This is a genomic window from Hymenobacter humi, from assembly GCF_042665855.1.
Classification (GTDB): Bacteria; Bacteroidota; Bacteroidia; order Cytophagales; family Hymenobacteraceae; genus Hymenobacter; species Hymenobacter humi.
In genome coordinates this window covers 3,887,707-3,944,606 of record NZ_JBHTEK010000001.1, presented here as the reverse complement: position 1 = coordinate 3,944,606, position 56,900 = coordinate 3,887,707, and the positions used below count along the sequence as shown (strand labels likewise).

At 59.9% G+C, this 56,900-nt stretch carries 55 protein-coding genes, 1 tRNA gene and 1 pseudogene (2 of these 57 only partly in view); 25 read left to right on the top strand and 32 right to left on the bottom strand.

Going from position 1 to position 56,900, the window contains the following annotated elements; all coding sequences use genetic code 11:
• From ACFQT0_RS22180 to ACFQT0_RS22100, 17 genes and pseudogenes are all read right to left on the bottom strand, one after another.
• Nucleotides 1-69, bottom strand: partial view of an acyltransferase gene (locus ACFQT0_RS22180; protein ID WP_380205253.1) — the 5' portion only. It extends 546 nt beyond the left edge of the window; the window shows 69 of its 615 coding nt (coding positions 1-69); its start codon is at nt 67-69; its stop codon lies beyond the left edge, outside the window.
• Nucleotides 70-143: 74 nt separating this feature from the next.
• A complete protein-coding gene (locus tag ACFQT0_RS22175; protein ID WP_380205252.1) occupies nt 144-1,172 on the bottom strand; it encodes a glycosyltransferase family 4 protein in 1,029 nt (342 codons plus the stop codon).
• The gene (locus tag ACFQT0_RS22170; protein WP_380205251.1) at nt 1,156-2,604 is read right to left on the bottom strand and encodes a glycosyltransferase; all 1,449 of its coding nucleotides are present in this window, start codon (nt 2,602-2,604) and stop codon (nt 1,156-1,158) included. Before ACFQT0_RS22170 ends, ACFQT0_RS22175 begins: the two co-directional genes overlap by 17 nt.
• Nucleotides 2,605-2,728: 124 nt before the next feature.
• Entirely contained in the window at nt 2,729-3,937 is a 1,209-nt protein-coding gene (locus ACFQT0_RS22165) for a glycosyltransferase (protein WP_380205250.1), read from the bottom strand.
• A gap of 72 nt (nt 3,938-4,009) precedes the next feature.
• Nucleotides 4,010-5,047 (bottom strand): acyltransferase family protein, encoded by a 1,038-nt coding sequence (locus ACFQT0_RS22160; protein WP_380205249.1) that lies wholly within the window; start codon nt 5,045-5,047, stop codon nt 4,010-4,012.
• A 72-nt stretch (nt 5,048-5,119) separates the two neighbouring features.
• Entirely contained in the window at nt 5,120-6,028 is a 909-nt protein-coding gene (locus tag ACFQT0_RS22155) for a glycosyltransferase family 2 protein (protein ID WP_380205248.1), read from the bottom strand.
• On the bottom strand, nt 6,004-7,473 hold the full coding sequence (locus ACFQT0_RS22150; RefSeq protein WP_380205247.1) for an O-antigen ligase family protein: 1,470 nt from the start codon (nt 7,471-7,473) through the stop codon (nt 6,004-6,006). The genes ACFQT0_RS22155 and ACFQT0_RS22150 overlap by 25 nt, the downstream gene beginning before the upstream one ends.
• 38 nt (nt 7,474-7,511) lie before the next feature.
• The gene (locus ACFQT0_RS22145; RefSeq protein ID WP_380205246.1) at nt 7,512-8,732 is read right to left on the bottom strand and encodes a hypothetical protein; all 1,221 of its coding nucleotides are present in this window, start codon (nt 8,730-8,732) and stop codon (nt 7,512-7,514) included.
• Nucleotides 8,708-9,637, bottom strand: coding sequence for a Wzz/FepE/Etk N-terminal domain-containing protein (locus ACFQT0_RS22140; RefSeq protein ID WP_380205245.1), 930 nt, complete (start codon nt 9,635-9,637; stop codon nt 8,708-8,710). Before ACFQT0_RS22140 ends, ACFQT0_RS22145 begins: the two co-directional genes overlap by 25 nt.
• The gene (locus ACFQT0_RS22135) at nt 9,634-10,347 is read right to left on the bottom strand and encodes a TolC family protein (protein ID WP_380205244.1); all 714 of its coding nucleotides are present in this window, start codon (nt 10,345-10,347) and stop codon (nt 9,634-9,636) included. The genes ACFQT0_RS22140 and ACFQT0_RS22135 overlap by 4 nt, the downstream gene beginning before the upstream one ends.
• 26 nt (nt 10,348-10,373) lie before the next feature.
• A complete protein-coding gene (locus ACFQT0_RS22130; RefSeq protein ID WP_380205243.1) occupies nt 10,374-11,066 on the bottom strand; it encodes a sugar transferase in 693 nt (230 codons plus the stop codon).
• Nucleotides 11,003-11,497, bottom strand: coding sequence for a hypothetical protein (locus tag ACFQT0_RS22125; protein ID WP_380205242.1), 495 nt, complete (start codon nt 11,495-11,497; stop codon nt 11,003-11,005). Before ACFQT0_RS22125 ends, ACFQT0_RS22130 begins: the two co-directional genes overlap by 64 nt.
• Before the next feature lie 68 nt (nt 11,498-11,565).
• On the bottom strand, nt 11,566-11,952 hold the full coding sequence (locus ACFQT0_RS22120) for a response regulator transcription factor (RefSeq protein WP_380205241.1): 387 nt from the start codon (nt 11,950-11,952) through the stop codon (nt 11,566-11,568).
• Nucleotides 11,953-12,535: 583 nt separating this feature from the next.
• Complete coding sequence (locus tag ACFQT0_RS22115; RefSeq protein ID WP_380205240.1) at nt 12,536-14,545, bottom strand: ATP-binding protein; 2,010 nt, start codon at nt 14,543-14,545, stop codon at nt 12,536-12,538.
• A 459-nt stretch (nt 14,546-15,004) separates the two neighbouring features.
• Nucleotides 15,005-15,583, bottom strand: a complete 579-nt coding sequence (locus ACFQT0_RS22110; RefSeq protein WP_380205239.1) for a T9SS type A sorting domain-containing protein — start codon at nt 15,581-15,583, stop codon at nt 15,005-15,007.
• Nucleotides 15,580-15,972 (bottom strand): hypothetical protein, encoded by a 393-nt coding sequence (locus ACFQT0_RS22105; RefSeq protein ID WP_380206186.1) that lies wholly within the window; start codon nt 15,970-15,972, stop codon nt 15,580-15,582. The genes ACFQT0_RS22110 and ACFQT0_RS22105 overlap by 4 nt, the downstream gene beginning before the upstream one ends.
• Nucleotides 15,973-15,990: 18 nt before the next feature.
• A pseudogene (locus tag ACFQT0_RS22100) lies at nt 15,991-16,182 on the bottom strand (hypothetical protein); the annotation flags it as partial.
• A gap of 2,659 nt (nt 16,183-18,841) precedes the next feature.
• Here ACFQT0_RS22100 and ACFQT0_RS22095 point away from each other — a divergent pair.
• Together ACFQT0_RS22095 and ACFQT0_RS22090 are read left to right on the top strand one after the other, a co-directional pair.
• Complete coding sequence (locus ACFQT0_RS22095; RefSeq protein ID WP_380205238.1) at nt 18,842-19,699, top strand: hypothetical protein; 858 nt, start codon at nt 18,842-18,844, stop codon at nt 19,697-19,699.
• A gap of 171 nt (nt 19,700-19,870) precedes the next feature.
• On the top strand, nt 19,871-20,236 hold the full coding sequence (locus ACFQT0_RS22090; protein ID WP_380205237.1) for a hypothetical protein: 366 nt from the start codon (nt 19,871-19,873) through the stop codon (nt 20,234-20,236).
• A 325-nt stretch (nt 20,237-20,561) separates the two neighbouring features.
• Here ACFQT0_RS22090 and ACFQT0_RS22085 read toward each other — a convergent pair whose 3' ends face one another.
• The 3 genes from ACFQT0_RS22085 to ACFQT0_RS22075 all read right to left on the bottom strand — a co-directional run bounded on the left by ACFQT0_RS22085 (nt 20,562) and on the right by ACFQT0_RS22075 (nt 23,810).
• The gene (locus ACFQT0_RS22085; protein ID WP_380205236.1) at nt 20,562-20,819 is read right to left on the bottom strand and encodes a hypothetical protein; all 258 of its coding nucleotides are present in this window, start codon (nt 20,817-20,819) and stop codon (nt 20,562-20,564) included.
• Nucleotides 20,820-20,954: 135 nt separating this feature from the next.
• On the bottom strand, nt 20,955-22,076 hold the full coding sequence (locus ACFQT0_RS22080; RefSeq protein WP_380205235.1) for a mechanosensitive ion channel family protein: 1,122 nt from the start codon (nt 22,074-22,076) through the stop codon (nt 20,955-20,957).
• Between the two features lie 204 nt (nt 22,077-22,280).
• Complete coding sequence (locus ACFQT0_RS22075; RefSeq protein ID WP_380205234.1) at nt 22,281-23,810, bottom strand: amidohydrolase; 1,530 nt, start codon at nt 23,808-23,810, stop codon at nt 22,281-22,283.
• A gap of 500 nt (nt 23,811-24,310) precedes the next feature.
• Between ACFQT0_RS22075 and ACFQT0_RS22070 the strand changes: the two genes are divergently transcribed.
• Entirely contained in the window at nt 24,311-25,267 is a 957-nt protein-coding gene (locus ACFQT0_RS22070) for an alpha/beta hydrolase (protein ID WP_380205233.1), read from the top strand.
• A 106-nt stretch (nt 25,268-25,373) separates the two neighbouring features.
• On the opposite strand, the gene ACFQT0_RS22065 is transcribed toward ACFQT0_RS22070, so the two are convergent.
• On the bottom strand, nt 25,374-25,616 hold the full coding sequence (locus tag ACFQT0_RS22065; protein WP_380206185.1) for a hypothetical protein: 243 nt from the start codon (nt 25,614-25,616) through the stop codon (nt 25,374-25,376).
• Here ACFQT0_RS22065 and ACFQT0_RS22060 point away from each other — a divergent pair.
• Nucleotides 25,518-25,952: a response regulator gene (locus ACFQT0_RS22060; protein ID WP_380206104.1), complete on the top strand. Its 435-nt coding sequence runs from the start codon at nt 25,518-25,520 to the stop codon at nt 25,950-25,952. The genes ACFQT0_RS22065 and ACFQT0_RS22060 overlap by 99 nt on opposite strands.
• A gap of 149 nt (nt 25,953-26,101) precedes the next feature.
• Here ACFQT0_RS22060 and ACFQT0_RS22055 read toward each other — a convergent pair whose 3' ends face one another.
• Entirely contained in the window at nt 26,102-26,356 is a 255-nt protein-coding gene (locus tag ACFQT0_RS22055) for a sensor histidine kinase (RefSeq protein WP_380205232.1), read from the bottom strand.
• Nucleotides 26,353-27,300: a PAS domain S-box protein gene (locus ACFQT0_RS22050; RefSeq protein WP_380205231.1), complete on the bottom strand. Its 948-nt coding sequence runs from the start codon at nt 27,298-27,300 to the stop codon at nt 26,353-26,355. The genes ACFQT0_RS22055 and ACFQT0_RS22050 overlap by 4 nt, the downstream gene beginning before the upstream one ends.
• Before the next feature lie 410 nt (nt 27,301-27,710).
• Here ACFQT0_RS22050 and ACFQT0_RS22045 point away from each other — a divergent pair, with 410 nt between their 5' ends.
• The 9 genes from ACFQT0_RS22045 to ACFQT0_RS22005 all read left to right on the top strand — a co-directional run bounded on the left by ACFQT0_RS22045 (nt 27,711) and on the right by ACFQT0_RS22005 (nt 33,178).
• On the top strand, nt 27,711-27,905 hold the full coding sequence (locus tag ACFQT0_RS22045) for a hypothetical protein (RefSeq protein WP_380205230.1): 195 nt from the start codon (nt 27,711-27,713) through the stop codon (nt 27,903-27,905).
• Nucleotides 27,906-28,020: 115 nt separating this feature from the next.
• A complete protein-coding gene (locus ACFQT0_RS22040) occupies nt 28,021-28,254 on the top strand; it encodes a hypothetical protein (protein WP_380205229.1) in 234 nt (77 codons plus the stop codon).
• On the top strand, nt 28,199-28,867 hold the full coding sequence (locus ACFQT0_RS22035; RefSeq protein WP_380205228.1) for a cyanophycinase: 669 nt from the start codon (nt 28,199-28,201) through the stop codon (nt 28,865-28,867). Before ACFQT0_RS22040 ends, ACFQT0_RS22035 begins: the two co-directional genes overlap by 56 nt.
• A 27-nt stretch (nt 28,868-28,894) precedes the next feature.
• A complete protein-coding gene (locus ACFQT0_RS22030; RefSeq protein ID WP_380205227.1) occupies nt 28,895-29,437 on the top strand; it encodes a DUF1003 domain-containing protein in 543 nt (180 codons plus the stop codon).
• A 33-nt stretch (nt 29,438-29,470) separates the two neighbouring features.
• Entirely contained in the window at nt 29,471-29,671 is a 201-nt protein-coding gene (locus ACFQT0_RS22025; protein ID WP_380205226.1) for a hypothetical protein, read from the top strand.
• Nucleotides 29,672-29,715: 44 nt separating this feature from the next.
• Nucleotides 29,716-29,910, top strand: a complete 195-nt coding sequence (locus ACFQT0_RS22020) for a hypothetical protein (RefSeq protein WP_380205225.1) — start codon at nt 29,716-29,718, stop codon at nt 29,908-29,910.
• Between the two features lie 747 nt (nt 29,911-30,657).
• Complete coding sequence (locus ACFQT0_RS22015) at nt 30,658-31,488, top strand: hypothetical protein (protein ID WP_380205224.1); 831 nt, start codon at nt 30,658-30,660, stop codon at nt 31,486-31,488.
• Between the two features lie 315 nt (nt 31,489-31,803).
• The gene (locus tag ACFQT0_RS22010; protein ID WP_380205223.1) at nt 31,804-31,989 is read left to right on the top strand and encodes a hypothetical protein; all 186 of its coding nucleotides are present in this window, start codon (nt 31,804-31,806) and stop codon (nt 31,987-31,989) included.
• A 46-nt stretch (nt 31,990-32,035) separates the two neighbouring features.
• On the top strand, nt 32,036-33,178 hold the full coding sequence (locus tag ACFQT0_RS22005; protein WP_380205222.1) for a hypothetical protein: 1,143 nt from the start codon (nt 32,036-32,038) through the stop codon (nt 33,176-33,178).
• Between the two features lie 349 nt (nt 33,179-33,527).
• On the opposite strand, the gene ACFQT0_RS22000 is transcribed toward ACFQT0_RS22005, so the two are convergent.
• Together ACFQT0_RS22000 and ACFQT0_RS21995 are read right to left on the bottom strand one after the other, a co-directional pair.
• Nucleotides 33,528-33,821: a helix-turn-helix domain-containing protein gene (locus ACFQT0_RS22000; RefSeq protein ID WP_380205221.1), complete on the bottom strand. Its 294-nt coding sequence runs from the start codon at nt 33,819-33,821 to the stop codon at nt 33,528-33,530.
• A gap of 201 nt (nt 33,822-34,022) precedes the next feature.
• Nucleotides 34,023-34,469 carry a hypothetical protein gene (locus ACFQT0_RS21995; RefSeq protein WP_380205220.1) on the bottom strand — a complete coding sequence of 149 codons (447 nt, stop codon included), beginning with the start codon at nt 34,467-34,469 and terminating at the stop codon, nt 34,023-34,025.
• Between the two features lie 432 nt (nt 34,470-34,901).
• On the opposite strand from ACFQT0_RS21995, the gene ACFQT0_RS21990 reads away from it, so the two are divergent.
• The 3 genes from ACFQT0_RS21990 to ACFQT0_RS21980 are packed head-to-tail and all read left to right on the top strand — an operon-like array spanning nt 34,902 to nt 40,985.
• Entirely contained in the window at nt 34,902-36,620 is a 1,719-nt protein-coding gene (locus ACFQT0_RS21990) for a type I restriction-modification system subunit M (RefSeq protein ID WP_380205219.1), read from the top strand.
• Entirely contained in the window at nt 36,620-37,978 is a 1,359-nt protein-coding gene (locus ACFQT0_RS21985; RefSeq protein ID WP_380205218.1) for a restriction endonuclease subunit S, read from the top strand. Before ACFQT0_RS21990 ends, ACFQT0_RS21985 begins: the two co-directional genes overlap by 1 nt.
• Before the next feature lie 10 nt (nt 37,979-37,988).
• Nucleotides 37,989-40,985 (top strand): type I restriction endonuclease subunit R, encoded by a 2,997-nt coding sequence (locus ACFQT0_RS21980; protein ID WP_380205217.1) that lies wholly within the window; start codon nt 37,989-37,991, stop codon nt 40,983-40,985.
• 607 nt (nt 40,986-41,592) lie between these two features.
• Here the strand turns inward: ACFQT0_RS21980 and ACFQT0_RS21975 are convergent.
• A tRNA-Glu gene (locus ACFQT0_RS21975) sits at nt 41,593-41,664 on the bottom strand.
• A gap of 309 nt (nt 41,665-41,973) precedes the next feature.
• Between ACFQT0_RS21975 and gap the strand changes: the two genes are divergently transcribed.
• The 3 genes from gap (at nt 41,974) to ACFQT0_RS21960 (ending at nt 44,370) form a co-directional block, all read left to right on the top strand.
• Complete coding sequence (gap, locus tag ACFQT0_RS21970; RefSeq protein ID WP_380205216.1) at nt 41,974-42,981, top strand: type I glyceraldehyde-3-phosphate dehydrogenase; 1,008 nt, start codon at nt 41,974-41,976, stop codon at nt 42,979-42,981.
• Nucleotides 42,982-43,118: 137 nt separating this feature from the next.
• The gene (locus ACFQT0_RS21965; RefSeq protein WP_380205215.1) at nt 43,119-43,991 is read left to right on the top strand and encodes a diacylglycerol/lipid kinase family protein; all 873 of its coding nucleotides are present in this window, start codon (nt 43,119-43,121) and stop codon (nt 43,989-43,991) included.
• Between the two features lie 34 nt (nt 43,992-44,025).
• Nucleotides 44,026-44,370: a translation initiation factor gene (locus ACFQT0_RS21960; RefSeq protein WP_380205214.1), complete on the top strand. Its 345-nt coding sequence runs from the start codon at nt 44,026-44,028 to the stop codon at nt 44,368-44,370.
• A 46-nt stretch (nt 44,371-44,416) separates the two neighbouring features.
• Here ACFQT0_RS21960 and kdsB read toward each other — a convergent pair whose 3' ends face one another.
• Nucleotides 44,417-45,625 (bottom strand): 3-deoxy-manno-octulosonate cytidylyltransferase, encoded by a 1,209-nt coding sequence (gene kdsB / locus ACFQT0_RS31725; RefSeq protein ID WP_449272080.1) that lies wholly within the window; start codon nt 45,623-45,625, stop codon nt 44,417-44,419.
• Between the two features lie 301 nt (nt 45,626-45,926).
• On the opposite strand from kdsB, the gene ACFQT0_RS21945 reads away from it, so the two are divergent.
• The 4 genes from ACFQT0_RS21945 (at nt 45,927) to ACFQT0_RS21930 (ending at nt 50,376) form a co-directional block, all read left to right on the top strand.
• Complete coding sequence (locus ACFQT0_RS21945; protein ID WP_380205213.1) at nt 45,927-46,904, top strand: LysM peptidoglycan-binding domain-containing protein; 978 nt, start codon at nt 45,927-45,929, stop codon at nt 46,902-46,904.
• Between the two features lie 175 nt (nt 46,905-47,079).
• Entirely contained in the window at nt 47,080-47,835 is a 756-nt protein-coding gene (locus ACFQT0_RS21940; RefSeq protein ID WP_380205212.1) for a TIGR02757 family protein, read from the top strand.
• Between the two features lie 95 nt (nt 47,836-47,930).
• The gene (locus ACFQT0_RS21935) at nt 47,931-50,057 is read left to right on the top strand and encodes an endonuclease MutS2 (protein WP_380205211.1); all 2,127 of its coding nucleotides are present in this window, start codon (nt 47,931-47,933) and stop codon (nt 50,055-50,057) included.
• Nucleotides 50,017-50,376, top strand: a complete 360-nt coding sequence (locus ACFQT0_RS21930) for a Smr/MutS family protein (RefSeq protein WP_380205210.1) — start codon at nt 50,017-50,019, stop codon at nt 50,374-50,376. Before ACFQT0_RS21935 ends, ACFQT0_RS21930 begins: the two co-directional genes overlap by 41 nt.
• A 396-nt stretch (nt 50,377-50,772) precedes the next feature.
• Here the strand turns inward: ACFQT0_RS21930 and ACFQT0_RS21925 are convergent, their stop codons facing one another.
• The 4 genes from ACFQT0_RS21925 to murB form a co-directional block, all read right to left on the bottom strand.
• Nucleotides 50,773-51,423, bottom strand: coding sequence for a phospholipase D-like domain-containing protein (locus ACFQT0_RS21925; protein ID WP_380205209.1), 651 nt, complete (start codon nt 51,421-51,423; stop codon nt 50,773-50,775).
• Entirely contained in the window at nt 51,399-53,063 is a 1,665-nt protein-coding gene (locus tag ACFQT0_RS21920; protein ID WP_380205208.1) for a phospholipase D-like domain-containing protein, read from the bottom strand. The genes ACFQT0_RS21925 and ACFQT0_RS21920 overlap by 25 nt, the downstream gene beginning before the upstream one ends.
• Nucleotides 53,064-53,503: 440 nt before the next feature.
• On the bottom strand, nt 53,504-54,220 hold the full coding sequence (locus ACFQT0_RS21915) for a hypothetical protein (protein ID WP_380205207.1): 717 nt from the start codon (nt 54,218-54,220) through the stop codon (nt 53,504-53,506).
• A gap of 120 nt (nt 54,221-54,340) precedes the next feature.
• On the bottom strand, nt 54,341-55,378 hold the full coding sequence (gene murB / locus ACFQT0_RS21910; RefSeq protein WP_380206102.1) for a UDP-N-acetylmuramate dehydrogenase: 1,038 nt from the start codon (nt 55,376-55,378) through the stop codon (nt 54,341-54,343).
• Between the two features lie 73 nt (nt 55,379-55,451).
• Here murB and ACFQT0_RS21905 point away from each other — a divergent pair, with 73 nt between their 5' ends.
• The gene (locus tag ACFQT0_RS21905) at nt 55,452-55,733 is read left to right on the top strand and encodes an RNA 2'-phosphotransferase (protein WP_380205206.1); all 282 of its coding nucleotides are present in this window, start codon (nt 55,452-55,454) and stop codon (nt 55,731-55,733) included.
• A complete protein-coding gene (locus tag ACFQT0_RS21900) occupies nt 55,624-55,998 on the top strand; it encodes an RNA 2'-phosphotransferase (protein WP_380206101.1) in 375 nt (124 codons plus the stop codon). The genes ACFQT0_RS21905 and ACFQT0_RS21900 overlap by 110 nt, the downstream gene beginning before the upstream one ends.
• Nucleotides 55,999-56,137: 139 nt before the next feature.
• On the opposite strand, the gene ACFQT0_RS21895 is transcribed toward ACFQT0_RS21900, so the two are convergent.
• On the bottom strand, nt 56,138-56,900 hold the 3' portion of the coding sequence (locus tag ACFQT0_RS21895) for a sugar MFS transporter (RefSeq protein ID WP_380205205.1). 632 nt of this gene lie beyond the right edge of the window; 763 of the gene's 1,395 nt are visible here — the last part of the coding sequence; the start codon falls outside the window, past its right edge; its stop codon occupies nt 56,138-56,140.

Here is a 56,900-nt window from a genome sequence, read left to right as displayed (position 1 = left end):
CACCAGCACCAGCCACAGGGCCAGCTGCTTGAGCCGCGGGTTGCGCTTGACTTTGTCGCTAAAGGACATGGAGGGCGGGGGAGAAACGGGCTCGGTTTGGGTTAAAGGAGACATGACAGGTGGTTGCCTATGCTTAGGGGTTATTACCGGCGCAGCGTGGGGCTGCCCACGGCTACCTCTTCGTACACGCTTAGTACTTGCCGGGCCGTATTGGCCCAGGAGAATTGCCGGGCCCGCTCGAGGCCCCGCGCTACCAGCGCTGCCCGTTCGGATGGGTTGTTCTGCAGGCGCAGGATGGCGTCGGCAATGGTTTCGGGCTTGAAGGGGTCGATGAGCAGCGCCGCGTCGCCGGCCACTTCGGGCATTGACGAGGTGTTGCTGGTAATGACCGGGGTGCCGCAGGCCATGGCTTCGAGGATGGGAATGCCGAAACTCTCGCGCAGGGACGGGTACAGAAACACCTCGGCCAGGTTGTAGATAAGCGGCAGCTCCTGGTTGGGCACGTAGCCGCAAAGCTGAATATCGGCCCGCAGCTCCGGAATGTTGAGCTCCTGCAGAATGGCCTCCAGCGCGCTTTCCTTGAAGTCGAGCATCACCAGCCGCAAAGCCAGCTGACCCCGCTTCTTGAGCAAAGCCAGCGCCTTGAGCACCCCGGGTAGGTTTTTCTTGGGGTCGGTATTGGCCAGGAAGAAGATAAACCGGTCGGGCAGGACGTACCGCGCTTTGGCCGCGGCTAGGGCCACGTTGTCGGTAATGGGCCGGAACTGCTTGCCCACGCTGTTGTAGACCACCTGCAGACGCCCGGCCGCCTCGGGCAGGCGCTGCGCGATGCGCGCCTGCTCGAACGCCGAAACCGTGAGCACCCGCTGGCACAGGGGCAGCACCCGCGGCACGTTCCAGCGCCGGTACAGGTTGCCGGCGCGCTGGTACCAGGCGCCGCGGCGCAAGTCCAGCGGCTCGAGGTAGATGATGTCGTGCAGGGTGAGCACCAGCGGCACGCCCGCCCGCAGCGGGGCCGTGTTGCTGGTGCAGTGCAGCAGCTGCACGCCGGCCTGCGCGGCGGCCCGGGGCAGCAGCACCTGCTCCCAGAGCGGGTAGGGGCCGCCGGGCACTTCCACGATGTGAAAATTGGGCGTTTCCTGCAGCACCTGGTTGTCAGCGTCCGGCTTCACAAAAATGAAGTACTCGTTTTCGTGGTCGAGCCTGCTGCAGGTGCTTGATGAGCTCCAGGGCCACGATGTCCATGCCGTGCTTGTGCGGCCGGAACAGGCGCTGGGCTTCGATGCCGATGCGCAGCGGCTGCCGGGTCGGGGCTGCCGGGCCAGACGTCGGAACTGCAGGTTGAATAGAAGGAGAGGGCATAAACGGGCGGTGAATTAAGTGGGAAGGACCTGGGCTACGGGGCTGGTATCGGGCGCCTGCAGCGTGGCCAGGGCATGGTCGAGGGCCCGAACCGAAGCCTCCCACCTGTGGCCCTGGGCGAAGGCAATGCGGGCGGCACTCCGGTCCGGGCTCTGGTCGGCCAGGGCGGCATCGAGCCTGCTCGAGCCATTCGTCGGCGTTGCGGGCCAGGTACACGTAGTCGGCAAACATGTCCATGGCCCGCGTGGCGGTGGCCACCACGGGCTTGCCCATGGCCAGGTACTCGTCGATTTTAAGCGGATAATTCCCCACGGTGGCCTCGTTTACCACCTGCGGGTTGATGCAGACGTCGCTGTGGCGGATGTAGGGCGCGAGTTGTTCCGGCGCCTTATTGCCCAGAAAATGCACGTTGGACAGCTCGTGCAGCGCGCTGCGCCGGAATGCCTCGTCCTCCGGGCCCACCAGCACCACGTTCCACTGGGGGCGCAGCCGGGCAATGGTGAGCAGCAGCTCCATATCGAGCCGAATGGACGTGAGGTAGCCCGTGTACACGATAATGGGCCCCGCCACTTCGGCCAGGTCGGCCGGCATAGGGTAGTCGGCATCGGCCTGGTACAGCCCCAGGGCGCAGCCCTGGCCGATGTAGAAGGAATTGGGGTTGTGCCCCCGGGCGTAGTCGCCCAGGTATACGGAGTTGGTCACCACCACGTCGGCCTGCTCGAGCAAGCGGGCTTCTACCCAAGGGCCGTGGCGCCGGAAGTAGGGCACGCCCAGCATGTAGTCGCGCAGGTAGTAAATCGACAGCCGCGGGGCCAGCAGGCGCTTGAGCTCCAGCCCCTGAAATATGATGCCGTCCTGCAGCAGATAAAAAGAATCAAACCCGACCGCTTCGATGGCTTGGCCAATGCTGTGGGCCAGCAGCCGGCTGTTCAGGCGGTTCAGGAAATTGAACACGTTGCGCATGGGCAGCCAGTTGAAGGACAAACCCAGCACCTGGGGCGTGAGCACCCACACGTTGGGCTCGGCCAGCACCAGGCCTTCTTCCAGGCCCAAGAGTACGCGCAACCGCTTCTCCATGCCCGCCTGCCGGTACCCCGTGAGCACGGTGTTCACGTCCAGCGGCATGTTGATGTACAGCACCCGGTTATGCTTCGCAAACTCCTTCGCCAGGTTCCTGGCGCTGGTTCCAATGCCAATATCCCAGCTTTGCTGGCAGAGCATGACAATGTTTTGGTTTTTCATGAGCAGGGCCGGGCAGCCGCATTACTACTTCTTGGGAGAGGCCTGCAGCCCCTTACGCACCCCGATAATCAGGCTGATAAGGGCAGGTATAAAGATGATTTCCCAGGGCATAAGTGGAATTGAGCTAAACTTCGGAGCGCATCGTGCTGCCCGGCGCGCTGGCCGCGTGGGGCGTGGGCATAAAGGACGTTTTGGCTTTCTTGAGCTGCAGGATGGCCAGCAGCATGGCGCCCAGCGCCACGGGCAGGTGCAGCATTGCACGCCCTACCTGGCGGGTGTAGAGGCGCGCGGGCAGCGCCAGCAGCAGCGCCGCCCCGGCCCCCGCCAGCAGCAGCAGCCAGAACACCGGTCCCGGCCCCACCGGCCACAGCAGCGACAAAACGACTAGAACCCCCAGGATGCCCAGGAGCAGAATGCGGGGCAACAGCATAGACTGCACTACCTTATCGGCGAAGTCAAGGTTGCCCTGGCCCAGCTGCCGGATTCCTTCGCCGAAGTACTTGCTAAGAAATTCCTGCTGGGTGGCCAGCCAGCGGGTACGCTGGTTGGCGAAGACCTTGGAGTTGGGGATTTTCTCGTCGTATACGTAGGCGTCGGGCAGGTAGGCTATTTTAACGCCGTCTTTCAAGGCCCTGAAATCTAATTCCTTGTCCTCGCCCGGCGTATCGCCAATGTCGCGGAGGAGTCGGTGCAGGTAGCCGTATTCGAAGGCCATGCCCGAGCCGATGAGGGCCGACGACATGCCCAGGCTGGCGTGCCCCTGCCGGAAAATGTGGTTGTTGATTTCCTCGTTGCAGGCGTCGAGCACGGCAAAAGGGGAGTCCAGGTTCTTGGCCGTGCGGTGGCCCTGTACCACGCGGTAGCCTTCGGCAAAGGACTGGTTTACCTGGGCCAGGAAGCCGGGCGCCATTTCGTTGTCCACGTCCAGTATCACGGCCACGTCGTACGCGTCGGGCGGCAGGGAGTCGAGAGCCGCCAGCAGCGCTTTGCCTTTGGTGCTTTTCTCAAATACCACTTCCACCACGCCGGCGCCATTCTGGCGGAGTTTTTCTACCGTGGCCGGCTGCAGGCCGTCGGCAATCACGTGCACGTCGAAGCGCCCGGGGTAGGCGTGGCGTACGGCCGCGGGCCCGGTTTCCTGAATCACGGCATCGGAGTGGTAAGCCGGCATCAGCACGCACATGCGGAGCGGAGCCGCCTGCGCATTAGCTGGCTCAACTTGCTGCCGCCGGTGCCCGGCCAAAGCAAAAAACAGCAGATACAACACGTTGCAGAGCAGGTAGAAGCCCAGGATATATAAAACGAGTGTTGGTAAAAGAACCAGAATTTTCATGAGAGAATGGTGGGACGCGCCCGGGCGCGGCAACAAGAGCAGCGGCAGAAAAATGAGATGCTAACAGCACCCTTAGGTACGCAATACGGGCTGCGTGCGGCCGAAGCTGATATCAGTGAGCTGGCTGACGAGTTTATCAAAAAGCAAGGCCAGGACAATGCAGAGCGCCATCACCACGGGGACCTCCATCAGGCTAATGCTCGTCTTCGCCAGCGCCTTTAAGTAAAGAATAAAGATGAATAAGTGGATGATGTACAGCGAATAAGAAAACGTGTTGAGCCACAACATGCTCCGGACGATGAACGAAAGCTGCTGGCCCACCAGAAAGAGCAGGACACAGCCCGAAAAATATCCAATGAACATGAAGTAGTCGTTGAAAATATTGGCCTCTGGGCCAAACACGACGCTGACCAGCACGGACATCCCCAGCCCAACGACCAGCAGCACGGCGTGCCGCAGCAAGCCCACCTGCAGGATGCGCGGAATCCAGTTGTGCCTGGCCGCGGCCATCCCCAGGGCGAGTATCCAGAAGTACTGTATTACCGAGCTGCACCAGATGCGCTCCTGCTGCACCCCCAGCCGGAACACCAGCACGCTGTACAGCAGCGAAACGGCTAAGCACACGGCCAGCAGCGTGGGGGTGGGCAGCCGTTGGTCCAGGGCCCGGAGCAAGGGCCAGAGCAGGTAGAACTGAACGATGGTGGAAATGAACCAGAAATGGGGCCCGAAGCTCTCCATGTAAGGCCCGTAAAACATCTTATACAAAAACAGGTGGCTCAGGTACGCTGGCCAGCCTTCCGGGTAGAGGGCCAGGAACTGGTTGACGATGAAAATGACCGTAATCCCGATGTAATAAGGGAACAGCACCTTCTTGAACCGGCTCAGGTAGAAGCTTTTCCAGCTGCTGATGCGGGAATAGTAGAGGCCGTAGCTGGAGGCAAACAGAAAAATGTAGATGCCCGCGCCGCCTATCTGGTTGGCCTTAGCCAGCAGTGGGGGCAGCGGCACATACAGCAGGAAGTGATATAAGACGATGGAGAACATCGACAGCCCCCGGGCAAAGCTTATAAAGGCCTGGCGTTCAGGCGCAGGGGCGGGGGTGGCGGTCATGGGCAAAGGGGCGTAATAGAGGCAGCTGGCGAACGACGAGGTTAAATCCAGTTGCCTGATACGGGTTACTCGTTAAATCAGGTATTGGTTTTGGTGGACGTTGTGCCCTTCCAGATGCCAGGCAATGCCGCGCCACACCTTTTGCAGGTGCCCCATTTCGCCGCGCAGCAAGTGCAGCAGGCTCTGCTTGGGCGCCGCCACCAGCAGGAAAAATAGGATGCCAATTAACTTTTTCAGGCCGGTGGCATTACGCCGCAGAAAGAGCAGCCGGTTGCGGTACATGTAGTAGGTGCGCAGCACCGAGCCCTGGCCCACCGACACCGACTCTTTGTGGTACACCGTGGACCCCGCTTCGTAGTAGCTCTGGTAGCCCATGCGCTTTATCATCTCGCACCAGTCCAGCTCTTCGTAGTACAGAAAGTAGAGCTCGGGCATGAGGCCCGCCTCCCGGATAACCCGGGTGGGCACCATCATGGCGGCGCCGTGAATGAGCGTGGTGAGGTGCGAGGTGTTGTGCTGGCCTTTGTCGGGCTCCAGGTAGCCGGTGACGTACGTGCGCCCCGTCCAGGAGCTGATGCGGTCGCAGCCGGCGTACTGAATGAGGTCGGCGGTGCCGTAGAAAATGATTTTCGGCGACACGATGCCCACCTTGGGCTCGCGCTCAAACACGGCCACCAGCGGCTCCAGCAGCTGCGGCACCACCTCGGTATCGTTGTTCAAGAAAAGGCAGTAGTCTCCTTTGGCCGCCCGAATGCCCAGGTTGTTGCCGCCGGCAAAGCCCAGGTTCTCGGCCGAGCGGATGAGCTGCACTTCCGGAAACTGCTCGGCGATTATGCCCGGGTCCTCGGTCGGGGAGGCGTTGTCCACCACTATCACCTCGTAGTTGGGGTAGGTGAGCTGCCGCAGCGACGCCAGCATGGCGCAGGTAACCTGGGTCTGGTTGTAGTTGATGGAAATTATCGAAACCAGCGGCTTAGGCATGAACGTCGGCGGGAGCGAGGGCGGGGGTGTCGAGCCTGCGGGCCCAAAAACACAAATACCCAGGAAGTGTAAAGGATGAGGGACGAGGGCACCTGGTTCATAATCTCGTTGCCGTAGCTGCACATGAGCAGGCCGGCGTAGCCGGCCGTGAGGGCCAGCAGCTTTTGGCGCAGCACGGGGTCGCGGATGCGCCAGACGATGCCCATGCATTTGCCCAGGATGAACAGCATGAACCCAAACCAGATGATGAAGCCCACGATGCCGTACTGGCCCCACACCTTCACGAAGTAGCTATCGGGCGCCACGGTCGACAGAAACTTGTCGGCGTTGTAGGTTTTGCCCCACATGCCCATCACGCCCACGCCCCCGCCAAAGGGCCGGGTCGCCAGGTAGTCGCGCAGGACGGCCTGGTTTTTCAGGCGCACGTTCAGGGAGGGGTCGTTGGGGTCGAGGGCCGAGCGCATGCGAAACACGTTCGGGTTGCTGTCGCCGATGTGCGTGTACTTGAGTACGCCAAAGGCCAGCACGGCCGCGATGCAGCCCACAATCAAGATGCTGACCCGTTTGCTCAGCACCAGGTACACAAACGCGCCCATAGCCAGCACAAAGAAGGCACCGCGGGTACCCGAGATGAGCATGCCGTACAAGAGCAGCAGCGCGACCCCGGCCAGCAGTGCGCGTTTCTTCCAGGAGAAGGGCCCCAGCGCCAGAATCGCGCAGATAAGGGCCACGTGTGCCTCAGAAGAGCCGAATTGAGCCGCTTCGCTGTAAAACGAGAAGGCGCGCAGCTGCCCCCATATCAGGTGGGTTACGGCCGCGCCGCTATCCAGCCAGTACTGCTCCATCTCGTCGACCCCGAGGACCTTTTGCTTGATGCCATACAGCGTGCCCAGCACCGAGAGGCCGATAATCAGGTACAGGAACAAGTTCAGGTCCCGCCGCTGGTTGAAGGCCAGGAAGCAGAGCGGGACGGTGAGCAGCCACAGCAAGGCGCTGCTGCGCACCTCATAAAACCAACCCACGATGCTGGCCCCGGCCGGGTTGGCCACTTCCAGCAAGTTGATGACAAACCATACCACCGTGATGCGGCACAAATCGTTCTTTATGCGCCGCCAGTCGGGCGGGGAAGCGCGGTAAAACAGCACCGCCAGCCAGGTAATCACCAGCACGGCCTCCAGGGCCAGGCCCACGGGCAGGTCGATGAAGTGCCGGACCAAATAGCTCTGAATAAAGCTATAGGTGAGGGCCGTAACGTAGCCCACCCGGGGGCTGTTGAACACCGCCACCAGGAAGAACACCACAAACGGGGTTGCTAGCAGCAGCACCGGTACCAGCGTCCCCACCTGGCTGGCCAGCCAGCCCGCTCCCAGTGCCAGTACCAGCGCCCCGGGAAGCAGCCAGCGCGAGTTGAGCAGGGTAACAGCAGAGGACGGGACGATTCTCATGGTGTAAGCGGCAATGCGGGGCGCGGGGCCAGCGGGCCTTAGCCCAAGGCCTCTTCGGCGTAGTGCTGCTCCACGCCGGACAGCACCACTTCCACCGGGGCCGAGGTGGCCGCGCGCAGCTGCTCCACGGTGTTATGGTCGGTAAGGCGCCAGGCGCGGGTGGCCGGTACGGTAAGGAAAATAAGGCTCAATTGCCGCAGCAGGCCCACGGGCAGCGCTTCTTCGCGCAGGGCCGGAAACTCTACCAGCACCACCTGCACATCGGGGCCGCTCACTTCGGTCATGCGCTTGGGCGTGGCGTTCTGAATGAGCTGCTCGAGCGGCCAGCCATGCACTGCCGCCGCCTCCGAAGGGTAATACAGAGAAGGCGCATCTGAGTTCGACTCCTCTCCGTCAGTTTCGGGGTACAGGGCCAGGGTTTGCACGCCCATTTCGTGGCAGCGCTGCGACAGGGCCTGGCACAGCGTGGTTTTGCCTTCGTGGCGCTGCACGCTGAAAATGCCCACCACAAAAGGCGACGGCGTAGGGGAGGTGTTGGCCTTGAGCAGAATGTGGCGCACTAGCTGGTCGAGGCTGCGCTGCTGCGAGGCCTGCAGCTGCAGCGTGGGCCGGGCGTGGGTGTCCAGCATCATGCCGGCCACGGGCAGCCCAATTTGCCGGAAAGCGCCCTCCGGGTTTTTCAGGGATTTGTCCAGCATGCCCAGGCCCACCACGGTGCCTGCCACTACTACCAGGCCGCCCAGGCCGCTCAGCAGCACGAGCATGAGCAGCTTGTTGGACTTGGGCTTGGAGGGCAGGTCGGGCGGGTCGACTATTTTGAGGTTGGCCGTGTACTGCGTGTTTTGCTGGGTGGCCTTGCTGGCGTTCAGGCTGGCCAGTACCGAGAGGTAGGCCTTTTCGGCCAGGTCGATTTCGCGGGCAATGCGCTTGAGCGTGGCGCCGAGCGGGGCCATGCGCTGGTACTCACGCTCAAACTCCTGCTTGCGCCGGTTCATCACGTTCAGCTTGGCCCGGTTCGATTCCACCAGCACCATGTTCTGCACCCACTCGCCGAGCAGGTCCTTGTTGGGAATGCCTTCGGTGGAATTGCTCTGGGCGTAGTAAGAGTCCACGTTGCTCTGAATAGCCTCGGCCGCCTTGTCGGCTTCGGCCTTCAGCTGCTTGGTTTTGGCCAGGGCAGCGGGGTCCTGGCGGCCAAACAGCTCCTGGTCAGCGATGCTGGCGTTGAGCCGGCTCAATTTCTTGCGCTGCTCCAGCACCTGGCTGCTGCTGAGCAGGGCCGCCTGCTGGCCCCCAGCTTGCGGTTCACGGCGTTGAGCGCGGCCTGGGCCCCAGCGTATTGCTGGTTCATCTCGGTGAGCTGCTGGGCCAGGTCTTCCTTCTGCGTGGCCACGTTGGTCGACTGCGACTCGTAGTTGATGATGTTGTTGCTGCGGTTGAAGGCCAGGTTTTCGCTTTCGGCTTTGTCGAGGCGCTCCTTGGCTTTCTTCAGCTCGGCTTCGTAGTATTTGATAACCGAGGAGGTCTGGCCTTCGCGCAGGTTTTTGGACTGCTCCAGAAACACCTGCGTGAACAGCGTCAGAGTGGTGCGGGCAATTTCCGGGTTGTGGCTCTCGAAGTACAGCCGTATCAGGTCGCTGGAGCCAATGCGGCTGGCGCTAATCATGTCCAGCGCGGTGAGCGAGTAGGTTGGGTTGCTGGATTTCAGCAGCCGCTGAATCACGTTGTTGTTGTCGGACTTGGCATAGGTGCGGATATTCTCCAGCGTGGCCTCCTGCGTGGCACCCGTAAGGGTTTGGCGCAGGCTGGCCGGCAGTTTTTCGCGCAGGTCCTCGTACTCTTCGTAGGCCAGGTATTCGGGGTGCTTGCGGGTATCCCACAGGTGGCTGGCCAGCAAGTTGAACACAACTTCCTCCTTGGTTGAGCGGGACGTAATGAGGTTGATAAGGTTATCAAACGCATTGTTGGTGGTCGTGTAATCGGCGGCCGCGTTGCCCGTGAGCGAGTAGCCCGAGGCAATGCCCGTGTAAATGGTGGTATCGGAGGCGTAAATCTTGGGCAGATTGCGGGCGAAGAAATAGGTCGACGCGCTCAGCACCAATGGCACCAGCAGCAGCAACATCCATTTCCGCCCCAAAAGCCGGAGGATTTCGGATAAGCTCATCGGGTAGTCATTAAGGTTGAAATTTTGGCCCCTACCACTTCTTCCAGTATCATAAACGCCGTATCGTATTGATTACGTGCCGACTCCTGGGAAATAGACGCCGCCGTGAGGCTGGAGTTAGCGCCCGACAGCTCGGTGAGGGTCAGTTGGCCCTGCCGGAACTGCTTTTCGGCCAGCTGGTTGTTGGTGCGCACGTTTACATAGGCTTCCTGCTGCAGGGTCAGTACCTTCCGGGCCAGCAGCACGCTTTGGTAGAGGTTGATAACCTGCTGGCGCAGCTGGTTTTCCTGGTCCTGCCGCAGGGCTTCGGTGCGCTCGTAGTTAAGCTGTTCGCGCTTAATCTGGTTCCCTCGGCTCACCACCGTGCCCAGCGGCAGCGAAAAGTTGACGCCGGTAGAATAGCGGCTGGAGAGAGTCGTATTGAAGGGGTTGGGGCTGGCCGGGTCCACCGTGCCAATGCTGCCCACGTTGCCGTAGTTGTAGTTGGCCCCGATGCCCAGGCTGCCCAGGATGTTTTCCTTGGCAATCTGCACATTCTGTTTGCCAATGGCTTTGTCGTATTCCGTGGCCTTGAGCTGCGCCGAATGTTTGATGGCGGCCGCCGTGAGCAGGGGGAGCGCCGTAGAGGGCGCGTCAAAGAAAACGCTTTGCCAGGCTTCGGTTGGCGCGGGGGTGGCCTGGCCAAACGCCAGTGAAGTGTGCAGCGCCAATAGCAGGACACTCAGGAGCGTTTTGATCATACGTTCTCTTTCTGAAATAAAGCGGGAATGGTTTTAAAGATGATTTGCAGGTCCTTGCGCATCGAATAGGTCCGGGCGTACTCAATATCCAGGGCTTTGCGTTCTTCTTCCGACATGTCGCCGCCTTTGCCCCGGCGGCTCACTTGCCAGAGACCGGTGATGCCCGCCGGCGCAATGAAGCGCTTCGAGTACTCGTCGGTCAGCAGCTTTTCGGCCTCGTAAAGGGGCAGCGGGCGGTTGCCCACCAGCGACATATCGCCGCGCAATACGTTGTAGAGCTGCGGAAGTTCGTCGATGCTGGTGTTGCGCAAAAAACGGCCCAGGCGGGTTACCCGCGGGTCGTTCACAATCTTCATGAAAGCGGGCGCTTCGGCCGCCTTGCGCTGGAAGCGGTACTGCTGCTCGCAAATGATTCGGCCGCGCTGGTCCACCAGCCTGCTGCTGGCAGGCCGTGCCGGCCTCCAGGCAGGCTTCGCACAGGCCCGCCTGCGCCACCGCCGCCTGATGCCGCTCGACCCGCTGGATGACTGGTACTGGTTGAGGTTCTTCACCGAGTCGAGCATCTGGTCGGCATCCGAGCGCATGGAGCGGAACTTCCAGAACTTGAACACCCGGTAGCCGGCTCCTACCCGGTACGAGTAGTAAAACACGGGGCCGCGCGATTCGAGCTTGATGAGGATGGCCAGCACCAGCAGAAACGGCGAGAGAAAAACAGCGCAGCGCCAGCAAAAAGCACGTCCATCAGGCGCTTGCTCCAGGGCATGCGCAGGGCGTAGGGGCTGCTGAAATCCGACGGCTCGGGCTTTACCCGGCCCAGGAAGTGCAGCCGCGTAAGCAGGCGCTCGTGGTCGGTATCCGCCAGAAATATTTCGCTTCCTGCGCTTTCCAGCAGCAGGGCCCGCAGCGGGGGCGCCACGGGCTTAGGCGTGAGCCACAGCACGGGTTGAGCCAGGTGCTGCTCCTGCTTGAGCACCCGCACCAGCCGCAGCCCCAGGGCCGTGGCCGGGTCGGCCGCGTTGAGCACTGCCGCGAAGGGCACCGGCACCTGCGAGCAGAGCGCCAGGGCATGCGCCGGAGTCGTCACGACTTCCACGTCGAGCTCCTCCGCAAATTCCTGCACAAAGCGTTGCCCGTCCTGTACGTCAGGCGTCAGGTATAAAACACGTATTCTATGATTATTCAACTTAGTTATACTCTAATACGATTAAGCATGTTCTGAATCCGCAGGCTCAGCTCTTCGGGGTTGAAGGGCTTCACCAGGTAATCATCAGCGCCTAGCTTCAGACATTTAATTTTATTAGCCGTGCTATCCTTGCCCGATAGAATAATGAGGCCCACCTCGCGGTGGCGGCTGCTGGCCCGTATCTGTTTAATAAATTCCGGCCCGTCCATCAGGGGCATGTCGTAGTCGGCCACAATAGCGTCCGGACTGTTGCCCTGCTCGAGCCATTCCATCGCCTCGAGCCCATTGGGCTTCACGACTACAGTATAGTCCATGCTGAAATAATGCTCGAGAATCAAGCAAATCGAGGGCTCGTCGTCTACGATGAGTAGTACTTTCTTTACAATAGGCATAACGTCGTAGTAGCTGAGTGGAAAAGTGTATATAATATATAGTGCAATTCAATCAATGCTTGAGCTATTCTGGAATTGCGTTAGCATACTCATAATCTAAGCCATAAGTTGATTGCTACCTATTTGATTCCATTCTAGCCAACTACTCAATCTAATGTGTATGAGAATTTATTGGGTTGATAAATAGATAGTTGCTTTACAGAATGCCTTGTTTTTAAAAAAGAAGCAGCTAGCTCTTTTTTTAACCGCAACCTGAACGCTGCTGCGTTGTCGACCTTTTCATCTTTTACGCTTTTCGATTCCGGTAGTTCTCTCTCATACGTAGATTCTTCACTACCGCATGCCAAAGTCAGGGAATTCATTGCTTTGCAAAGCTGATGCATGCAAAAACGCCGATTTGAACATTTCCCATTCTAATGATGACGGCCGTAGGCTCGCCCACCCAGCCGAAGCGCAAGGCTGGCTCAACCTTGCGGCTACCCGGCGCCGGCCGAAGCCCAGCGAACAGGGTATAGGAAATGAGCATGCCGCACCCCTGGCATGCAGGAGCAATGCCAGGGGTGCGGCGCAGTTCAGCAGCAAACTACACTTTTGGAGCCGGCGGGAGCTTGGCCAGGTCTTCCACAAAGAGGGCGCAAAACAGCTTGGTGCCTTTGGCAATGGCATTGACAAACGGCAATATCTCGCTTTTGGGCGCGCGCAATTCCGCGAGTTCCTCCACCATGCGCAGGTTGCCCACCTCGGGCTGGATGTTGAGGCTGCCAAAGGTCGATTTCAGGCTGTGAGCCTCGTGAGCGATGGTTGCCCAGTCGTCGCGCTCCAGGGCATCCTGCATGGTCTGAACCTGACCCGGCACGCGGTTGATGAACAGCTCCAGCATCTTGCGAATGAAACTGGTATCGTTCGCCAGCTTGCCGAGCATCATAAAATCGTAGTGCAGCCCCAAGTCGGGCGGCGCGATGGCCGGTTCTTCGGGCAGATGAATATCCTGGGCGAGCTGGCTCACTTTCGCCAGCATCTTATAGAGGGAATGCTCGCTGTAGGGCTTGGTCAGAAAATCAGTAAACCCGAGTTGCTCGCTCGAGCCGCCGTTGACCCGGATGGCATCGGCGGTGAGGGCGATGATGGGCGTATCGCGGTTGAGGCCTACCTCGGCCCGTAGGCGTGCGGTGGCCTCGAAGCCATTCATCTGGGGCATCTGAATGTCCATGAGAATGATGTCGTACTTGCGCTCTCCGGCCTTGGCCAGGGCTTCTTCGCCGTTCTGGGCCATGTCCACTTTCACCTTCCACTGGCTGAGCATGGAGAAGCCAATGAGCTGGTTTACGGCGTTGTCTTCGGCAAAGAGAATGGTGAGGCCCTCTAGCAAATCGGGCTGCTGAATGGCCGTGGGCTCTTTTACCAGTTGCTCGTTGCTGACCGTGTAGGGAATGGTGAAGTAAAAGCAGCTGCCCTGCCCAGGCTCGCTGCGCACGCCAATCTCGCCGCCCTGCAGCTCCACCAGGTTCTTGCAGATGGTGAGCCCCAGGCCGGTGCCGCCGTAGAGGCGGGCCACGCTGTTGTCGGCCTGCTTGAAGCTATCGAAGACCTGGCCCAGGTTCTCGGCTTTGATGCCGATGCCGGTATCGGCCACGCTGAACGTGACGGGCAAGGACATGCCCGACCGCTGGCTGGCGTCGATGGTAATGGTGATGGCGCCCTTCTCTGTAAACTTGATGGCGTTGCCGATGAGGTTCACCAGCACTTGCCGCAGGCGGTAGGGGTCGCCCTGGGCCAGCGGCAGGTGCTCGTTCAGGCCCAGAATGCGGAGCACCAGGCCCTTCTCGTCGGTTTTGAAGGCCAGCGAGCGGGCCGCGTCCTGCACCGTTTTGATGATGTCGAACGGGATGTTCTCGAGGTTGATTTGGCCGGACTCGATTTTGGCAAAGTCCAGAATGTCGTTGATGACCACCAGCAGGCCTTCAGTGCTGGACTGAATCATGTCGACGTAATCGGCCTGCTCCGGCGAGAGCGGCCCTTTCTTGAGCAGGTCGGCCAAGCCCATTACCCCGTGCAGGGGCGTGCGGATTTCGTGGCTCATGTTGGCCATGAACACCTGCTTGGCCTGCACCGATTCCTCGGCCTTGCGGTGGGCGCGCTTGAGCTCCGTGATGTCGGACGAATACGTGAGCAGGTACCGGGAGCCGTCGGCCTGCAGCAGCGGCGTTTGGGTGGTGTGGTACCAGCGCGTCTGGCCGTCCATGAGGTGGTAGCACTCCTCAAACGCCGTTGTCTTTTCCGTGGGCTCCTCCATTTCCTCCAGCTGCGGAATGCCCGGGCCAATCGCCGTGCTGGGCTGCTCGGTGGGCCGGGAGCGGCTGGAGAGCCAGCTCAGAATGTGCGCGTAGGTCTTGTTGGCCAGCAAAATGCCGCCATTGGCATCCTCCACGTAAATCAGGTTGGGGCTGCTGTTGATTACCTGGCGTACGAGGCCATGCTGGTCCTCCAGCTCGCGCTCTATCTGCTTGAGGTGACCTACCACGTGCGTGAGCTCCTTCACGGCATCGAGCGGGGTTAGGTGGGCAGAGTTGGCTGCCGCCGTTACGGCCGCCACTGGGCGCGCAGCCGCAACACTTCGGCTTCCGCGTTTTCGCTACGTCGCCGTTCGGCAGCTAAGGCAGATAAGGGAGTGGGTACCGTAATGCTCATGGGGCGGGTAGAACAGGCTAGATAGCAAGGGGCCTGGGTACAGACAATTTAAGATATAGCCCTTTTACAGAAGCTGTATCTACTTGGTTATTTTTTGCTTTGTACTCAAAAACGTTGCCACGGTTTAATAAATCGTAACCCCAGTTGAGCTAAAGCATCTGGCAGTGAGGGCAAAAACGAAGCCAACACAGTACAGATGCGCTTAGATACTGTACTTCGCGCTCGTTGTTGGGGTAAGTTGAGTAAGGGCTGGCCCACTCAAAAGCCCGGCCCGCGGTCGGCTAGGTTAGCCGGGTCCGCGGGCCGGGCCGCTGCGTGCTGGGCCGGGAAGCAGAGACGGCCCGGGAGCCGTCCCTGTTTTCGGTTAGCGGGTATAGAGAAGCTTTTGGGTGACGACCTTGGTGGGGGTAACCAGGCGGACCAGGTACACCCCTTCGGCCAGGCCGGCGGCTTCGAGGGCAACCGTGCGCGCGGCACCGGCTTCGGCCGTGCCAGTGTAGAGCGTGCGGATGCGCTGGCCTTGCAGCGAGAAGAGCGACAGGGTAACCGGGCCGGATTTCTCGACGCGGAACTCCACGGTGGCGCGGTTGTCGCGGCCGGTGAGCGGGTTGGGGTACACCGTTACGGCCGTGCGCAGGGCGCTTGCGGCGTTGGCACCTTCCGTTGCCGCGCTTGATGTGCTAGCCGAGACGTTGTAGGGGATGAGGTTAGCGCCGGGGATGGGCTCCTGGCGGGTGCCGTCGGGCAGGGTCCAGGCCACGGCCAGGTAGCCCGGGCCCCAGTTCTGCTTGTGCAGGGCCTCGATGTAGTAGCGCTGGCCGGCCTGCAGCTGGATGGTGGCCGACTTCTGGCTGGGGTAGCGGGTGAAGTCGCGGTTGGAAGAAGTCCAGCCCGAGCAGGAGGCGATGCGCACCTTGCGGGCCGGGTCGGCGTCGGTGCTCAAAGAGCTCGGCGTCGTCGTCGCCCACGATGGCGAAGGTGTAGGCCCCGCTTTGGGGGGCAGACGTAGCCGCGCAGGCGGGCGCCGTAGTTGTAGGCGGTCTGGGCCGGCGACTCGAACGAGGTGACGGTGCTGCTGCTGGTCGGGGCGCTGCCCAGGGGCAGGGCGGCGATGCCGGTGGCCGAGACGTTGTCCCACTGCTCACGCGAGAGGCTGCCCGTGCCCGAGCACGCCGTCGGGGCGGTCGGAGCCGGTGCCGGTGCCGGTGCCGGGGCTGGTGCGGGGGCCGGAGCTGGCCCCGGGGCGGGTGCAGTCGTAGAGGTCGAGTAAGGAATCAGGTTAGCGCCGGGGATGGGCTCCTGGCGGGTGCCGTCGGGCAGGGTCCAGGCCACGGCCAGGTAGCCCGGGCCCCAGTTCTGCTTGTGCAGGGCCTCGATGTAGTAGCGCTGGCCGGCCTGCAGCTGGATGGTGGCCGACTTCTGGCTGGGGTAGCGGGTGAAGTCGCGGTTGGAAGAAGTCCAGCCCGAGCAGGAGGCGATGCGCACCTTGCGGGCCGGGTCGGCGTCGGTGCTCAAAAAGAGCTCGGCGTCGTCGTCGCCCACGATGGCGAAGGTGTAGGCCCCGCTTTGGGGGGCAGACGTAGCCGCGCAGGCGGGCGCCGTAGTTGTAGGCGGTCTGGGCCGGCGACTCGAACGAGGTGACGGTGCTGCTGCTGGTCGGGGCGCTGCCCAGGGGCAGGGCGGCGATGCCGGTGGCCGAGACGTTGTCCCACTGCTCACGCGAGAGGCTGCCCGTGCCCGAGCACGCCGTTGGGGCGGTCGGAGCCGGTGCCGGTGCCGGGGCAGGTGCGGGGGCTGGAGCGGGCGCAGGGGCCGGGGCGGGAGCAGGGGCCGGAGCCACTACTACGCTACCTCCGGTTTCGCTGAAGAAGAGGGGCGAGGCCGTGAGGGCAATGTTTTGAGCCGAAACAGTGGTTTTGGCAGCGGTGTTGGCGAAGTTCCACTCGTAGCGATTCAGGCCGCTCAGGTTCCAGGCCGAAGGGAAGGAGTAGGTAGCGTTGGCTGCCTCCGTGTTGTCGGTGAGGGCTTTGGCCCACAGTACGTAGCTATAGGTGCCGTTTTTGCTGAAGGCGGCGCCGTTCACGCCAGCAGGCAAGGCCATGCCGGCGGTGCGGGCGTCGTCGTAGTTCCAGCCGTAGAGCAACTTCGAAGTGGTGGCGAAGCCGCGGCCTTGGTCGGTTGGTTTCTCGCTGCCAGGGGCGTCGCGGGTGAGGTTCTCATACAAGCCCATGAGGGCAATTTCGTCCGAACCCGATACCGACGTGCCGGGGGCGGGAGCGTCTACACCCTCGCCCAGGCTGTAGAGGTAGAACTGCTTGATGTGGCTCTTCTGGGCCAAAACCAGGGCTTTGATGCCGAAGTTGCGCTGGTACTCGTCGGTGGAGGTACGGTCTTCCGAGGTGCGGCGCGACACGTTGGTTTCCGACATGATGAGGTTCTTGGCCGGGTAAGTCGTGCCGTAGCCGTACTTGGTCAGCACGTTCTCCATGTCCTGGCGCTCCTTAATCATCTGGTCCACGGCGTAGTCCGACGTGCGGGTGTAGCGGAAGCTGTTGTTGGGGGTATCCCAGTAGTGCAGGGAGTAGTTGGGGTAGCTGTGGAAGCTCAGCGCGTCGAGGTAGGCGCCGGCGGTGTGCGGGTACTGGGCCGTTACGGCGCCACCGTCGGGGTTGTCGGTGTAGCGCAGCAGGGCGTCCACAAACTGGGGGTAGCCTACGCCACCCGTGGTGATGTACGTATCGGGACGGTACTTCTTCAGCACTTCGTAGCCGATGCGCAGCATGCGCACATAGTGGAAGATGGGGGCCTGCAGGTTGGGCACTTCGTCCGGAGCTGGCGGACGGGTCAGCCAAGCATCCTGGCTGGCGCCGTTGGTGAAGTCGGGTTCGTTTACAATCTCCCAGAAGCGCACTTTGTCGCCGTAAGTGAGCTGCATCTTATAGAGGTAGTAAGCAAAGTAGTTGTTCTGGTTCACGGAGCCGTCGCCGTTCCAGATGGGCTCGTACAGGTTGGCGAACAGCTTCGACTGCCGGCTGCCGTAGGTGTTTGGGTCGCGGTGCGCGGGCGTGGGGCTCTCCAAAAGACGGTGAGCTCCTTCATGCCGTAGGTGTTCAAGTAGGCGCTGAAGGTGTTGGCCCGGATGCCGTAGCCCCACTGCTCCAGGAAGCTTTCGGGCAGGGTGGGGCGTACCGAGTGCACCCCTAAGGTTTGGCCTGCTTTGGCCAGCGCTTCGTCGTTCCAGGCAGAACTATAATATCCAAGATTGATACCGTATTGGAAAGGTTCTATATACGGACGGATATAGTCTTTTGCAGTGCGAGTAGGGGCTTGAGCATAAGCGTAAAATGCAGACTGGCTTATTAATAGGACGAGGATTGAAAGAAAGCGTCTCAAGAGTAAATTGTACTTTGTGAGAAAAATAATTAATAATTGAAAGGCGTATTGTATTAGCAACGTACAATTCCTATCAACTTTAACAAATGTACTTGCTCAAATCGGGAAACCGAAACCCGCCATTGGGTAAAGGCCTGAAAACAAGGCCTCATATCAGTAAAAATCAATCATATAAGTAATCATATCCTCTTACAGCGGAGGAGGTCGTAAGCAGGAGCGTAGGAACCTTTTTTTGCCCGGAAATAGGAGTTTTAATGTCTGAATACTAGTACTATAGCCTGCTAATTGGATTTTGTACGGCCTATTAGCCCCGTACTATAATTTTTTCCATTTGTGTAACCTAAATAGACCGAAAGCGTAGGCCAAAATTTTGCACCTGTTTTTTTCGGCTTGTCGGCCAGAACGGTTGAGCCGTTCTCAAGTGGCGCTAGTGCCCAGGTTAGCAGAAGCCAAATGGAAATAGGAATGCAAAACAGGCGGGCGGCACCTCCAAAGTGCTACTCTCTTACGGACGAGCTGTCCTAAAATGCGCTCCTCAGTAAATGGTATAATTTAGGGGATTGAGTTGGATAGCTCAACCTTGCGCTGACCAGTATAGACGGCGCAAATATTTGATCCGCAAAGGATTTAGCTCAAGATTAGCGCCTAGCTAATACCACACAGTGCTTGGTTGTTGCAGGGCGGAAGATGAATTGGCGGATTCAGCCAAGCCCAGGCTAGGGGGCAAACTGGCTCCGGCTTCCTTGGTTTCGTATGCTAGTCTGCGCGCCGGCTTGGTACTCACCTATACTTTCGGTGCGTTCATTCTATGCTGTATCTGCTGCGCGATGCGCTGTTTCCGCTGGTGGTGTTTGTGCACGCGGTGCTCATCGGGGCGCCGGCCAACCACGGGCGGGGCCGCTTTCGGCACGCGGCCTACCGCGTGCACCGGGTGGGCCGCCTGCCCCACGCCCTGCGCGAAAGCTCGGGCCTGGCCCGGGCCGGTTCCCGGCGCGGCTTGTGGAACCACGGCGACGCTGGCACCCCCGCCCGCCTCACGCTTATAGAGCTGCCCGGCACCATCCGGCGCACGCTCGACCTGGCGCCCCTGCCCAATACCGACTGGGAAGACCTCGCCCAGGACCGCGCCGGGCGCCTTTACATCGGCGACTTCGGCAACAACGCCAACCAGCGCCGGGACCTGGCCATCTACCGCATCGGCTTACACGACGGCCGGCCCGTGGTCGACACCATTGCCTTCCGCTACCCCGACCAGCGGGCTTTTCCACCGGCCCGGAAGCGCCGCAATTTCGATTGCGAGGCCTTTTTCTGGTACCAGGACACCCTGCACCTGTTCAGCAAAGACCGCAGCCTGCAGCAGTGGGTGAAGCACTACGCCGTGCCCGCCCGCCCCGGCCGGCACGTGGCCACGCTGCTCGACAGCATCCGGCTCAACCGGCCCATTACCTCGGCCGACATCAGCCCCGACGGGCGCACGGTGGCCCTGTTGGGCTACGGGGGCGTGTTTTTGTTTGCCCGGCAGCCCGGCCGGCGGCTGTTCGATGCTCCCAAAAGCTTTCGCGCGCTGCCCACCACCGGCCAGGCCGAAGCCCTCGTCTTTCTCAACGACTCCACCTTTGTGGTGAGCAACGAGCAAGGGCGCCTCTACCAGGCCACTGCCAAGTAGCCGGCGGACGGGCTTCTTGAGTAGAAATACGGAACAAGTTGGTCCTAAAACCAGTGTTTATTTTCCCGCTATGGCTAAGCTCAGCTTCGTTAAAGGGCCTAATAATCATTGCCATGCCGTATGAAACCTGCGCATCCCGCCGTTGCGCCTGGGGCCGCCGAACCGCCCCTGATGGCGCCTACCTTTTGCGTGAGCCGCTCGCCGGAGCCTCCCACGTACCACCAGTTGTCTTTGGAAGATGAAAAAGGCTGCGTAGCCAGCTGGGTAATCCCCTTGCCGCTAAAGCAGCTCAGCAAAAAGCACGTCTTGCTGTGGCTGCTGCCTGCCGCCCTTGCCCCCGAGGCCCACGCCTGCGTAGAGAGCGGCCCCGTGCGGCAGGTGCCTAGCCGCGACGGCACGCCCGCCGACCTGCGCCGCAAGATGGCGCAGGGCCTGCTGCAGCTCAATTTCAGCGGGCACTGGCTCAGCGGCTACCACCGCCTCCGCCGCCTGCCCGAAGGCAACGGGCAGCTCTGGCAGCTGTCGCCCATCAGTTAATGTCTTTGATAATCAACGGTATCGCGGCCGCTGATTATCAGTAAATCGTGGCTCGGGCCCGGTTTATAGCGAGGCTGAATACCAATTAACCGTAGGTTGATTTCCGTATTTATGGCATCGCCAAGGTAGTTTTTGGGCCGTAAAAAAGTGAGCCCATCGTTATCCACGCAAGACGGGTAGCGATGAACTGGGGAAAATGGCACCGGTGAATATCACTGCCCCTGGCTTCCCCAACTGCCACCACAGACGCACTACCGGAACATCGTTCCTCTAGGCGTCTGTGCTGGTAAGCATTACCGGCCAGGGAATAACCTATTAGCGAGTTTCAGCGCATGATTTTGCCACGCAGGTCCCAGTGGCTGGACTTCACTTCCAGGCTGTTGGGTTGGCGCTTGATGGTGCGGGTGTAGCGCTCGCCGGCGATGAGGCCGTCGGGACGGCGCTTGCCGAAAAACAACGTTACCGGTTCGCCGTGCTCATTGGTGACGAAGGTGATGTCGTAACCCTTAAAAACGTCGTCGATGCTGGTGGAAGGCTCAAACGTTCTGCTCAATTTCTTGTCCAGTTCGTGGTGCAGGGGCATGGGCGGAAATAAAATGGTACGGCGATTCTACGGCTGATTTTTGCGCCCGGGTTGGCTTTTGAGCCCAAAATATTTCTCCTTTATGCGCCGCCGTGTTGCCGCCGAAAGCCCGATTTGCGGGCTACTCATTGCTGCTCAGGCTACCTCAGGGCCTGCCGTGGAGCTGAAACCGGCCGCCGTCCCGGCCAGCACCGCGCGGGTGAGGGGCAGACTGCCGGGGTAGTCGCGCTGCAAAAAGGCCACCGCCTGCTCGCGCACGGCGCACCGCAGCTCCCACACCGAGCTGGCGTCGGCGGCGCTCACCAGGGCCCGCAGTTCCAGCGTGCGTTCCTTCGCGTCGGTGACGTGCAGCACGCACACGCGCTGGTCCCAGAGCGGGTGGGCCTCCACAATGCGCTGGAGCTCGGCCCGCACCGCCGGCACCGGTACCGTATAATCGGCCTGCAGGTGCACCGTGCCCGTGATTTGGGCGCTGTTGCGCGTCCAGTTCTGAAACGGCTTTTCGATAAAGTAATTGAGCGGCAGTACCAGCCGGCGCTCGTCCCAGAGCGCGAGCACCACGTTGGTGAAGGTGATTTCCTCCACGCGCCCCCATTCGCCTTCCACCACCAGCACGTCGTCGATGCGCAGCGGCTGGGTAAACGCCAGCTGGAAGCCCGCCAGCAGGTTGCTCAGCGAGCGTTGGGCTGCAAAACCGATGATGACGCTGGCAATGCCGGCCGAGGTGAGCAGGCCGGTGCCGATGCGGCGCACCGTGGCAAAACTCATGAGCACAAAGGCCGCCGCGACGAAGAATATCAGCGAAACCACGACCTTCTTCACAAACTGCAGCTGCGTGAACAGCTTACGCACCTGCAGGTTATCGGGCTGCGACAGCGAGTAGTGCTGCAGCACCAGGTCTTCGGCCACCTCCACGGCGCGCATCAGCCCCCAGGCGAAGCTGGCGATGAAGGCAATTTCCACCACGCGCCGCAGCAGCTCAAACGGGCCGGCCGGCAGCGGCACCAGCGGCAGCAGTATCGAGAGCAGCAGCACGGGGAAGAAGTACGCCACGGGCAGGCTCAGGTGCTTGCGCACCGAGGCCAGCAGGGGCGAAGGCCGCCGCCGCTGGTAAGCCCCCAGCACAGAGGCCAGCGCAAACCTTAGTGCCAGCCCGCCCACGATGCTGCCGGCCACCACGCCCAGCGTCACCAGCGCGTCGGGGAAGTGGCTCACCCAATGATGAATGTCTTCTTGATGAATAAGGTCTTCTTGCATGCTCCGCCGGCGGTTTTGCTTCCTCCGGTCCTGCGAGGTGTACCCCGGCGCCAGCGGAAAGGTTGGCTCGTTAAGCCGTCCGGCCCGGCGGTGCCACGTGAGCCGCGAACCTGGGCTGAAAACCGGTGATGCTGGCGCGGCGGTCCCGGGGCCGTTGGCGTTTGAGCAGTTACTGTTGGCTAAAAGCGCCAGGAGCTGGCTCAATCAACCCTGATTCAGTTGATTGAGCCAGCTCCTGAGCGGTTGGCTTATGAAAATCGCGGCCTTGGAGCTGCTAGTCGCGGTAGTTGAGCGCGGGTTTGCGGTCTCCGAGCAGAGGCTTGTAGATATAATCGCCCACGTCCTGCTTAAACTCGGCGGTGGCTTTGGCCAGCAGGCTCGGGGTTGGTAAACAGGTCGATGGCCGTGAGGGTCATGGTTTTGGCGGCCACCATCATGCCCTTGGTGCCCACTTCCTGGCCGCTGCAGGCCACGGCCTGCCAGCTGTGGGCCGGCGTGCCCGGAATCCAGGTGGCGGCCGTCAGGCCCACGGTGGGCACCACGTAGCTCACGTCGCCCACGTCGGAGCTGCCGCCGCCGTCGCGGAGCGCAAAGGGTGCGATGCTGCCGGCGGCCTCCACCGCGGGCGCCGCAAAGCCCAGCGTGGCCTGAATCTGTTTGCCAAACGCGGTTTCCTCCGGCGTGTAGCTCACGCCGCCCACCCGCTCCAGGTTCACTTGCAGCGCGCGGGCCAGGGTTTCGTTGAGCAGCAGGCTCGTGGGTGCCGCCGATGATTTCGTAGTCCATGGTGGTGCCCGTGCCCAGGGCCGCGCCTTCGGCCGCTTTTACCACGCGGGCAAACACGTCCTTCACGTTGTCGCGGTTGGGGTGGCGCACGTAGTAGTACACTTCGGCGAAGTCGGGCACCACGTTGGGGGCCTTGCCGCCGTCGGTGATGACGTAGTGAATGCGCGTTTCCTGGGGCACGTGCTCGCGCATCATATTCACCATGTGGTCCAGGGCTTCTACGCCGTCGAGGGCGCTGCGCCCGCGCTGGGGCGAGGCCGCCGCGTGCGAGGCGATGCCGTGGAAGCGGAACTTGGCCGAGGTGTTGGCGATGTAGCTGGCCATCATGGACGTGTTCTGGTTGCTGGGGTGCCAGTGCACCACGGCGTCCACGCCCTTAAACAGGCCGGCCCGCACCAGGTACACCTTGCCGCTGCCGCCTTCTTCAGCCGGCGAGCCATACACCTTCACGGTGCCCTTGAACTTGCCTTCTTTAATCAGCTTTTTTAGCTCAATTCCGGCCGCCACGCTGGCCGTGCCGAAGAGGTTGTGGCCGCAGCCGTGGCCCGCGTCGAGGCCCGCCACGGGCTTTTTCTCGGCGCTGGCCTGCTGCGAGAGCCCCGGCAAGGCATCATACTCGGCCAGAATGCCAATCACGGGCTTGCCGCTGCCGTACGTGGCCACAAAAGCGGTGGGAATATCGGCCACGCCGGCCTGCACCGTAAAGCCGTTGTCGCGCAGCGTCTTCTGCAGCAGGGCCGAGCTTTTGGTTTCTTTGTATCCCACTTCGGCAAAGCCCCAGATGCTGAGCGCCACCTTCTTATAATCGGCGTAGCGTCCTTCCAAGTCCTTTACGGCCTGGGCCTTCACGGCCTCGACCTCAGCGCTCTGGATTGGCGCCAGGGCAGGCCCGGCGGCCAGCAGCCCGGCGCTCAAAAGGCAGAGCAGCGAGTAAGTAGTCTTCTTCATAAGGCAAGCAATTGGAACCCAGCAGTCATTTGCTGGTTCAGGCTGGGCGAAAATAGCAGCATTTGCCTGCCCGGCCATGCCCTGGTGGATTTGCTCATCACGAAGTGATTGCGGTTTCGTGGTCCGTGTCCTCGATTGGTCTTACCCCTGCCGGGCACGGCCCCGGTTCGCTTGATGCGCGAAGCCGGTGGAGATGGGGGCCTGACGATTGTAGCGCGGACTCTGTAGTCCGCGTCCCCGCGCCGTCCAGGTATCGTTCGGAGACGCGGACTACAAAGTCCGCGCTACAATCGCGCCGGGGCCGTGCCCGGCAGGGGTGAGGCCTAACCTGTACGCCGGCTCCGAAACCACGCTATACGACGGTTTACAACGACATTTTTTGATAAATGCCGGTGCCGGGAATAACGGGTATGTAGCCTGCCGGGCAGCCTGTGCGTAGCAAACCAGAGCAGCCAACTACCCGCATTCGCCGTTACAAGGTCGTTTTCTTGATTTAAATTATGATGTCTACTTCCTATCAGCCCGATGTTCTCGGCCCCGACTTTGAGCAACGGGTGCTGCCGCAGCCGGCCGACTACGAAGGGCCGGTGCACAGCACGCTGGTGCGGCTTCGGCCCACGGGCCCATCGGCCCGGGCCGTGCTGTACGTGCACGGGTTCAACGACTACTTCTTTCAGCGCGAAATGGCCCAGCGCTACCAGCAGCACGGCTACCATTTCTACGCTCTCGACCTGCGCAAATACGGCCGCTCCTGGCAGCCCCACCAGCACCCCAACAACGTGCGCCACCTGCGCGAGTACTTCGCCGACCTGGACGCGGCCCTGGCCGTCATAAAGGCCGAGGGGCACGACACCGTGCTGCTGAGTGCCCACTCCACCGGCGGCCTGGTTTCAGTGCTCTACGCACAAGAAGGCGAAAACCGGGGCGTCTTGTCGGCGCTGTTTCTCAACAGCCCGTTTCTGGCCATGCACCTGCCCCGGGCCGCCAAACACCTGGCGCTACCGATGGCCGCGGCGGTGGGCCGGTTTGCCCCCAATCTGAAAATCCCGGGCAACCTGGCCACCACTTACGGCGAAAGCCTGCACCGGCAGCACCGGGGCGAATGGGAGTACCACCTGCCCTGGAAGCCCGTCGCGGTGTTTCCCATTACCATTGGCTGGGTGCGGGCCATTTACGAGGGCCATCGGCGCGTTCGGGAAGGGCTGGGCCTGCGGTTGCCCATCCTGGTCATGCATTCGGACCGCACCGTGCAGGCCCGCGGCTGGAGCGAAGACTACTTCCGCGCCGACGGGGTGCTGAACGTGCGCGACATCCGGACGCTGGCTCCCCGGCTCGGGTCCCGCGTCACGGTCCGGGCCGTTGCCGGGGGTATGCACGACCTCATGCTCTCGCCTCAGCCCGTGCGCGAGATGGTGTACCAGGAGCTGTTTGCCTGGCTTTCCGCTACGCTGGGGTGAGGCAGAAAAGAAACAAGCGCACCCGCTGGCGCGCTTGTTTGGGTTTTAGGAGAAGTTGGGCGCTGGCATTCTATACTACGGCCACAGTTCCCGGGCATTCGTACCCCTAGGTCAGGTGGAACAGGCCGTCGAGGCGCAGCAGGTGCAGGCAGCGCCGCAAGGGGCCGTTGACGTGGCGCAGCCAGACACTGGCCCCGGCTCGGTGCAGTAGAAGCAGCTCTGACACGACGTGGCTCACCCCGAGCGTGCGCTGGCACTTCAAGCGACTGGCGTCGATGTCCAGCGCGGGCGGGGCCGGTCCGGCCCCGCCCGAAAAGCCGGGCGCGGACGGCGCGCAGGGCCGCGACATCGTCCAGGTTCAGGGCCACGGCCGCCGGCAGCGGCGCGGTCCGAGGCCCTGGAAGACCTCGCCGCGGAGGCCCAGCCCAGCAGCCCGGTGCTGGTGCTGCTCGATGTGAAGATGCCCGGCATGGACGGCATGGCCTTCGTCGATGCCTACCAGCGCCTGCCCGCGGACCGGCAACAGGCCGTGGTCATCGTCCTGCACACCGCGTCCATGAGCTCCGTCGACCTGGGCCGCATCGACTCCCTGCCCATCGCCGGCCTGGTCAGCAAGCCCCTCACCAAGGAAAAGCTCGACACCATCCTCAAGCTGCACTTTCAGCGCCGCTTTCCCACCACGTAGGGGCTTGCTAAAGCACTTGCAGTAGGTAAACGAGCCAACCGGATGCTCCGCTCGTTTCGGGATAGTCCGACCCTGCCAACTCCTTGCTGGAAGCTGCCAGGGTGCGGTCGGAGCTTCTCAAGCACACGGCACGGTAACCTTCCGGCCGCTCAGCTCAACTCCACAAAAAAGCAGGTCCCTTCGCCCTCCTGGCTTTCCACCCACATCTTGCCGCGGTGCAGCCGCACAATCTGCTTGGTGATGAACAGCCCCAGCCCGGTGCTGGCCTCGCCTCCCAAGCCCGCGCGGGCCGAGGCGCTGAACTTCTCAAACAGCTCGGCCCGCAACGCCTCGGGAATGCCAATGCCGGTGTCCTGCACCGTGAGCAGCACCCGTCCCTCCGTTTCCCGCAGCCCCACCGTCACGTGCCCCCGGCCGGGGTAAACTTCAGGGCATTGCTCACCAGGTTGTCCACCACCCGCCCGAAGACGTCGGCGTTCAGGTTGGCGTGCACGGTATGCGCGGGCACCTCCAGCTGCAGCGTCAGCCCTTTGCCGTGGGCCGCCAGTTGATGGGGTGCCAGCCGGGATTCCAGTAAGGCGTTGAGGTCGGTGGGCTGCTTTTTAAGTGGGCCGCGTCGAGCGAGCCCAGAAACAGCACGTCCTGGAGCAGATTGGTGGCGGTAGCACAGGCCTGGCGGATGAGGGCCAGGTAGTGCGTGGTATCCGGCGCGTTGTCTGCAACGGCAGGTGGCCGCGTCCACCTGCCGTTGCAGCAGGTCGGTGACCAGCTGGATGTGGCCAATGGGCGCTTTCAAATCGTGCGTCACCAGGTGCAGGATGGTTTCCTGCGCGTCGTATAGGCGCTTGAGGGAAATTTCCAGGGCCTTGCGCTCGCTGATGTCTTCCAGCAGCGTGTAGCCCAGCTCCTGGTCCCCGTCGGGGAAGCGGATGGACGTGACCTGGCACCAGAACGAAGAGCCGTCGGGGCGCATCAGGCAGGTTTCCAGCGTGAAGTGCGGCAGCTTGTGGGCCCACAGCCGCTCCTGCAGGAATTGCCAGTCCTCGCGGTGGTCGGGGTGGGCAAACTCTTTGATTTGGTGGCCCACCACGTCCTGGAGGCCGGCCACGCCCAGCATGTCCACTACCGCCCGGTTGGCCTGCCGGATAACCAGGTCCGAGGTAATGATTTTCTGCCCGAACGGCGAGTTTTCAAACACGGAATGGAACCGGGCTTCCCGCAGCTCCTCTTCGTCGGATTCGGCCTGCTGCGCCCGCGCCACCGCCTGGCCGGCGCGCAGCTGCCGGTTTTCTTCGCGCAGGGCCGCGTTTTGCGCTTGCAGGGAAAGCGGCTTGGTAGGGAGTTTCATAGCGGGACTCAGCCGGAGGCCAAGAAGGGGAGGGGCAAAGTACGTATTACTGCCCGTTGCGGTTTATGCCGAAAAAACTGTCGCGGGGCCTCGCCAGCTTATCCACCTAACCAATTTTGAGTGTGTTGCCTGCACCGCCTACTGTTGGGCTGAGCCGGCGCATTACTATTTTACATTCCGATGAGCCCGACGGTCTGCGCCCTTGCCGAACGGGCTCCCGCAAGGCCTGCCAGCCCCGGTTCTGGCTCGGGATTTACCGCAAACAGTCTGCGTACTTCCCGTTAGCCGCGTGTTGCAAGTACGTAAATTGAGCCAAAAGGCCGTTTTACTCATCTCAACCTGGACAATTGGCGTTTAAACGCCACCGCCCCGGCAGCCTGCCGGTGGCGTTTCCCCGTCCTTTCTGAGTTATGAAAACCACCCCGACTGCCGACCGCCCACTGCGGCAGGCCGACCCCCGAATCGTGAAGAAAACCCGGCGCGACAACGCGGCTTACGCCACCTTCGGCGGGCTGCGCGGAGAACAAGACCACGACTACCTGCCCCAGCCGGCCCCCAGCCCCCAGGCCCCGCACCTCCTGGAGTTCGGGCGTCCCCGTCTGTAGCAGCCGCGCCACCAGAAGCGCCTTCCCAGTAGGTGCGCCGCGCCCCTGCGCTGCTGTGCGGAAAGCAGCGCCCGGGTGCCGTGTTTCCCTTTATGTTTCCCCCTTTTTGCCTTACATGCCCTCCCGCACCCCTCATCCCAAAGGCCGCCTGCTGCTCATCGGCGGCCACGAGCAGCGCCAAAAGCCCGAAGAAGGCGACGCCCCCGAGCAGGCCCCCGACTTCATTCTCCAGCGCTTCGTCGACGAGCCTGGCCTCCAAAAACACCGTACTGGTCATCCCCACCGCCTCCGAAGTGCCCGAAGAGGCCGCCCGGGAGTACGTGGAGCTGTTCACCGGCCTCGGCGTTAAGCACGTCGAAGTGCTCGACGTCCAGAATCGCGAGCAGGCCAATAGCCCGGAAGTGTTGGCTTTGCTCGACCGCGCCAGCGGCGTCATGTTCACCGGCGGCGACCAGCTCCGCCTCACGGCCCTGCTCGGCGGCACCCAGTTCCTGTTGCGCCTGCGCGAGCGCTACGAGCGCGAGCCGTTCGTTATTGCCGGCACCAGCGCGGGCGCCGCGGCCATGTCCACGGCCATGATTTACCAGGGCCGCAACGACGCCGGCTTTCGGAAAGACGAGATTCACCTCTCCGCCGGCCTGCGCCTGCTGCCCGACACGGCCATCGACACCCACTTCGTGACCCGCGGGCGCATCGTGCGCATGGCCCAGATTATCGCCGCCAACCCCGGGTGCCTGGGCATCGGCCTCGAGGAAGACACGGCCGTGCTCGTCACCGCGGGCCGCGATTTCGAAGTGCTCGGCAACGGCATCGTCGTGCTCGTCGACGGCCTGAACTGCACCGGCAACACCCTGCCGCAAGTCAAGCCCGGCGAGGTGTTCTCCATCCGCGACCTGCGCGTGCACCTGCTCTCCCGCGGCGAACGCTACACCATGCCCGGCCCCATGGCCAACGGGCAGTAGACGTTTTTCCCTTCCTCGCCCCTCCGCATGAGTCCACGCCCCCTTCCACCGGCTTCGGCCCCGGTAATGGCCCGGATTGTCGAGCGCAACATCCAGGAATTGCTCACGCGCCGGCAGGCCGAGGAAGCCCGCCGCACCTGGCAGGAGCGCCTCGCCGATGCCGTCACCACCTTTGCCGGCAGCCTGACCTTTGTGTTCATTCACCTGGCTTTGTTCGGCGGCTGGATTATTTGGAACGCCGGCTGGCTCGGCCTGAAACCGTTCGACCCCAGCTTCGTGGTGCTGGCCATGTTTGCCTCCGTCGAGGCCATTTTCCTCTCCACGTTCGTGCTCATCAGCCAAAACCGCATGTCGGCGCAGGCCGACAAACGCGCCGAGCTCAACCTGCAGGTCAGCCTCCTCAGCGAGCACGAAATCACCCGCCTTGTCACGCTGGTGGCGGAAATGGCCAAAAAGCTCGGCATCCGGGAAGGACACGACCCGGAAATAGCCGAGCTCGCCCGGGACGTCCGGCCCGAGCAGGTGCTCGACACCATTGAGCACCACGAGCAAGTCAGCTCCCCGGTTTAGCCCGGCCTTGACCGGCGCCGCGGCGCAGGCCAGGTGCTGGAAGCAGTCGCCGGCGCGGGCCTGAGCCAATCCATCCGGGCCACGCACCCCGACAAAAGGCAGGTGGCCGTGGCGGTTTCCTGCAAGGCCGGCCGGCCAGGTTGGGCCACGCCAGCAGCCCTGCCAACGCCTTCCAACTCAGTACCAGAATCAACCGCTTGCTTGTCATGGAACGAACGGACGGGCGGGTTTTAGCCGTTGCATACTCGTCTGCCACTTTCATCCCAATCGGTCCCATTATGCCCCAGGTGTGCATCTGCCCCAAAGAAGCAGCTCAGCTCACCGGCACCAAATACGGCCCGGCCAAGGTCCTGCTGCAGCGCATCCGCGCTGAACTCAACAAGCCCGCCCGGGTCTACTTCTCGTTGGCCGGGTTCTGCCAGTACACCCACCTTCCCGAGAAAGACGTTTCCTGTGCCCTAAATACACGGTAGGGCTGGAGCCTAGCTCGAGTATAGTTAAAGCCGCCTTCCCCCACTTTGCATAGCTCTTTCGGACGCCTTGTGAAGTCTCCGAGGCGGCCAGGGCCAGACCAGCAAAAATATCCGCTAACCACCCCGGTCTTTCAATACTGTCCGATATTGTGTCCGACAGAAAAGCAAAAAGCCCATTTCCGAGCTGGAAATGGGCTTTCTTGTAGTCCGTAGGGGACTAGTTCGACTTACCTTAGATATACCCTAAAATGCTCTAAAAACACTGTTTAAGGCGAATTAAGACATTTTTTCTGTCATTTAGTTGCCCCCGTACGCGTGCTTTCCTCCCCTTTCCGATACTAATTCGATACTAAGAAGCGTTATTGTAGTATCGTTCACATATGTTCCCAACATGAAAGCACAACTAGTGGCCCGCAACCCTAAAAAAGTAGACGACGATAAGCACAGTAGGGACAATAAGAAAAAAAGATAATTGTCACCCTCTATGTTGAGTATCGGCACGCTGACAAATTCAAACGCATCCCCACGGGCCTGAAAATATTAGAAAAGTATTGGGATAGCGGTGCCAAGCGCATCAAAGCCAACGGTACCCTTGATGTGGAAAGAGATAACAAAAATCTTACGACCCTTCTTGACGATGTTAACGCTGCTCTCAGGGACTTCCACAGTCTTAACGGGCGTTGGCCCAGTTGCAATGAATTGGGAGCTATTCGGGTAGAAAAAGCTAGCCCGAGTACATCGGATACTGTGGCACCCCTTCTCACGCCGGTAACGCAAGCCCTGAGCGCCTACATCAATTCCCAGGTTGACTGGCAACCCTTAACAACGAAATCGCACCTGACTTTGCTTAACATCATCCGTGAGTACGTGGAGGAAACGAATACCGTCTGGGAGATGGAAACCCTCAGCAATGATGCGGTTACGGCATGGCAGATGTGGCTAATGAAAGAGAAGAATTACAAAAACTCTACCCTTGGCAAGCAAGTGAAAAAGCTGAAGCAGTTCCTGAAGAACTCGCCTACCGGCGCTCCTCACGTCAACCTTAGTAATGTTGCTCCCATACACGAAATGAGAGTCAGTAGCGCAATAGTAACGATAACAGCAACGGAGATGGCTCAACTTTACCGGCTTGATTTATCTCAAAGCCCACGCCTCGAAAGAGTCAGAGACCTTTTCATACTTCAGTGCTACACGGGCTTGCGCTACTCCGATGTCATCCGTTTGCAGCGGGCCGACATTTCAGGAGGATTCATTAGACTGGAAACCCAAAAGGTCGTTGATGGCACCAATATCCCTCTATTCACCCAAGCAGAGGCCATTTTGGAGAAGTACGGCTATAATTTGGCGCCGCTAGCAATCTCGAATCCCAAGCAGAATAAGTACCTCAAGGAATTATTGTCACTGACCTCTACCCTCGAAGCAATTCCGACCCTGAAGAGGGAAGTAAAATTGCCCGAAGAACGCGGGACGGTGCGCAAGTATCCAACGGCCCCACTATACACCGTAATATCAACGCATTGCGCAAGAAAATCATTTATTAGTGCGTGTCTTGAGTGGGCCAGCCCGCGTATATGGTGAAACAGTTCAGCTTACACAAGACGGATGCTAGTTTCGCCCGCTACGTGAACGCTGCCCAAGGACAGGTAGCCGCCGCCGCTGCGTTACAAAACGCCTTTGATGCCTTGTGAGGAATTTCGCCATCGATAACGTTGCCCACGCCCCGCGCCGTAAATGGCCGGGGCTTTTTCATGCCTACCGGCACCGGTTAACTCAGGTGACAATATATTTCCTTGCGTTGGTAACCAGTGAATTACCGGAAATCGGTTTTCCTGGCTGGGAAAAAAGGATATGCTTGTGGCCACAGGGCCTATTTAAGATGGAGGCCCCTAAGACATGAAACACTTTTTCACCACCACCACCGATAACCGTCACGATGCAGTAACCAAATTTCGTTTATCCCAGCATCTGCTTTATAAGGCTCAAGAAGCCGCCCGCCAGCGCCACGAAACTTTATCGGCAATACTACGCCGATACCTTGAGGCTTACGCCTCCGAACAGCCCCTAAAACAGGCTGAATAATAGAAAAGCCAGGCCTTACCCATGCCCGGCTTCTATGTAACAATAGTTGAAATTTACCCTCACAATTGACGCGCTGGCTTTGCAACTCGCTAGCACGTCCGACACCCTTAAAAATCTTGCTTTTTCAAACGAGTATATCATTAGTAAATACGCGCTAAAAGGCAACGTTTACGAAATAAACAAAGGTTTGCTGCTCCGCAAAGTCCAAAAGCTGGAGAAGTACTACATGTATTCATTTGAAGTTTGGGCCGACAACGTTTACGTTGCCAATCTCAGCACCAACTGTCGCCAGTATGGCAAGGCCGGAAGCATCAAGTTGGAGTTTCAGAACAGCGTGTTTTATTCCCGCCCTGGCTGGCTTCATTACTTACGTCAGATAGAGCAGCATTTGCCCTTGAGCTTCGTTAGCGTAAGCTACCTGGAAATAGCATTTGACTTCCAAGCAGCAACAGCATTGCTGCCGCAGCTTAGCAACATGTACCGGCATAGCACCTTCATCCAGCACAACCCAAACCCTCAATTTGGTCCGATGCGAGGCCGCCTGCATTGCAGTCTGCTATCTGGTAAGACGTACGTGTTTGGTGCTGGCGTTAAAGGCAAGGACGCCAGTGGGAAGCAGGTGGTGGTGTACAACAAAACCACCGAAATCATAGAGAAAAGCGGGAAAGATTACATCAATGACTACTACAGAGCCAACGGGTTCGACATGAGCCTTGATGTTGAGCGCGTAGAAGTCAAGCTGAGCAGCAAATACATGAGCAAGCACCTCATCTACCTGGAAGACCTGACCAACTTCGATACCATGGGCAATATTTTCCGTGTATCTGTGGGCGATACCTTCAAATTCCGTTTGTTGGGAAGCGTTACCTACGATGCTAACCGCAACAAGAAGACGGCTACGGTTGCCCTCATAGAGTTTCAACAATTCTCCGATGCCCCGCTTTACCTAAAGCCCGTGTACGCTAACGATGACGCCACCGACAACCGCAAGCGCACCGAAGCTAAAACGGTAGTATGGCGATATGTCACCTACGGTAAATCTCAGGACCTTGACCACCTAGACTACATCCGCACGGATGTTAAAGCCCCTGGTGGTTCGGATTGGACTTGTTTGTTCCGCAAGTATGCGCATGAATTTCACGGTACCCCAACCCCTGAACGGATGGCGAGGATAGATTATTTTAGTTAACCTTTCGTACCCAAGACCCTCGATAACAATTACGGTAAAGGGTACGAATAATTAAAAGAACAACAATTCCAAGCCCCGGTAGAAATCATGCGTCAGCATCAATGATTTCGCTACCCATCAATATAGAACAACCTCGGTAACGAAGCGGCCCGCAAGGGCTTTGCCTTTGAGCGTAGGGTAACGCACCAAAGACGAATAGCGAAGTGCTGCACGGTGGTGACGCTGAAGAACCAGGTAAGCAGTGGTAACAAAAAACCCCGATAGCGTATTGCTACCGGGGTTTTGCTTTTTAGCTACGGGTGTAATGTTGTTACTTGATTCTACGGACGTTCCGCACCCTGACTTCGCTCTACTTACGGTGTAGGCGGTAGAACTCAGCGAAATCCGCTTCCGATACCCGGTACTGAGGTTTTTCACGTGTTCCAATGTTAGCAGCCCGCATCTTGTCTTCGCGGATATACTTCAAGACTGTCTTTGCATCGCGGTCCAAGCGTTTAGCGACTCCTTCAACGGTTAGGCAATACAAAGCTTCACCGGATGCTTTTGCGGTTGCCTCAACTCGCTTTTGGAACGTAGGGGTAAGGGCTGCTACAATCTGGTCAACTATGGCTTGTAACTCGGAGGCGTTCAGGGTGATGCTCATTGGAATTGTTCCGTTTTAGGTGAGTGATACTAAGGTAAGGACTCGTTGCGGGAATTGTTACCCTACGCGCCAGGACTTAGCCACCGGCATCCTCATCCTTATTATGCACCGCCTTAGAACATCTTTTACCCCTGGCTACCTATTGCCATCGAACACGCCATGCTGCTCAGGTAGGGTTTGAAGCCAGACCTTACCGTTGTGTTATTCGAGCTTGAGCAACACTGAGCGTTCACGGTCACCGCTTTGGTCAGCAGGTGTATTGCGGTCAACCATTATAGTCTGTTTCACTACACCGTCCACTACAACATCAGCTTTGATACTAGTGCTGACAGAAAGGGTCGCCGTGGATGTTACCGGTGACAAGCGAACCATGGCCTCAATTTCATTGCCTTTGACTTTAGCCCGTGAAGCCTTGTGGATGCGTGATTCCGTGCTGTTGGGGTTGGTTGCGAATGTAGTGGTAGCACCGCTTCCGTCGTTTTCCTCTACATACCATTGGCCTGTGTAATTGCTAGGTATAGCGGTTGCCTGGAAACGTACCTCAACATCGTGTTCCTTGGGCTTCGCATCTTCTTTGTCGCCGCAGCTAGCGAGGCTGACACACAATAGCACGGCCGAAAGGAGGTTGGTTGTAAAAGCTCTTTTCATCTAAAAAGGTAAGCTGGAATTAGAAATTGTTGAAAATCATACCCAGCAAATATATAGGCCCCGATAGGCATTAACCCCAGCAAGCGCAACGTCTACCTTTGATATATGGCCCGTAGCAGTTGTTCATCCCGACCAGGTCCTTACTGCCACCAACCGCCGCTACGGTATTGGTTCGATACGAGAAGCTTTTCGGTGGTTAGGTTCAGCTTTGCTAGCAGCCCCAAGCTTACCTTCTCAAGGACAGATAAGCCTCTGGACCCCAGGTTCAGGATGCCGGGCCAGCCGCGAAAAGACCAGTTGTCGTTTCTGGAGGAAGACTGCCTGTATTGAAAATGCTGCCGGTAGCCGTGAAGCGTTGAATTGCTTATTCGCTAGCACCCGCGTACTTTCAAGGCCCCGTACTACCATCGGGGCCTTTTGCATTATAAAAAAATGGATTTTAAACAATACGCCGCGCACATCTGGGCCGTGGCTGACCTGCTACGTGGTGATTATAAGCAGGCCGATTATGGCAAGGTTATCCTGCCGCTAACGGTACTACGCCGACTCGATTCAGTGCTAGCACCTACCAAAGCCGCTGTACTAGCCGAGTACCCTCGCACCGCCAACTTGCCGCCCGAGATGGCCGAGATGGTACTGAATCAGAAGTCCGGCCTAAGCTTCTATAACCACAGCCCTTTCGACTTCGAGCGCCTGATAAGTGACCCCAACAACGTGGCTGCTAACCTGCGCCACTACATCAACGGCTTCTCCCAGAACGCCCGCGAAATCCTGGAGCATTTCGAGTTCGACCACCAGATAACAAAGCTGGATTCGGCTAACTTGCTCTTCATGGTGCTGAAGAAATTCCAGGAAATCGACCTGCACCCGAAAACCGTTTCGCCGCTGGCGATGGGCTACATCTTTGAGGAGTTGATTCGGAAGTTCGCGGAAAGTAGCAACGAGACCGCCGGTGAACACTTTACCCCTAGGGAAGTAATCCGGCTGATGGTAAACCTGTTGTTCTTGCAGGACCGCGACATCCTGACCAAGAAGGGCATCGTGAAGACCATCTACGACCCGGCTTGCGGTACTGGTGGCATGTTGTCGGTGGCGGAAGAGTACCTGCACGAGCTTAACGATGAAGCCCGGTTGGAGGCATTCGGCCAGGAGCTGAACCCTGAGTCTTACGCAATCTGCAAGGCCGACATGCTCATCAAGGGACACCGTGCCGACAACATCAAGCTTGGTAACAGCTTTACCCAAGACCAGCTACCGGATGCCAAATTCGACTACGTGCTGTCCAACCCGCCTTTTGGCGTGGAATGGAAGAAGGCCGAGAAGGTTATTAAGGCCGAGCATGAAAAGCTAGGCCACGCAGGCCGATTCGGGGCGGGCCTACCGCGTATTTCCGATGGGTCCCTGCTGTTTTTGCAGCACATGACCAGCAAGATGAAGAACACGGCCGAGGGCACCCGCCTCGCAATCGTGTTCAACGGTTCACCACTATTTTCCGGTGCTGCTGGTAGCGGCGAGAGCGAAATCCGCCGCTGGCTGTTGGAGCGCGACATGTTGGAAGGTATCGTGGCCCTACCGGACCAATTATTCTACAACACTGGCATCGCGACTTACATCTGGATTGTGACCAACCGCAAGGCCCTGGAGCGCAAGGGCAAGGTGCAACTACTCAACGCCGTTAGCTTTTCGCAGAAGATGACCCGAAGCCTGGGCAACAAACGCAACATCATCACCGAGGGGCAACTTGCTGAGATAACTCAACTATATGGAGAATTCCAGGATGGTGAGCATTGTAAAGTATTCCCGAATGAGGCCTTTGGCTACCGCCGCCTGACCGTGGAGCGACCCCAGCGCGATGACAAGGGCCGCCCCGTTACCGATAAGAAGGGCAACCCCAAGGCCGATGGTAGCCTGCGCGACTTCGAGAACGTGCCGTTGCTGGAGGACGCCGATGCCTACTTCAAGCGGGAGGTATTTCCGCATGTACCGGATGCCTTCTTGGACGAGACAAAAACCAAGGAGGGCTACGAAATTAATTTCACCCGCTACTTCTACGAGTACCAGCCACTGAGGTCGCTCCAGGACATCCGCGCCGACATCATGCGCCTAGAGACGCAGACGGAAGGGTTGTTGAACCAAGTAATTGAAGCCTAATGGAGCGTTACGAAGTATACAAGCCAACAGGGATAGAATGGATGCAGGAAGTTCCATCCGGCTGGGGCTTCAGCCGCCTGAAACATATAGCAGATATAAATGCTAAAACCCTGCCCGAGACGACTGATGAAACATACACTTTTCGTTACCTAGACATCGGTAATGTAACGTTGGGTAACATCGATTACGCTGGCGATACCACAACTTTTAAGGAGTCTCCTTCACGCGCCAGGAGAATAGTCGGTAAGGGCGATATACTGATTTCCACTGTAAGAACTTACTTGAAGGCAATTGCACAAGTTGAAGTTGAAATCAGTGACCTTGTGGCATCCACTGGATTTGCAACCCTCACTGCACGTAGCGAGGTAGACAAAAGGTTTCTATTTTATTTAATTATCAATCAAGGATTTGTAGATACTATTTCTGCATTTTCTACCGGCGTCAGTTACCCAGCTATAACTGCTACCGAGCTTGGGAACATGCCGGTATGGTTTCCGATTTCCGTTGAAGAACAACGCTCCATCGTGCGCTTCCTAGATGACAAAACCGCCCAGGTAGACCAACTCATCACCCAGAAGCAGCAGATGGTTGCGCTGCTTCAGGAAGAGCGAGCAGCGCTCATCGACCACGCCGTTACCAAAGGCCTGAATGCCTCTGCACCACTGCGCGACTCGGGGATTGATTGGTTAGGCAAGGTGCCCGCGCATTGGGAGGTGAAGCGGTTGAAAAATGTGTGCCGCTTACAAGGCAGGGTTGGTTTCAAAGGTTATCAGGTTTCTGATTTAGTTGGGCCTGGTGAAGGCGCTCTAACTGTGGGAGGTAAACACATCAGGAATAATATTATGGATGTCTCCAATCCCGATTATATCAGTTGGGAGAAGTATTACGAGTCACCTGAAATCATGATTGAAGTTGGCGACGTTATTGTTGCCCAGCGTGGCACACTTGGTAAAGTGGCCTATGTCAAAGAGCTAAGTGGTCCTGCTACAATAAATCCAAGTCTCATCCTGCTGAAAGATAGTACCATACATGGCGAATTTCTGTACTGGTACTTGCGCTCTAATTATGTGCTTAAAATCGTTGACATGCTTAACACATCAACGGCGGTACCAATGCTAAGTCAGGCTCAATTTTCTGAGTTTAAGATACTAGTTCCCCCGGATGCAGAGCAACGTTACATAGTGGAGCGCATTTGTGCGAAAGAGGCCAGTATTTCCGAGACAGTTTCAACAATCAATAAGGAAATAAATCTCCTCCAAGAATACCGCGCCGCTCTCATCGCCGAAGCCGTTACCGGCCAGGTAGACGTGCGCCAATACGAACCTGCTGCTTCCATTACCGCCGAACTATTCGGCTAATCTACCCGGTATGCCCGCCGTAATTCACACTGAAAAGGCCTTTGAAGAGGCCCTGGAACATCATTTGTCCACCAACGGCGGCTACTCCGTGCTTCCGGCCGATGGGTACGACCCGGCAACGGCGTTGTTCCCCGCCGAAGTGCTTCAGTTCTTGCAAACTACCCAGCCGCAGGCCTGGAAGAAGACGGAGAACGCCCACGGCAGCCAGGCCGCTAGCAAGTTGCTCCAGCGCCTCCAGAAGGAGTTGGAGCTACGCGGGCCACTGGACGTGCTGCGCAACGGCATCACCGACTTTGGCGTGAAGTACCACTTGGCCTACTTCCAGCCGGAAACCAATTTGAACCCCGACACCGAGCGACTATACGGCTTGAACCGGCTGGGCATTACCCGCCAGCTTTATTACAGCCAGCAAAACAAGAAGTCACTGGACCTGGTGCTGAGCCTGAACGGCATTCCCCTAGTGACGATGGAGCTGAAGAATCACCTTACCGGCCAGACCGTCAACCATGCCAAGCACCAGTACAAAAACGACCGGGACCCGCAGGAATTGCTGTTTCAGTTCCGCCGCCGTGCTCTGGTACATTTTGCCGTAGACCCCGACGAAGTCTACATGACGACCCGGCTAGCAGGGACCAAGACGCGGTTCTTGCCCTTCAACAAAGGCAACGGCAACGGCGCGGGCAACCCGGTGAACCCCCAGGGCTACCGCACCGCCTACCTATGGGAAGATGTGCTGAGCAAGGATACCTTCCTCGACATCGTCGGCCGGTTCCTCCATGTCCAGACCGAGAAGGTGAAGACCCTGGAGGGGAAAATACTGGAGAAGCACAGTCTTATTTTCCCCCGCTACCACCAGTTAGATGCCGTGCGCCGCCTTGCGCGTCATGCCCACCGGCAAGGAGCTGGGCATAACTACCTGATTCAGCATTCGGCCGGAAGCGGCAAGAGCAACAGCATTGCCTGGCTGGCCTACCGCCTGAGCTGCCTGCACAACGCCGATGCCCAGCGCGTGTTCGACTCAGTCATCGTCATCACCGACCGCCGTGTGCTGGACCAGCAGTTGCAGGACACCATTTATCAGTTTGAACACAAGCAAGGAGTTGTTCAGAAGATAGAGAAGGACAGCACCCAGCTCGCCGCCGCTCTTCAGGCCGGTACCAACATCATCATCACCACCCTTCAGAAGTTTCCCTTCGTGGTGGAGAAGGTTGCGGGCTTGCCCATGCGTAAGTACGCCGTGATAGTAGATGAGGCCCACAGCTCCCAGAGCGGGGAGGGCGTCACCAAGATGAAGCAGGTACTTACCGGCCGCACCCTGGAGCAAGCTGCCGCCGACGAAGCCGACACCGCCAACGTGGACGATACGGCCGAGGACAACATCCGGCGGGTGATGGAATCACGCGGTAAACAAGCTAACCTGAGCTTTTTCGCCTTCACCGCCACGCCCAAACCCAAAACGCTCCAGGTATTCGGCCAGCCCACCGCCGATGGTAAGCACAAACCGTTTCACCTGTATTGCATGCGCCAAGCCATTGAAGAGGGCTTCATCCTGGACGTGCTGCGCAACTACACCACCTACGATACCTACTACCGGGTTAGCAAAGCTATCGATGACGACCCTGAGCTAAACAAGAAGAAAGCCACGGGGGCTATTGCCCGCTTCGTGAGCCTTCATCCTCACAACCTGGCCCAGAAAACCGAAGTGATGGTTGAACACTTTCGGCAGGTGGTACGGCACAAGATAGGAGGGAAGGCCAAAGCAATGGTGGTAACAAGTTCCCGCCTGCATGCTGTACGCTATAAGCAGGAGTTTGACCGCTACATCAAGCAAAAAGGCTACACCGATATGAAGACCCTGGTGGCCTTCAGCGGCAAGGTGGTGGACGACCACGGCCTGGAGTACACCGAGCCAAAGATGAACAGCGGTATCGGTGAAAAAGCGCTACCCGAAGCCTTTGCTACCGACGACTACCAGGTGCTGCTAGTGGCCGATAAGTACCAGACCGGCTTCGACCAGCCCCTGCTGCACACCATGTACGTAGATAAGAAACTGAGCGGGGTGAAGGCCGTGCAAACCCTCTCGCGCCTGAACCGCACCAGCCCCGGCAAGGAAGACACCTTCGTGCTGGACTTCGCTAACGACCTTGAAACCATCCTGGATTCCTTCCAACCCTACTACGAAGTCACTTACCTGAAGGAAAGCCCGGACCCGAACTTGCTTTACGACCTCAAGGCCCGCCTGGAGCAACAAAACGTTATCTACACCGAAGAGGTCAACGCCCTTGCATTGGTGTACTTCAAGTCTGCTAGCTCCCTGACTCCTACGGACCAAGGCAAGCTAAATGGCTTTCTAGACCCCGCTGTGCAACGCTACGGCTACATCGTGGACGAAGAGGTGAAGGATGACTTCAAGCACACCCTGACCAGCTTTACGCGCCTTTACGCCTACCTTTCCCAGGTGATGCCGTTCACCGATGCCGAGCTGGAGAAGCTTTTCGCCTACGGCCGCCTGCTGCTCACCAAACTCCCCGCCAGCCGTGACCGTGACACCTTCGTGCTGAACGACGAAGTAGCCCTGGAGTACTACCGCCTGCAAAAAATCGGCACCACCAACCTCGAACCCGAGAAGGACCAGACCGCCGAGCTAGACCCTACCAGCGAAGCGGGCCTACGCCGCGCCAAGGAAGAAAAGGAGCGGCTATCGGCCATTATCCACGTCCTGAACGAGCGCTTTGGTACCGAGTTCGATGATGCCGACAAGCTTCTATTCGACCAGATAGAAAAGGACCTAGTCTCCAATGCGCTGCTCAGTAAGCAGGCCCAGTCCAACACCATCGAAAACTTCAAGTTCGGCTTTGACGACATGTACCGACAGTTCCTCTTGGAGCGCCGGGACCAGAACGAAGGCATCTTCAACCGCCTGTTCGCCGATAAGGACTTCGGCGGCATGGTTCAGGAATGGATGCTGAAGCGAGTGTACGATACCCTGCGGAAAGCACCGGTATAGTTCTGCCCTGGATGCAAGATGAAAGGACCGTTACGAGTTGTAGCGGTCCTTCTGCGTTCTTTAATGCTGTTCTACGGTACCTTCTGGTACCCTTTCGCACCTGTGATGGCTACTTATGTGGCTTCTGCTAGCAGGTAACGAACCGCAAAAAACATGTTGCTAGCGTTTGAAACGATGATACATACGGACCAAACTTATGTGAAGCGTGTAAAATGGCCTATTTGGTGCTTTTTAGGGCCTTTTAAGGTTGATGTATCCGCCCCCTCTTCCTCCCCCGTCGGTTTAGATGATATTGCCAGGCCCCCAGGTGAAATGCGGGTTCCAGTCTGGCGATTGGAAATGGCTGCAAAGCCCATAGGTCGGAAGGGTAGGGGCAAAACGCGAGCATTCGAAAAAAATCCTGGCAAATTTTTTCCAGCTTCCGATTCGGATAGAGTTAAACCCACATTAGAGGAAATTGAGCGACTCTAGCACCAAGGTAGCTGAGGCAACAAATCGGGCAGGCCCAATTACCCCTCTTTTGCCAACCTCTGTTTGGGTGCCGATACTCCAGCGATACTACGATAAAGCAAAAAGCCCTTCACGATACCGTGAAGGGCTTTTCTTGTAGTCCGTAGGGGAATCGAACCCCTGTTGGTAGAATGAAAATCTACTGTCCTAACCCCTAGACGAACGGACCGTGTTTGTTTTGGTGGTGCAAAGATACGGCGCGCACCTTTCCGTGCAAGTCAGCGTGCAAAAAAAGTCCTGAGCCAACCAAAGGGTGTTGTTTTTCAGGTATAAAAATTTCTGGTCGGCTCATTTCGGGGATTTCGGAAGTCCATTTGAATTAGAAGCCGCTTTCCGGTGCGTAAGACGAATTGGGAGGGAATCCGTAGAGGCTTTCCTATCAGACGATATTAGCGAACCAACGTTAGGCTGCTATCTTCGCCCCGCGTTTCAACCGGCTGCTAGTGTGGCAGCCAGTCACTTATTTTCCTGTTTTCCAATGGCAAAAATCAAAGTCGCCATCAACGGCTTCGGCCGCATTGGCCGTCTCACTTTCAAGTCGCTACTGGGCCGCGACAACGTAGAAATTGTCGCTATCAACGACTTGACCGACAACAAGACGCTGGCTCACCTGCTGAAGTATGACTCCGTGCACGGCCGTTTCGATGGCAGCGTGAGCTTCGACGAGGAAAGCCTCACCGTGAACGGCGTGCGCATTGCCGCCCTGGCCGAGCGCGACCCCAAGCTGTTGCCCTGGGGCAAAATGGGCGTGGACGTGGTGCTCGAGTCGACCGGCCGCTTCGTAGACGAAGCCGGCGCCGGCCAGCACATCACGGCTGGTGCCAAGAAAGTGGTGATTTCGGCCCCGGCTACCGGCAACATTCCCACCGTCGTACTCGGCGTGAACGAGGACATCCTCACCGGCAAAGAAACCATCCTGAGCAACGCCAGCTGCACCACCAACTGCCTGGCCCCGATGGCCAAGGTGCTGGACGATGCCTTTGGCATTGAGAAAGGCTACATCACCACGGTGCACGCCTACACCTCCGACCAGAACCTGCAGGATGCGCCCCACAAGGACCTGCGCCGCGCCCGCGCCGCCGCTTACAGCATCATCCCCACCAGCACCGGCGCAGCCAAGGCTGTAGGCCTGGTGCTGCCCCAACTGAAAGGCAAGCTCGACGGCCTGGCCATGCGCGTGCCCGTTCCGGATGGCTCGATGACCGACCTGACCGTTATCCTGAAAAAGGAAGTGACCAAGGAGCAAATCAACGCTGCCCTGAAGGCTGCGGCTGAAGGCCCCATGAAAGGCATTATCGAATACGCCACCGACCCGCTCGTGAGCATCGACATCGTGGGCAACCCCCACAGCTGCATTTTCGACTCGGAGCTGACCGCTGCCAACGGCACGCTGGCCAAGGTTATCGGCTGGTACGACAACGAATTCGGCTACTCGACCCGTACGGCTGACTTGATTCAGAAGCTCGGCGAGCAGATGAACGGTTAATTGCTGCGCCCGTAAACTACGCCGCTCGCTTTGCCACTCGTGGCGGGGCGGGCGGCGTTTTTTGTGCGGCTACCGCGTCCTGCTGCCCGGGTGCTTTTTACACTTTCCAATCGCCAAGCACGTGCTGGGCGTTGCCCATGCCCAAAACCTGCTTTATCCTCAACCCCACCGCCGGCCCCAGCCGCCACCACGACATGCCGGCGCTGATTGCCCGGCACTTCGGTGCGCTCGAGGGCGACTATGAAATCCGGCTCACGGAGTACGCCGGGCACGCCGTGGAGCTGGCCCGCATGGCTGCGGCCGATGGGTTTGAAGTAGTGGCAGCGATAGGGGGCGACGGCACCATCAACGAAGTGGGCCGCGGCCTGCTGGGCACCACGGCCGCCCTGGGCATCGTGCCCCAGGGCTCCGGCAACGGCCTAGCCCGCCACCTCAAAGTGCCGCTGGGCCTGCCCGCGGCGCTGCGCCGGCTGGCCACGCCCGACTTCAGCCGCATGGACGTGGGGGTGATAAACGGCCACCCCTTCTTTTGCACGGCCGGGCTGGGGTTCGATGCGCACGTGAGCCAGCACTTTGCCCAAGCTGGCTCACGCGGCCTGAGCACCTACCTGCGCGTCACGCTGCGGGAGTACCGCTCTTATCGGCCCGTGCCGGTCCGCGTTGAGCTGGACGGCCGGATAGAAGAAACCAATTGCTACGTGCTGGCCTTTGCCAACGCCTCGCAATACGGCAACAACGCCTACATCGCGCCCCGCGCCGACCTGCGCGATGGCCTGCTCGACGTGTGTTTGATTGACGCGCTGCCCGTGGTGCGGGCCCTCAAGGTGAGCCTGGGCATGGCCCTCGGCAACCTGCCCCAATCCAACGCGGCCGAGTATTTTCGGTGCCTCGGGGCCACGTCACGGCCCGGGCGCCCATCGGTTTTCACGTCGATGGCGACTACCTGGGGCACGCCACTGAGTTTGAAGTTGAGCTGCTGCCGCTGGCCTTGGCGGTTGCCGTGTAATTGAGCTGCTTACCTGATGTGTGACTATTCTTGCGGTTATGAAAGCTGATAAAAACCAACGGCAGGGCGTGGTGTATTCCACCAACCCCGACTTCTCCTACCAAACCAACGAGCCCGCAGCGACGACTACGCTGCCGGCCCAACAGCAGCAGCTGCGCGTGCAGCTCGACAAGAAGCAGCGCGGTGGCAAGCAGGTCACGCTCGTCACCGGCTTTGTGGGCACCGATGCCGATTTGCAGGCCCTGGGCAAGCTGCTCAAGACCAAGTGCGGGGTTGGCGGCAATGCCAAAGACGGCGAGATTCTGGTGCAGGGCGACTTCCGCGACAAGGTGCTGGAGGTGCTGGTGAAAGAAGGCTATAAGGCCAAAAAGGCTGGAGGCTGATTGCCGTCCGCTCAACTCCAGCAGTTGGGCTGGCTCAATTTTCTGCTTATTGCCCTACCGAACCCCGTAATCCGCCCCGATGCTCCAATTTATTTCCCTTCCCGAAGCTCCCCGCAACGTTGAGTCGGTGCACGGGCAGGCCGAAACCGCTGTCATCCAGAGTGTGCAGTGGCTCAAGCTGGGCATCGAAACGGTGGGCGCGACCATTATTGCGCTGGGCATCCTCAGCGCGGGGTGGCTGCTGGTGAAGGCCGTGGCCAAGCGCCAGACCGCCGATTTCACGGCCATTCGGCTCACGCTGGCGCGCTACCTGGCGTTGGCGCTCGAGTTTCAGCTGGGGGCCGATATTCTTTCCACGGCCATTGCCCCGAGCTGGGAGCAGATTGGCAAGCTGGGCGCTATTGCCGTTATCCGGACGGCGCTCAACTATTTCCTTTCCAAGGAAATGCGCGACGAGCGTCATGAAATCAGCCCCGAAGAAAAGATTGTGAAACGCGCCGACGCCTAAACCGCCAGCCGGGCCCGGGCCTTCTCCACGTCTTCGGGCGTGTCGATGCCAAAGGCGTCGAGCTCCGTCAGGGCACAGCGAATCTGGAAGCCGGCTTCGAGCCAACGCAGCCTGCTCGAGGCTTTCGGCCGCTTCGAGGGGCGACACGGGCAGCCGGGTGAGCTGCTCGAGCACGCTGGGCTTGTAGGCGTACAGGCCCAGGTGGCGCAGGTAGCGGTGGTGGGCCAGCCACTCGGCCGTGCCGCGCTGGCGCTGGTAGGGCAGGGGATGGCGGCTGAAATACATGGCCTGGCCCTGCTGGTTGAGCACCACTTTGGGCAGGTGCGGGCTGAACAATTCCTCTTCCGACACCACCGGCTTCACCAGCGTGGCGATGTCGGGGGCGGTGGCGGCATCGGCGAAGAAATCGGCCAGTGCATTGATTTGAGCGGGGTGAACGAAGGGTTCGTCGCCCTGAATATTCACGATGCAATGCACGTCGGCGGGCTGGCCGAGCAGTTGGAAAGCTTCCCACAGGCGGTCGGTGCCGCTGGGGTGGTCGGGGTGGGTGAGCACGGCCTCGCCCCCAAAGTCCAGCACGTGCTGCCGGATTCGCTCGTCGTCGGTGGCCACCACCACGCGGGCCAGGTTGGCCTGCCGGGCCTGCAGCACCACGCGCTGAATCATGCTGAGCCCGCCCAAGTCAACCAGCGGTTTGCCGGGCAGGCGCGTGGAAGCAAAACGGGCAGGAATGAGGCCGAGGACCATAATAACCGAAGAAGAGCAAGCGAAAGAAAGACCGAAAACCAACTCAAAGAAAGGCCATAAGGCGGTTGTGGGCGTTGGGCCCAGCACAAACGGAGCCAGCCGCTCTGGTCCCGCTTGCCCGTTGCTGAGCTCCCTCGGCGAGATTATTCCTTCTACATAAAAGAGGAGACCTTTCCTTAACCTGAGCTATTTAATACCGCCGGGCGCCAATTCCCCGCCGGTTTTTGCGTTATTTTGTCATTGCTAGCGTCTAGGCTGGTTCCCTGGGCGGGGGTGGTATGGATTTCGCAAGGTGTATTTTATGACTGTAATTCTCTCGCTTCTCACATTATTGGCCCTCGGCGGCCCCGGTCCCGGAAAAAGCAGCCCTTCGAAAGCGGCTCCCAACGATTCTATTGGCCAGGAAGTGCGCGGCGGCCAGCGCTTTGTCAAGCACCGCATCACGGCCGGCGAAACCTTGTCGGCCCTGTCGCGGCGCTACAAAGTGACGCTCGACCAGCTCAACGCGGCCAACCCCCAGATTAAAAACGGCCTGGGCATCGGGCAAATAGTGTACGTGCCGCGCCCCGCTGCGGGCCGTGCGGCTGCTCCGGCGGCTGCTAAAGCTCCTGCAGTGGTAACCGCGGCGGCACCTGCTTCGGCGGCGGTCGCGGTGCCGGCGCGCTATACCGTGGCCAAGGGCGAAACCTTGTTTGGCATTGCCCGGCGATTTCAACTCACGCCCGAGGAATTGATTAAGCTCAACAGCCTCCCAGCCAACGGGAAGGTGCGCGTGGGCCAGCAATTGATTCTAGCTGCTGCGGAAAGTGCGCCTGTGGTAGCTGCTGCCGCGCCGGCTCCCAAGCCTGCCGCCGCCGAGCCCGAAAGAACTCCCGAACCGGCCGCTAAAACCCCGGCCCCGGCGCCCGACAAACCCGCCCAGGTAGCCACGGTAACTCCCGCCGCGCCCGCCGAAAAGCAGGATAACGACAAAGAGGAGCGCACCCCCAGCCGCGCCAGCGAAGTACTGGCTCGTGTGGTGGAAAACGGCCTGGGTGCGCCCATCGACAAAAGCGTGACCGATAAATACCTGGCCCTGCACAAAACGGCGCCCGTGGGCACCATCATGCAGGTGCGCAACAGCATGAACGGCCAGTCGGTGTACGTGCGTGTCATCGGTAAATTGCCCGATACGGGCGAGAACAACAACATTCTGGTGCGCCTCTCGCCGCGAGCCATGCAGAAGTTGGGCACCGCCGATTCCCGCTTCCGGGTTGAAACCAACTACATTCCGCAGTAAGCAGCCCAGCGTCATTGCCCGGCAAACTGAACGTCATGCTGAGCGAAGTCGAAGCATCTCGCGTGCTCAAGTAATTCAATCGATTGAGTTTCTACCACACGCGAGATGCTTCGACTTCGCTCAGCATGACGTTCTTTTAACCAGCCTGTTTCTTTACCACCCTCTGCCACCAGCCTTGAAAATAGCCCAACTTCGCGAGCAGCTTGATGCGCAATACAAGCGGTACAACCGCCCGGAGTTCATCGCCAACGACCCCATCCAGATACCGCACCGCTTCACGCAGCGGCAGGACGTGGAAATCAGTGCGCTGTTTGCGGCGCTGCTGGCCTGGGGGCAGCGGCCCACCATCATCAACAAGTGCAACGAGCTGCTGCGCCGCATGAACGACGCGCCGTACCAGTTCATCACCCAGCACCACGACGAGGACCTGAAGCGGCTGCTCGGCTTCTGCCACCGCACCTTCTGCGATACCGACCTGCTGTACTTCGTGCACTGGCTGCGCTGGTACTACGGGCAGTACGACTCGCTGGAAACTGCTTTCCTGCAAGGCGCTACGCAGCGCGAGCGGCTGGAGAATTTCCACACCGCATTTTTCAGCTTGCCCGATGCGCCCGGCCGTACCCGCAAGCACGTGGCCACGCCGGCCCGCGGCTCGGCCTGCAAGCGCGTGAACATGTACCTGCGCTGGCTGGTGCGCCGCGACAGCCACGGCGTCGATTTTGGCCTTTGGACCCAGCTGTCGATGGCCGACCTCATCATGCCCATCGATTTGCACGTGGAGCGCCAGGCCCGCCCGCTGGGCCTGCTCACCCGCAAGCTGGTAGACTGGCAAGCCGCCGAGGAACTTACGGCCAACCTGCGCTTGCTCGACCCGACCGACCCGGTGAAGTACGACTTTGCGCTGTTTGGCGCGGGAGTCGACAAAGCCTAGCGGAAACCTACATTCGTGGCCTGAATAACGAATCTTTCTGGGCCCACCGGGTGTTTACCTTCGCATCCTATCCTGAATATCGAAAGACTACTTACTTGCTGTTACCCCAACACTTCGAACAAAAAATCGGCTTCACTACCCTGCGCGAGCAGCTCGAAGCCAATTGCCTTTCCGCCCTGGGCCGGCAGTACGTGGCCCGCATGGAGTTCCAAACCAAGCACGAGCCCCTGCTGAAGCTGCTGCAACAGGCCGACGAATTTACCTATCTGCTCCGTTCGGGCGCCGACTTCCCCGCCTCGCACTACTACGACCCCAAGGCCCACCTCACCCGTGCCGCGCTGCCGGGGGCTTACCTCGACGTAGCCGCGTTTTTTGAGGTGAAGATGAGCTTGCGGACCATCCGCCAGGCCCTCACGTTCTTCACCGAAGCCGACCCCGGCCTGTACCCCACGCTGCGCCTGCTGGGCATCGGGGTGCAAGTCGACCGCAACCTGCTGGCGGCCATGGACAAAGTGGTGGACGACGAAGGCCTGGTGCGCGACGACGCCTCGCCGCTGCTGCGCCAGATTCGGCAGGAGCTGATTGCGCGCCAGGGCCAATTGCGCAAGCAGATTGCCGGCATCCTGCGCCACGCCAAAAATGAGGGCTGGATTCCCGGCGATGCCGAGCCCACCATCCGGGGCGGGCGCCTGGTGCTGCCGGTCATTGCCGAGCACAAGCGCAAGGTGAAGGGCCTGATTCACGACGAGTCGGCCTCGGGCCAAACGGTGTTTATTGAGCCGGAAGCCGTTTTTGAGCTCAACAACGACATTAAGGACCTCGACAATGCCTATCACCGCGAGCTGATTCGCATTCTCACGGCCCTCACCGACCAGCTGCGCCCGCACCTGCCGGACTTGCGCCGGGCGTATTCCTACCTGGGTCTCATCGACTTCATTCGTGCCAAGGCCCGGCTGGCCGTAAGCCTCGACTGCCAGCTGCCGGTGATGCACAACAAGCCGCTGCTGAAGTGGCACGGCGTGCGCCACCCGCTGCTGCAGCTGGCTTTTGCCCAGCACAAGCGCGAAAACGGCGACCCCGCGAAGTGGTCCCGCTCGACCTCGAGCCTGAACCACGAGCAGCGCATTCTGGTCATCTCCGGCCCCAATGCCGGTGGCAAGTCGGTGTCGCTCAAGACGGTGGGTCTCGTGCAGTTTATGCTGCAGATGGGCCTGCTCATTCCCTGCGCCGACAACTCCGAAGCCGGGGTGTTCGAGGATATTTTCCTGGACATTGGCGACGAGCAAAGCCTGGAAAATGACCTGAGTACCTACTCCTCGCACTTGCTGGCCATGAAGCAGTTTATGATGCTGGCGGGCAAGAAAAGCTTGGTGTTAATTGACGAATTTGGTACCGGCACCGAGCCCAGCTTGGGCGGCGCCATCGCCGAAGCCGTGCTCGACCAGCTCAACAAGGCCCGCGTGTACGGCGTCATCACCACGCACTACACCAACCTGAAGAACTTTGCCGAGCGCACGCCGCACCTCGTGAACGGCGCCATGCGCTACGACCCCGAGAAGCTGCAGCCGCTCTACCGCCTCGAAGTGGGCAAGCCGGGCTCGTCGTTTGCCATCGAAATTGCCCGTAAAATTGGCTTGCCCAAGGACGTAGTGGAGCGTGCCACGCAGCTGGTGGGCAAAGACAAAATCCGCTACGACCGCCTGCTCGAAGGCCTCGAAAAAGAGAAAACCGAGCTGGAAGCCCGCACCGCCGAAGCTGCCAAAGCGGAAAAGCGCCTCAAGCGCGCCGCCCAGGAGTACACCGACCTCAAGCAGCACCTCGAAGACACCCGCCTCGAAACCCTGCGCACCGCCAAGCAGCAGGCCAAGGCCCTCTTGGTGAATACCAACCAGCAAATCGAGGCCACCATTGGCGAAATCCGCCGCGGGCAAGCCGACAAGGAAATCAACAAGCAGGCCCGCGAGAAGCTGGAAACCTTCGTGCGCACCGAGCTGCAAATTGAGCCACCCAAGCCCAAAGCCACCCGCGAGCGGGCCGAAGCCGGCGCCCTGCAGGCCGGCGACAAAGTGGCCCTGTTTGGCCAGGAAGGCCACGGCGAAGTGGTGAGCGTGAAGGGCAACACCGCCGAAGTCATGTTCGGTGGCATGAAAACCCTGACCAAGCTCAGCCAGGCTCGAGAAGTTGGGCCGCGCCGAAATCCGCGAGCGGGAGCAGGCCGCTAAAGCGAAGAAGTCGAAACTCAGCGGCGGCAGTTCCGGCGGCGGCAACGGCGTGAACATCACCGACCGCATGGCCGGTTTCAGCCCAACGCTTGACTTACGCGGCGAGCGCGCCGAAGATGCCCTCACCAAAACCATGAGCTTCGTCGACGACGCCGTGATGCTGGGCATGCCCGAAATCAAGTTCCTGCACGGCCGCGGCAACGGCGTACTCCGCCAGGTGGTGCGCGACTACCTGCGCTCGCAGCGCGCCGTGGCCAGCGTAGGCGACGAGCACGCCGACAGGGGCGGGGACGGTGTGACCATTGCGGTGCTGAAGTAAAGAGTTGACAACACCTTCTGAAAGTCATGCAGAGTACAGCGAAGCATCTTTACCGGGGAAGTAATTCAATTAATCGTTTGTCATGCTGAGCAGAGCGAAGCATCCTGTCACGCTTCAACGATTGGTTCTGACCTGATAAGATGCTTACTTCGTAAGCATGACAGACGATTAGAATAGTTGCGCGGTAAAGATGCTTCGCTGCGCTCTGCATGACGGGCATTAATCCTTTCGAATGCTTCTACTAAATAAAAAAGGCGGCTCCCAAATCGGGAACCGCCTTTTTTATGACTTAAGAGTTGAGCAGTTATTCGACCACCACGCGGCTAACCTGCGTTGCCTCGGGGGTGGTTACCTGTACCATGTATAGGCCCGACTTCAGCGAGGTCGCATCGACCGTCAGGTCGGTGCCGGTGTAGGGCTGGTGCGCTCCAGCACTACGCGGCCGGTGGCGTCGCGTAGCACGATGGTAGTGGTGCGGGCCGTGGTGCTGGCCAGGTGCAGCTGGAAGCTGCCGCGGGTGGGGTTGGGGTAGGCCTGCATGGTGCTGGCCTGCACGGTACCGGTGCGGGTGGACAGCACCAGGCGGCAGGCCGTGATGCCCTGGTTCTGCTCGGCGATGCGGGCGGCGTACTCCTGGTAGTACTGGTTTGTGATGCGGGCGTCGTGGATAACGAGGGTGTTTTCGTCGTTTTCGGTGTCAGCCGAGGCGGTCCAGTTGTGCGAGCCTACGAACACCGTGGGGTCCGACTGGGGCGCGCTGGCGTCCACGATGAGCGTTTTGTGGTGCATGATGCCGGTGAGCTTGTCGAGCAGGTAGCGCGAGCCCAGGCCGGTGCGGATGCTGCGGAACACGAAGCCGGCCACGCCGCTGGTGTCGTTGGTGAGGCCGTCGGAGCACTGGCCGATGTTGCGCAGCGTTACCTGGTCGGCAATGGCGCGGCCGATGTCGGTGCGGGTCACGAGCATCGAGAGCACGTGTAGGTCGAAGTCGGCCGTTTTCACGGTTTCGATGAGGCGGGCATTCACGTTGTCGGTGGGGAGAACCACGATTCCACCTGCTTGCCGCCGATGACGAGGTAGTGCGGGGTGTTATCGGTTTTGCGCGAGCCAAACAGGCTGGTGCCGGGCGTAGTGGTCGCGCTGCCCCACATTTCGTCAAACTCCATGGTGTACACGCGGGCCAGGCTCTGGTCCTGCACCGTAATCACGTTGTTGCGGTCGGTGCTGAGCTGGGCCGGAGTCCAGTTGGTAGAGCCGGTCCACACCATGGGCACGTTGGGATTGGTGCTGTTGGCATCAATCACCACAAACTTGTTGTGCATGATGCTGGTGGTGTTGGTGGTGCCGCCAGCAGGCCGGGCCACGCGCGGAATGGCCGCGGTCAGGTTGGCGATGCTGAAGTTCGAGTTGTCGTCTTCGTAGATGACGCGCACCTTCACGCCGCGGGCGTGGGCGGCGTTCACCGCCGTCACAATCACGGAGCTGCTCCAGTTATAAATGGTGATGTCGAGCGTTTCCTTGGCCTTGTCGATGTAAGCGGCCAGGGTGTCGGCCACGTGGCCGCTAGGCAGGTACACGGCGGCGTTGTTGGCCAGCGCCAGGGTGTTGTCGACGGGGCGGGTGAAGTAGGTCTTCATGCGGCCCGACGAGAGCGAGGCCGTAATCATGGGTGTCACGCGCGACTCGGAGCGGCCGGTGGAGTTCACCGAAATCGCCTGCACGTAGTACACCGTGGACGGCTGCAGGCCGGTGAGCACCACGCTGTGCTGCGTGCCCGTTCCGGTGCCGTTCACCAAAATAGGCTGGCCCGAGGGCGGAGTGCCGCCTACCGGCACGGGTACCGTGGTGTAGCTAATCTGCGAATCGCCCGAGTTCTGGGTCGTAAAGTTCACCGTGAAGCCCGTGGTGCTGATGTTGGTGGGCATCGGGGCCGAGGTCAGGTTGGGCGTGCTGCCCTGGATGAAGTCGGCGTAGGTGCGGTTGAGCAGCTGGTAGCCGCCGGTGGTGCCGGCGGACGTAGAGGCATACTGGCTCACCACGCCCACCACGTCGAACGTGCCGGTGGGGCTGGGCTTGCCCACCAGGCCGTTGGGGCCCGTGGAGTTGGCGTTGACGTAGGTGACCAGCGTGGCGTTGTTGTTGAGCCGATAAGTGGTATTGGCCGTGAACGACGTGACGAGCGCGCCGCCCGTGGTATTAACCGAGCTCAACCCGTTCAGGCGCACCAACTGGCCTTCGTACTTCTCAGCATACGCATCTGTGAAGTTGGCCGAGTTGAACACCACCGGCGCGGGCAGCTTGCGGTTGCCCGCCAGCACCGTCACCGAGGTTACGGGGTCAATTTCCAGCAGGCCCCGGAACATCTTGAGGCTGCCGGTTACCTGAACGCTGTCGCCGGGCACGAGGCTGTTCACGGTCGAGGCCAGGGCGCCCGACGTGGTGGTGTACACCCCGATACCGGCCGTGCCGTCCTGAATGTAGCGGATGATGCTCACCCCGGAGCCTAGCTCAACCCCGTTGGTGACGATGCCGCGCACCGTCACGGGATTAGCGCTGGCCGTGCCGTTGGTGGTCGGGGCCAGGGCCCGCGCCGCTGCGATGGTAATAGCAGCGGGAGTGGTTTGGGCCTTGGCGGCATGCCACGAGGTAGCACACGCCAGCAAGGCCAACAGAGTAAATTTCTTCATGAAGAAAATATAGTGAGGATGGGAAATCGAGGGAATAAAGCAGGACTACAAAGATGCTGCAATACAGCTGCATGCCGGGCAAATGGGCCCAGGCAAAAGCTTAATGGGTGTTTGGGAATTGTCATGCTGAGCGCAGTCGAACCGGAGGTTGCCGAAGGCAAGCATCTCGCGTGTGTTAGTTACCTAACCGTCTGTCATCCTGAGCAGAGCGAAGGACCTTGTCACGCATGAACGAATCGTTGAGCCGTGATAAGATGCTTCGTGCCTCAGCATGACAGATGATAGAGTTTACTTACTAGGTAGAGATGCTTCGCTCGGCTCTGCATGACGGGAAGGAAGGTTCAACCATTGCCATACAGATACTTAGTTCTTGGTGCCTGGGCGAGTGCGCTTGTTGCTGGCTGGCGCTCCCGTTTCGGTGGCGCTGTGCGTATCTCCGGTTATGGGGTCTTTCGAGCGCGCCGGCACCAGGTCGGACGCCAGGCGGGGCAGCAGGCGGTAGCCTCCGCGCCGCCCGGCGCGAATTGGGTCAGGATGCCGCGCACGTCGAAGGTTTCGGTGGTGGGTGGGGTGGCGTTTACCAAGCCTTCGGGGCCGGTGCTGGCGGCGCCTACCCGCAGGATGGCGCCGGGCACTGCGTCGAGCAGGTAGTTGGTGTTGCCGCTCAGGGCGGTGGCCGGCGCCCCGGTGGAGGTGGCCAGGCGCGAAACCCCTTTTATTTCCAGCAGGCGGCCTTCGTTGGCTTCGGAGAAGGCGGCAGTAGCCTGGGCCGCGGGCACCTGAACGGGGCGCAGGCGCACCCCGCCGGCCAGCTTGCGCACCGAGACAATGGGGTCCATTTCCAGCAAGCCGTTGTAGACTTTCAGCTGGCCAGTTACCTGAATGCTGTCGCCGGCCCGCAATTCGCCGTAGCCGGGCAGCTTGGTGGGCTGGGCGTAGAGGGCCAGGCCCGCTTCGCCATCCTGCACGTAGCGGATGTTGCCGAGCTCGGCGCCGTTCAGCACCACGGCCCGGATGGTGACGGCGGTGCCGGGGCTCAGGGCGCGGGCGGCCTTCACAGTGAGTACCTGGGGGCTACCGGGGTTGCCTGGCTCAGCGCCCAAGGCCACCGCGGAAACACCGGGAAACAGAGCAGCCAGCAAAAGCAGTTTGTTCATCGTTTGAAATTGCAAAATAGGCAGACCCGGGTAGGGCCGCTATTGCAAAGTTGAGAACAAATTCTCCATTTTCAGCGGGTTAGCCCCATTAATATTGAGCTAAGCCCCGGTGATGCTAAATCAGATAATATTAACTTCCGGATGCAGGTCGATGCCGAACTGCTGCCGTACGGACGAGATTATCTCCTCGGCCGCCTGGCGCAGGTCGTTGCCGGTGGCGCCGCCGTGGTGCACCAGCACCAGGGCCTGCCGGTCGTGCACGCCGTGGGTGCCGGCGCCGGGGCCGCGGCGGAGTCCCTTCCAGCCAGCCCGCTCGATAAGCCAGCCGGCGGGCACCTTCACGCCGCCGGGCACGGGGTAGCCGGGCAGCTCGGGGTACTGGCTTTTGAGGTGGTCGAACTTGTCCTGGGATATCTCCGGATTTTTGAAAAAGGAGCCCGCGTTGCCAATTTGGGCCGGGTCGGGCAGCTTGGAGCGGCGGATGTGCACCACGGCCCGGCTTACGTCCTGCGGCGTGGGCTCGCCCCCGATGCCGAGCTCGGCCAGCGTTTCGGTGATGGCGCCGTAGCGCACGTTGGGCCGGGCCTGGCGGTGCAGGCGCAGCACCACGGCCGTCACCACGAACTGGTTTTTGAGGGTGTTTTTGAACACGCTCTCGCGGTAGCCGAAGCCGCACTCGCCGGCCGTGAACACGCGCAACTCGCCAGTGGCCAGCTCAACGGCTTCGAGGTGGTCGAAGGTGTCGCGCAGCTCGGCCCCGTAGGCGCCGATGTTCTGGAGCGGGGCCGCGCCCACCGTGCCGGGGATGAGCGAGAGGTTTTCGATGCCGCTCAGGTTCTGGTCGAGAGCGTATTCGACGAGGCCGTGCCAGCTCTCGCCGGCGCCGGCGCGCACCAGGGCCGTGTGGGTATCGGCGTCTTCGCTGATGATTTCCAGGCCGCGGATTTCATTTTTGAGCACCACGCCGTTGAAGTTCTGGGTGAACAGCAGGTTGGAGCCGCCGCCGAGGATGAGTTTTTCCGAGGCCTGCACTTCGGGCCGCTGCAGCAGCTCGCGCAGCTCGTCGGCCGAGGCGAAGCGGGCAAAGTAGCGGGCCTGCACGTCGAGGCCGAAGGTATTGTAAGGGCGGAGGGAAACGTGTTGTTCGAGGGCGGGCATCATGCCGTAAAGGTAGGAGCGACGCCACTAGCCTCGGGCGTAAGGGCCGCCGCTTCGGTACAACCTTTCAATTATGGACTCCAAGCAAGCCATCCGCCTGAGCAAGTATCTGAGCCGCCACCTGCGCCACGCGCCCGGGGCTATTGGCCTGCAGCTGCAGGAAGGCGGCTGGGTAGATGTTGACGAACTGTTGGCCGCTTGCGCCGCGCACGGCGGCCGCATCAGCCGGGAGCAGTTAGCCCAGCCTGGTAGCCGGCAGCGACAAGCAGCGCTTTGCCTTCGATGCCAGCGGCGAGCGAGTTCGGGCGCAGCAAGGCCACAGCGTAGCCGTGGACTTGCAGCTTGCGCCAGTTGAGCCACCAGAAGTGCTTTACCACGGTACGGCTTCCGCCGCGGTGCCGGCTATTCGGCACGAAGGCCTGCACAGAATGAAACGCCACCACGTGCACCTTTCGCCCGATGAGGAAACGGCCCGTCGCGTGGGCGCAAGGCGGGGCCGGCCCGTGCTCTTCGTTATTGATGCCAAAGCCCTGCACGAAGCCGGGGGCGTTTTCTATCAGTCCGGCAACGGCGTGTGGCTAACAGACCATGTGCCGCCTGAGTACCTGCGGGAGCTGTAAGTAGCTCTATTTTAGAGTGGTTTTAAGGTCCGTGTACTCAATTGGCCTCACCCCCGGCCCCGACTTTGCTCATCAAGCGAACCGGGGCCGGGGGTGAGGCGTAACCTGCACATTGACTACGAAATTGAGCTAAAGACTGTTAGCGCACGCGGTAGCCGCTCAGCGCGTAGAACAGCAGGTACAGGTAGCACAGCATGGGCACCACAAATGCGACATGCAACCCACCACCATTAGTAGCGAGCCAGCCCATGAGCGGCGGGATGATGGCGCCGCCCACAATGGCCATAATCAGGTAAGAGGACCCTTGCTTGGTGAACGGGCCCAAGCCGGTGATTGCTAGCGGGAAGATGACGGGCCACATGATGGAGTTCATCAGGCCGCAGAGCACGATGAGCCACAGGGCCGTTTCGCCGTGGCTCAACAGCGAGGCGCCCACCAGGGCCGCGCCGGCCGCGCACACCGCCACCAGTAGCGCGCGGTTATGGAAGCGGAGCAGTAGCGGAATGCCCACCAGACGCCCCACCAGCGAGCCGAACCAGTACGAGGACACCATGACCGCGCCCACGGCCTTGGTGAAGCCGGCCGTGGTGTCGATGGGCGAGGCTTCTTGCCCAAACAGCACCAGCGCGTAGTTAGTGGCCACGTTCAGCCCCCGCACTAGGCTTTGGGTGAAGGCCGAAAGCTGCTGAATACCTTGCGACTCGCCGTAGCGAATGAGGAAGGAACCCAGCCCAACTTCGACGCCCACGTACACGAAAATGGCGCCGATGCCCAGCACCAGGTGCGGGAATTTCAGGGCCGAGGTGCGGCCCGCCGCTACGGCGCGGTGCTCCAGAATCTCTTCTTCGGGCAGGGCGTCGATGTCGGGCAGCTTCAGAAAAAGAACACGCCGGCCAGCACCA

Coding starts and splice junctions, on each gene's coding strand:
- ACFQT0_RS22170 (WP_380205251.1), bottom strand. CDS start 2,604: ATGAAAAACCAAAACATTGTCATGCTCTGCCAGCAAAGCTGGGATATT.
- ACFQT0_RS22165 (WP_380205250.1), bottom strand. CDS start 3,937: ATGAAAATTCTGGTTCTTTTACCAACACTCGTTTTATATATCCTGGGC.
- ACFQT0_RS22160 (WP_380205249.1), bottom strand. CDS start 5,047: ATGACCGCCACCCCCGCCCCTGCGCCTGAACGCCAGGCCTTTATAAGC.
- ACFQT0_RS22155 (WP_380205248.1), bottom strand. CDS start 6,028: ATGCCTAAGCCGCTGGTTTCGATAATTTCCATCAACTACAACCAGACC.
- ACFQT0_RS22150 (WP_380205247.1), bottom strand. CDS start 7,473: ATGAGAATCGTCCCGTCCTCTGCTGTTACCCTGCTCAACTCGCGCTGG.
- ACFQT0_RS22140 (WP_380205245.1), bottom strand. CDS start 9,637: ATGAGCTTATCCGAAATCCTCCGGCTTTTGGGGCGGAAATGGATGTTG.
- ACFQT0_RS22120 (WP_380205241.1), bottom strand. CDS start 11,952: ATGCCTATTGTAAAGAAAGTACTACTCATCGTAGACGACGAGCCCTCG.
- ACFQT0_RS22095 (WP_380205238.1), top strand. CDS start 18,842: ATGCTGTATCTGCTGCGCGATGCGCTGTTTCCGCTGGTGGTGTTTGTG.
- ACFQT0_RS22090 (WP_380205237.1), top strand. CDS start 19,871: ATGGCGCCTACCTTTTGCGTGAGCCGCTCGCCGGAGCCTCCCACGTAC.
- ACFQT0_RS22085 (WP_380205236.1), bottom strand. CDS start 20,819: ATGCCCCTGCACCACGAACTGGACAAGAAATTGAGCAGAACGTTTGAG.
- ACFQT0_RS22080 (WP_380205235.1), bottom strand. CDS start 22,076: ATGCAAGAAGACCTTATTCATCAAGAAGACATTCATCATTGGGTGAGC.
- ACFQT0_RS22075 (WP_380205234.1), bottom strand. CDS start 23,810: ATGAAGAAGACTACTTACTCGCTGCTCTGCCTTTTGAGCGCCGGGCTG.
- ACFQT0_RS22070 (WP_380205233.1), top strand. CDS start 24,311: ATGATGTCTACTTCCTATCAGCCCGATGTTCTCGGCCCCGACTTTGAG.
- ACFQT0_RS22065 (WP_380206185.1), bottom strand. CDS start 25,616: ATGTCGCGGCCCTGCGCGCCGTCCGCGCCCGGCTTTTCGGGCGGGGCC.
- ACFQT0_RS22050 (WP_380205231.1), bottom strand. CDS start 27,300: ATGAAACTCCCTACCAAGCCGCTTTCCCTGCAAGCGCAAAACGCGGCC.
- ACFQT0_RS22045 (WP_380205230.1), top strand. CDS start 27,711: ATGAAAACCACCCCGACTGCCGACCGCCCACTGCGGCAGGCCGACCCC.
- ACFQT0_RS22040 (WP_380205229.1), top strand. CDS start 28,021: ATGCCCTCCCGCACCCCTCATCCCAAAGGCCGCCTGCTGCTCATCGGC.
- ACFQT0_RS22030 (WP_380205227.1), top strand. CDS start 28,895: ATGAGTCCACGCCCCCTTCCACCGGCTTCGGCCCCGGTAATGGCCCGG.
- ACFQT0_RS22020 (WP_380205225.1), top strand. CDS start 29,716: ATGCCCCAGGTGTGCATCTGCCCCAAAGAAGCAGCTCAGCTCACCGGC.
- ACFQT0_RS22010 (WP_380205223.1), top strand. CDS start 31,804: ATGAAACACTTTTTCACCACCACCACCGATAACCGTCACGATGCAGTA.
- ACFQT0_RS22000 (WP_380205221.1), bottom strand. CDS start 33,821: ATGAGCATCACCCTGAACGCCTCCGAGTTACAAGCCATAGTTGACCAG.
- ACFQT0_RS21995 (WP_380205220.1), bottom strand. CDS start 34,469: ATGAAAAGAGCTTTTACAACCAACCTCCTTTCGGCCGTGCTATTGTGT.
- ACFQT0_RS21990 (WP_380205219.1), top strand. CDS start 34,902: ATGGATTTTAAACAATACGCCGCGCACATCTGGGCCGTGGCTGACCTG.
- ACFQT0_RS21985 (WP_380205218.1), top strand. CDS start 36,620: ATGGAGCGTTACGAAGTATACAAGCCAACAGGGATAGAATGGATGCAG.
- ACFQT0_RS21980 (WP_380205217.1), top strand. CDS start 37,989: ATGCCCGCCGTAATTCACACTGAAAAGGCCTTTGAAGAGGCCCTGGAA.
- gap (WP_380205216.1), top strand. CDS start 41,974: ATGGCAAAAATCAAAGTCGCCATCAACGGCTTCGGCCGCATTGGCCGT.
- ACFQT0_RS21965 (WP_380205215.1), top strand. CDS start 43,119: ATGCCCAAAACCTGCTTTATCCTCAACCCCACCGCCGGCCCCAGCCGC.
- ACFQT0_RS21960 (WP_380205214.1), top strand. CDS start 44,026: ATGAAAGCTGATAAAAACCAACGGCAGGGCGTGGTGTATTCCACCAAC.
- kdsB (WP_449272080.1), bottom strand. CDS start 45,625: ATGGTCCTCGGCCTCATTCCTGCCCGTTTTGCTTCCACGCGCCTGCCC.
- ACFQT0_RS21945 (WP_380205213.1), top strand. CDS start 45,927: ATGACTGTAATTCTCTCGCTTCTCACATTATTGGCCCTCGGCGGCCCC.
- ACFQT0_RS21920 (WP_380205208.1), bottom strand. CDS start 53,063: ATGAAGAAATTTACTCTGTTGGCCTTGCTGGCGTGTGCTACCTCGTGG.
- ACFQT0_RS21915 (WP_380205207.1), bottom strand. CDS start 54,220: ATGAACAAACTGCTTTTGCTGGCTGCTCTGTTTCCCGGTGTTTCCGCG.
- murB (WP_380206102.1), bottom strand. CDS start 55,378: ATGCCCGCCCTCGAACAACACGTTTCCCTCCGCCCTTACAATACCTTC.
- ACFQT0_RS21905 (WP_380205206.1), top strand. CDS start 55,452: ATGGACTCCAAGCAAGCCATCCGCCTGAGCAAGTATCTGAGCCGCCAC.